The sequence below is a fragment of the Chryseobacterium sp. ON_d1 genome (assembly GCF_006829085.1).
GTDB lineage: Bacteria > Bacteroidota > Bacteroidia > Flavobacteriales > Weeksellaceae > Chryseobacterium.
Genome location: NZ_BJTC01000012.1, coordinates 129,574 through 187,244 on the forward strand (window position 1 = coordinate 129,574; position 57,671 = coordinate 187,244).

Genomic DNA, 57,671 nt, shown 5'->3' on the forward strand with positions numbered 1-57,671 from the left:
TAACATTCAGACTCTTACAGTAACAAATGCCACATTATCTGCCTGTGATGTCAACGGACAAGGTACCTTTAATCTGACTACAGCAAATATCAGCAGTGGCTCTCCTGTTACTATTACCTATTATCCTACCCTTGTAGATGCTCAGAATGAAAACGCAGCGGCATTAATAACCAATACAACAGCTTACACTGCCCCTAATGGTACAATCATATATGCAGTTGTAAACAACAATATTGGTTGTAAAGGTATTGCACAAATAACGTTATCTCTTTTCAACAAAGCTATCGTTCTGGATAACTACAATGGCGTTTTCTGTGATGATAATCTGGACGGAACAGTTAATGTTATACTTTCCAATATCACCCCTATTGTACTTAATAATCCAAGTTATTTTACCAATGTAAGGTATTATGCAAACCTGGCAGATGCCAATGCAGGAAATAACAATACGCTTCCTAATAACTGGAGCTATACAGCCACCACCACGATTTACATCAGAGTAGATTCCCCTGACGGATGTGCTTCTGTCATTAAACCATTACAATTCAGTATTGGAGACAGATTAACACTGATCACTAAAACCGTCACAGAAAGCACTTGTGATGATGATCTGGATGGAATAAAAAGTGTCAACTTAGCTCAGTTTATTCCCCAGTTTACGTTGGATCCGAATATTACGTTCACTTTTCATGCAACCTTAGCAGATGCTCAGAACAATGTAAATGCAGTTTCATTACCTGTAAATATAATAACTTCCCAGACTTATTATATCCGTTTCCAAAAAAACGGAGTCTGTCCGGAAGTAGGCACTCTTATTATCAACATTAAAGTTCCTAAGAAATCGGATATATTAAAAGATAAGACGATTTGCCCGAAAACCACTACAAAACTTGATGCAGGGCCCGGTTTTGAAAGATATTTATGGAGTACAGGAGCAACCACACCTTCCATCACCAATGTTGCTCCTGGAAATTATTGGGTAGAACTCACATTCAATGGCTGTGTTTACAAACAGTATGTCAGCGTAACAGAATTGCCGCTTCCCGTAATTACATCTATTGAAATTGACGGAGCAACAGTAAAGATAGGGGTAAGCGGCGGTACACCTCCTTATGAGTATTCTCTGGACGGTGTTCTGTGGCAGAGTTCCAATGTTTTCTATAATGTACCCAGAGGAGCGCACAACATATTTGTAAGGGACTCCAGAATGTGTGAGGATGTTATAAAATCATTTGCCATTATTAATCTGATCAACACCATTACTCCTAATGGGGATGGTCATAATGAAGGAATAGATTACTCTGCCTTAATGAAGAATGATAATCTTGTATTCCGTATTTTTGACCGGTATGGCGCAGAGGTCTTCAGAGGCACTCCAGAAAACAGATATACCTGGGATGGAAGAGTTGGCGGAAGATATGTTCCGACAGCAAATTACTGGTATTTTATTACCTGGACAGAATATGGCTCTTCACTCACTGTAAAGTATTCCAGCTGGCTTCTGGTAAAACACAGATAAAAAGAAATCCGGAAGAAAGTAATACTGAATTTCAGCTGTTCTTTCTTCCGGAATTTTTATTTAAATCTAAATATTATTACCTGAAGGGCTGGTTTCTAACACTCCTTAACAATTAAATCCTAAAGTTTAATATAACTTTAACCACTATTATTCATCTAATTATACAAAATTGCTTTATTTCTACGTAATTTTGCGCATTATATGAAGAAACTGTTTACTCTACTGCTATTGGTTTTTCTGGCAAAAATTAATGCACAAATATATTCCGGTGAGGTATTTCTGAGAGACAACTCTATTTTATATCTCAATCAGGTTTATGTCACAAACCTGAATACTCAGAAAACCGTTCTTACGGATTACAATGGTAATTTTAATATTCCTGCCAATGCCGGGGATGTGATACGTTTTACTTCTATTGTCACCGAAAGAAAAGACATCAAATTGACCCCCCAATCAATGCAACAAAAAAACCTGGTTGAGCTTAAAATAGCCTATTATGAAATCCAGGAAATTGTACTCAGCAGGTTCAAGCCTACAGGAAACCTTCGGTATGACGTAAACTCTCTAAGAAAAGAAGATAAAGCATATGCTCTTAAAAAAGTAATTGGACTTCCCGAACCAAAAGGCGACGGAACCCCACCGGAGCTTCCTGTTGCCGGATTGCGTGATGGCGGACTTACCTTCAGTCTTGAAAGTATTTATGATATCCTTTCCGGGGAAAGAAAGAAAAAACAGCGCTATCAGGCTTACGAAAGAATGAACAGCTCTGTAGCACAGATCAAAAATTATCTGGGTAAAGATTATTTTACAAAATTTAAAATTCCTGAAAATTTAATTGACAATTTTCTTCAGTTCGTTTATACTTCTGAAAATATCCAGGGATATGTATTAGCAGGAAACTTTGAAGCGATAAAAATTCCTATTGAAAAATACCTCCCAATCTATCAGAAAAGACTAAGAAGCTCACACCTCCAGGAGGTTGTAAGCAGCAACTAAAAATTCTGTGAAATAACCTTAAAATTATATTATAAACCATGTGATACACATGGTTTTTTTTTGCTGTGCACTGCTGGGAACTCTCTATCTGGGACGATACAATATTCCTTATATGAATTATACAACTTTTACAATATATCATTCACGAGTTTTCAAAAATATGTTTAAATTTATCTCACAAATATGTGTTTAAAATAAAAACACCAACATTTCGTTATCAAGTAAAACTAATTAAACCAAAACACAAATTAAGTGTGAAGCATCCCAATTCTAACTTAATATTAATTAATGAAAAAAGTATTTTTACTTCTTGCCTGTATGTTTTTATTTACTGTGTCTGCTCAGAAAAGAGGAAAAGATTACAGTAACATCCTAAAAAGTAATAGCATCTATGAGATCAACGCCTTTTTAAGAGATGCCCACCCTGATGATCCCCGAAGGTCCGTTCTAAAACCAAGGGTAATGGAAATGATGAAGGAATACATCAAGAATGCCCATCCTGCTGATCAAAAAGTAAAAGACATGCAGGAAATGCTCGCTATGCTGAGAAGAAGGCCATCTACAAAAATCACCTTTGATGAAATGAACGCCATTATCAAACAGAAACAGATTGCAAAATATAAAGCTGAACTGGCTGCAAAACAACCTACTACGGTTTATACACCAAGTACTGCTCAGAATACTTATGTTGTAAATGCCACTGCTAATACAGCAATTCCCAATACTGAAGCTGAAGAATTCAACATGCTGATGGCTGTCTCTCCTGTAGAGCATAAAAACAGAACTGTAAAAATCCTTAACTCTTTATTTGATAATGACCCTAATGCGAAAGAAGCTATCATATTAATCCAAAATAAATCAGATTGTAATATCATTGTAAGAATGGAAGGGGTAGGCACTACTAAATACAGACTTGCCGTTCCTGCTCATGGTGAAGGTTCAATTGTTATAGAAAAAGGACAGTATCTTTTTACCAGCCTTGTTTGCGGAGCTCAATATGCTTCACAAAAAACAATTGAGCGGGCAATTATGGTAGCTTTAGGAGGCCAATAATCTCAATCAAAAACGAATTATCTCTATGTCTTTTACCACGAAAAGGCAAAAATACTCCATAAATTTTCACTATTTTTGCACTCATTTTATAACTCAATGGGCAAGAATAAATTAGCAAGATTTGCAGAAAACAAAATATTACCAAATGTAATCCAGCCTACAAGGGAAGAGGCTTTAAAAGGATTCGAACTTAAAGGGAAATGGAGAGAGAATTTCTTTAAAAATAACAATCCGATTGTTCTTGAACTAGGTTGTGGAAAAGGAGAATATTCTGTAGGACTCGCCAAAACTTTTCCTGAAAAAAACTTTATAGGAATTGATATTAAAGGAGCAAGATTCTGGTTTGGTGCCAAAGAAGCGGTAGAAAACAATATGAATAATGTAGCTTTCCTGAGAACACAGATAGAACTTGTTGATTATTTTTTTGCGGAAAATGAAGTGGATGAAATCTGGATCACATTCCCGGACCCGCAGATCAAATACAAGAGAACAAAGCACAGACTTACTCACCCAGATTTTTTAAACCGATATAAAAAGTTTCTGAAGCCAGGTGGTATTATCCATTTAAAAACCGATTCAGAATTCTTACATGGTTATACACTCGGCTATTTACAGGGAGCAGGACATGAAATTATCACCGCTCACCATGATATCTATGGAGCACCTGAATATAATCCCGATACGGAACACCTGAGAGATATCAAAACATATTATGAAGAGCTTTTCTCAGCAAAAGGAAAAACTATTACCTACATTAAATTTCGGATAAGCTGATGAAATAAAAAATTGATGAAAAAAAATTTTTTAACAATTTTATTCTTTACATTTCTTTTCTCCAACTTTACCCAAGCTCAAAAAGGCAGTAAAGACATTCTGAAAAGCACAAACATTAAAGAAATTGAAGAATACCTAAAGAATACACACCCTGATGACCCTAAAAAGAGTGTGCTGAAACCTAAGCTCATAGCTTTAAAGAACGCTGAATGGACAAAGGGTGCCCGTACAGCCAAACCTATGGAAGCGAGGCCTGTTATTGGAGATATCCCTAAAAATGCTATGAGAAATCCCAATTCAGACGATGCCGAAATGTTTAAAAAGCTCATTGCCGAAACATCTTCTGAACACAAAGAAAAAACAGTGAAGCTTCTGAATGCAATGTTTAACGAGGACATTAACCGTAATGAAGCGATTCTCTTATTCAAAAATAATTCAGACTGTAATATCGTCCTTAGAATTGAAGGAAATGAATTCTACAATCTGGCTGTCCCTGCCCGTGCTGAAAACTTTATTATACTCACAAAGGACTCATATACACTTAGCAGTAATATCTGTGATATAAAATATTCTTCACAGAAAGATATTAAAAAAAGTATATTTGTAACCATAGAAAATCCGAATCAACCCAGGATGGAGCTGAAATCTACCCAAAAGGAACCCATATCAGAACAATCTCCGAAAAAACAAAAATCAAAAAGTAAAATAGGATGAGAAAACTATTAGTTCTTACCGGCATTTCATTGATTCTTGTCAGCTGTAATGCAAACTATACTGGCTATCCGGGAAGAGCCTCCTACCCTTACCCCAACAGGAATACAGGGAGCAGTGTCAATACGGAAAGAGAGTATAATGAGCTCTTGAAAACTTATAAACCGGAAACAGCTGACGTTCTTAATGATCTTCTGAACAATGATGATCCTAAGAACCCCAGAACCTCTATTTCAGTAGAAAACAAATCTCCATGCAATATGGTGCTTACAGTAAGTGGGGGCAGTTTTTTCAAAAAGATCCCCATCGGGGCCGGAAAAATAGGATATACAATGGTTCCTAAAAATCAAAATTACAGATTATCCGGAACTCTATGTAACGCTACTTATCAGTCTACAAAATTTATAACGACTTCCTATTCTATAAAACTTTCAAATTAAAAATCATAAAGACCTGCGAATTCTGCAGGTTTTTTAATACCAAAGTATCTCAGGCCTATGATTCTGCAGACCTTTTAAAACAGCACTACTGAAGTCTAAACTTCACGAAATCAAAATATTATTTTCAGATGGTATACCTACGAAATATTTACTTATATTTAAAAACATAAAATTGCGGTATCCGAAAAGCATAAAAAGAGTAGGAAAAAACTAAAACTAAAAACCATGGAAAATTTAAAAAAAGTTTCAAGAAGTGAACTAAGAACAATTAAAGGGGGATACAGAAGCTGCCTGGATGGCTGCAGTATGGAAATCGGGGAAATCTGCTGCGGAGGAGTATGCAGAATCGGTGTAGTTGTGCCCAGCACAGATCCGGACCTTGGAGATATGCTGGTATGTCCTAAAAAATAGTCTTAGTATATCAACAATAAAAAAACGCTGGACCAAAATCCAGCGTTTTTCCTATAGTAAAGAAAATCTTTAATTATTCTGCATCGAAATCAGCATCTGTATCAGCAGATACTTTTTCTCCTTCTTCTTTAGATTTTTCTTTATCAGCTTTTCTTTGAGACTGACCTTCTTTGATAGATTCAGAAACTACGCTAAGGATCATATCAATAGACTTAGAAGCATCATCGTTTCCTGGGATAACGAAGTCAACTTTTCTAGGGTCAGAGTTTGTATCAACGATACCGAAAACTGGAATACCTAGTTTCTTAGCTTCAGTTACCGCGATGTGCTCTCTTAAGATATCAACTACAAATACAGCAGATGGAAGTCTAACCATGTCTGCGATAGAACCTAAGTTCTTCTCAAGGTTAGCTCTTTGTCTGTCTACTTGTAATCTTTCTTTTTTAGATAAAGTTTCGAATGTACCGTCTTTTTTCATTTTGTCGATAGCATTCATCTTCTTTACAGCCTTTCTGATAGTAACGAAGTTCGTTAACATACCACCTGGCCATCTTTCTGTGATATAAGGCATATTAAGTTCAGAAGCGTGTTTTGCTACCACTTCTTTCGCCTGCTTTTTAGTAGCTACGAAAAGAACTTTTTTACCTGCAGAAGTTAATTTTTCTAAAGCGTTGCAAGCTTCGTCCAATTTAACTGCTGTTTTATGTAAGTCTACAATGTGAATACCGTTTTTCTCCATAAAAATGTATGGAGCCATATTTGGGTTCCACTTTCTCGTCATGTGACCGAAGTGTACGCCAGCCTCTAAAAGGTCTTTTACATTTGCTTTTGCCATGTTTTCTGTTTTTGTTAGTTTACTTTCCGTCTTTTAAACAATCAACAACTTCTTTAGATGGGAGAAGTGTTTGGATGCTAAACGTAACGGGCAATTGGCGGTTTGCTTTTTGCTTTTGGCAATTGGCTTTTCGCCGAGATTAAGTTTAAAAAAAATTTAATACATTCCTGTAGCCAATAGCCATAAGCCATCTGCCAACGAGAAATCTTAACGTTTTGAGAATTGGAATCTCTTTCTTGCTTTTTTCTGACCTGGCTTCTTTCTTTCCACCATTCTTGCGTCTCTTGTAAGTAAACCAGCTGGCTTCAATGCTAATCTGAACTCAGCGTTGATTTCGCATAAAGCTCTTGAAATACCTAATCTGATAGCTTCTGCCTGACCTGTATTACCACCACCGAATACGTTTACGGTAACGTCATACTGACCAACAGTCTCAGAAAGGATGAACGGTTGGTTTAATTTGTAAACCATTACATCTGTAGAGAAATATTCTTTAGCATCTTTACCGTTTACTGTAATAACACCAGACCCTGGTTTTACATAAACTCTAGCTACAGAAGTTTTTCTTCTTCCGATTTTGTGAACTATAGACATAATTAATTATTTAAATTCGTTAACATTAATTGTTTTAGGCTGTTGAGCTTCATGTTTGTGCTCAGTTCCTTCATATAAATAAAGGTTCTTAAGGATAGCAGCACCTAGTCTGTTTTTAGGCAACATACCTTTTACAGATTTCTCCAATACCTTTAAAGAATCTTTCTTTTGAAGTTCAGCCGCAGTCATAGACTTCTGTCCACCAGGATATCCTGTATGCCAGATATAAGTCTTATCAGCCCACTTGTTTCCGGAAAGTGTAATTTTCCCAGCATTCAAAACGATTACGTTATCACCACAATCTACGTGAGGTGTAAAATTCGTTTTGTGCTTACCTCTCAAAATCTTTGCAACCGTAGAAGCTAATCTACCTAACGGCTGTCCTTCAGCGTCTACCACAACCCATTCTTTATTAGCAGTAGCTTTGTTCGCTGAAACAGTTTTGTAACTTAATGTATTCACACGTTTTAGTTAAAGATTAAACATAATTTACCCCTAAAAGGGTGTGCAAAGGTACAAATTATTTTTGTAACCCAAAAACATATTTTATTTAATCTATATATTATGACCTGTGTAGCCCTGTATCAATAGATTTTAACATTTTTAACATTTTTGGCACAAATCTTGCGAACTGTTGTTGCGATGAAAAAAACACTTCGAAGATTCTAAAAACACAAATGATACCCAAAAGAGTTCATTCCCTCAACTCTTTTTTTATTAAATTTACTTTAACGATTTCCGTAAAACACATTAATATAATTACAGTTTCTTTGAAATAATTATATTTGTGTCAATTATATTCCATAATTCATGAGCCACGGAAAACTAAGAGATGACAAAACCTGCCTCAACTGCGGGCACCAGGTTGAAGAAAGGTTCTGCCCCCACTGCGGGCAGGAAAATATTGAAAGCAGACAGCCTTTTCATTTTCTCTTTACTCACTTTATTGAGGATTTCACTCATTATGACGGACAGTTCTGGAAAACCATACACTATCTCTTTACCCGTCCCGGCACACTTACCAAAGAATATCTGGCTGGTAAAAGACAATTATATGTGGCTCCTGTAAAACTCTATATATTTATAAGTTTTATCACATTCTTCCTTCCCAACATCTTACCCCACGCCAAAGAAGAAGCGGAAAAGCCCAGCCATGTTAAAACAGAAGCAAAAACAAAAAAACAGAAAGAGATATCCAAAGATCTTGTAAAAGATCTGCAAAAAGAAGGAATACTTTCCCATGAAACAGCGGCTACTGCTCAAAGAGCATTAGATACTTTAAAAGTAAGAGACAGTATTAAACTTAAGGATGCGAAGGAAAAAGACGAAATTCTTGACCGTACATTTGACACCAAGGAAGCATCCGTTATGAATGCCTACACCTTGAAACAATATGATTCCATCCTTGCCAAAGACAATACAGGGATTTATACCATGGCAAGACCTATTGCAAAAAAAGTATTTGAATTAAAAGAAGAAGGATACAGCAAGCATCAGATTTGGGAAAAATATAAGGAAAATTTCATTCATACGATTCCCAAAGCACTGTTTGCATACCTTCCGATATTTGCATTCTTTTTATGGCTGTTCCATAACAAGAAGAAATGGTGGTATTTTGATCATGGAATTTTTACGCTTCACTATTTCTCTTTCCTGTTATTAGGGGTGCTGATGTTTATCGTTGGGGAAAAAATCACCAGCTTCTTACCGGACAATAATATACTTACCTTATTATATGTTTTAGGATTCTTAGGATTGGCTGCCTATATGACAATCTATTTCTTTGCAGCCCATCACAAGGTATATGAAACCAAGAAAAGAATAAGCATACTGAAAGGCTCCTTATTATTTATTGTCAATTATATCGGATTGATTCTGATGTTTCTGGTTCTGATGTATCTGAGCTTTATTATGCTGCACTAGTTTCTGAGGGACTTATTCCCTCTGAAGCTTGCAAATAGATAATATGCTACAAAAACCGTTGAAAACTTCAGAATAGAAGGAATTGCCAGTTCAAGTGTAAAAATCAAAGTTCCTATAAGAACCAGAATTCCCATCGCTACAAATGACAGTCCTAATTTCTTAGGCAGTGTAAAATCCGGGGTATCCAGATAATAAGCAATTCCCCATGCAGAACCAAAGGCAAAAGCATAATAAATATCCAGTCCGATATTTTCCGAACTTAAAAAGAAATAATTAATCAGGAAGCTTACTACCGTTCCCAAGGCGAAGTACATCAAAGCTTTTTGCATGTCTGTGAAAATATTCTGCAAAAGTAGAGAATTTAATTTGAGAATGTAAAACTGTGTCTATTTCAAAATAAAGCCTCTGCAATTCATCAGACTTTAACTCTGTTTCCAAACATTCAGATCTCTGGCTCAAAAAGGGGAGATACAATTCAACAAACACAAATAAAAAACTGAAAATCAATAAAATAAAACCAAACACATGGTTCTTTTTTTATTATTATATTTGGAAACTTAGAAACTTTCTAAAATTTTTATGGAAACCCAAAAATATACTCCAACCAACAAGGTAAGAATCGTCACTGCGGCCTCATTATTTGACGGCCACGATGCTGCGATCAATATTATGCGTCGTGTTATTCAGGGAACAGGATGCGAAGTAATCCACTTAGGACACGATAAATCAGCAGAGGAAGTTGTGAATACAGCGATCCAGGAAGATGCCAATGCCATTGCATTAACCTCATATCAGGGAGGTCACAATGAATATTTTAAATATATTTACGACCTGCTGAGAGAAAAAAATTCTCCTCAGATCAAGATTTTTGGTGGCGGCGGCGGTGTAATTCTGCCGGAAGAGATTAAAGATCTTATGTCTTACGGAATCGATAGAATTTATTCTCCGGATGACGGCCGCGAACTTGGACTTCAGGGAATGATTGATGATCTGGTTCAAAGATCAGATTTTGCTACAGGAAAAGATGTTACTGCAAAAGACCTTGAGGATATCAGTTTTGAAAACCCTTCCAGCATTGCTCAGATTATTTCTGCTGTTGAAAACTTTTCAGAGGAGAAACCTGAACTTGTAAAAGCTATTGATGAAAAATCCAAGGATTTAACCATTCCGATTATCGGTATCACAGGTACCGGAGGAGCAGGTAAATCTTCTTTAACAGATGAATTGGTAAGACGTTTCTTACGTTCCAATACTGATAAAAAAATTGCCATTATCTCTATCGACCCTTCCAAAAAGAAAACAGGAGGCGCCTTATTAGGTGATAGAATCCGTATGAATGCGATCAATGATCCGAGAGTTTATATGCGTTCTATGGCAACCAGAGAAAATAACGTTTCCGTTTCTCCGTTTATTCATTCTGCATTGAATGTACTGAAACTGGCTCATCCGGATGTTATTATCCTTGAAACATCAGGGATCGGACAGTCTGGTTCAGAAGTTTCGGATTTTGCAGATGTTTCCATGTATGTAATGACTCCTGAATATGGAGCTTCTACGCAGCTGGAAAAAATAGACATGCTGGATTATGCGGATCTTGTTGCATTAAATAAATCTGACAAGCGTGGTGCATTGGATGCTCTTCAGGCAGTAAGAAAACAATTCCAGAGAAACCACCTTTTGTGGGAAAGTCAGCTGGAGGATATGCCGGTTTATGCAACAAAAGCATCTCAGTTCAACGATCATGGCACTACTGAATTATACAACAGATTGGTTTCAAAAGTAAACGAGAAATTTGCTGATTTACAATTAAATACTTTTGTTGAGCAGGAAATCACAGATGAAGTAACCATTATCCCACCAAAAAGGGTTCGTTACCTTTCTGAAATTGTTGAAAACAACAAACAATATGATGCCAATGTTGAAAAACAGGCTGAGCTTGCCAGAAAGATGTATCATATTGAAGGTGTAAAGAATATTATTTCCAATGAAACTTTGGATGCTGAATACCAAAAAGCTGAAAAAGAACTTCAACAGGATAACATTGACTTCCTTAAGACATGGGATGACACGAAAAAAGCATTCCACGCAGAATTCTATTCTTATTTTGTAAGAGGAAAAGAAATTAAAGTTGAAACCTCAACAGAATCTTTATCTCACCTAAGAATTCCAAAAATTGCATTACCAAAATACAATGACTGGGGTGATCTGATCAAATGGAAAGGACAGGAAAATCTTCCGGGAAGCTTCCCTTATACAGCAGGTATTTATCCGTTCAAAAGAACCGGTGAAGATCCGACAAGGATGTTCGCGGGAGAAGGAGGTCCTGAGAGAACCAACAGAAGATTCCACTATGTTTCTGCAGAAATGCCTGCGAAACGTCTGTCTACAGCATTTGATTCTGTAACATTATATGGTCAGGATCCCGCTTTACCACCGGACATTTATGGTAAGATCGGCAATGCAGGGGTTTCTATCGCTACATTGGATGATGCTAAAAAGCTGTATTCAGGATTTGATCTTGTGAATGCACTGACTTCAGTTTCAATGACAATCAATGGTCCTGCGCCAATGCTGCTGGCTTTCTTTATGAATGCAGCCATCGACCAGAATGTTGAAAAATACATCAAAGAAAACAGTTTAGAAGCTAAAGTAGAGGCTAAACTTAAAGAAAAATTCGACGATAAAGGATTAGAAAGACCGAAATACAATGGTGAACTTCCTCCATCCAACAATGGTTTGGGACTGCAGCTTTTAGGATTAACCGGTGATGAAGTGATTCCTGCCGAAGTGTATGCAGAAATTAAAGCTAAAACAATTGCTACCGTTCGTGGCACCGTTCAGGCTGACATTTTAAAAGAAGACCAGGCTCAGAATACCTGTATTTTCTCTACTGAATTTGCCCTGAGATTGATGGGTGATGTTCAGGAATATTTCATCAGAGAAAAAGTAAGAAATTTCTATTCTGTTTCCATTTCAGGATATCATATTGCTGAAGCAGGAGCCAATCCGGTTTCCCAATTGGCATTCACACTGGCTAACGGTTTCACTTACGTGGAATATTACTTAAGCCGTGGAATGGACATCAATGATTTTGCACCTAACTTATCTTTCTTCTTCTCCAATGGCATCGACCCTGAATATTCAGTAATCGGGCGTGTGGCAAGAAGAATCTGGGCAAAAGCAATGAAATTAAAATACGGAGCTGATGAAAGAAGCCAGATGCTGAAATACCACATCCAGACTTCAGGACGTTCTCTGCACGCTCAGGAAATTGATTTCAATGATATCCGAACAACCCTTCAGGCATTGTATGCCATCTATGATAACTGTAATTCGCTACACACCAACGCTTATGATGAGGCGATTACCACTCCTACTGAGCAGTCTGTAAGAAGAGCCATGGCAATCCAGCTGATCATCAATAAAGAATTAGGCTTGGCTAAAAATGAAAACCCGCTTCAGGGATCATTTATCATTGAAGAATTAACGGATCTTGTAGAAGAAGCAGTATATGCAGAATTCGACAGAATCACAGAAAGAGGAGGTGTTCTTGGAGCAATGGAAACGATGTATCAGCGTTCAAAAATCCAGGAAGAATCTATGCATTACGAATGGCTGAAGCATACCGGTGAATATCCGATCATCGGAGTAAATACCTTCTTAGGAAAAGATGGTTCTCCAACGGTTTTACCTGGAGAAGTCATCCGTTCTACAGAAGAGGAAAAACAAGCACAGATTGAATCTCTTCACAATTTCCAGAAAGCCAATGAAAACAGATCTGAGGAAGCTTTAAGAAAACTTCAGCACGCAGCGATCAATCAGCAGAACTTATTCGAAGTGATGATGGATGCTGTGAAATACTGTTCTTTAGGGCAAATTACCAATGCTTTATTTGAAGTAGGTGGTAAATACAGAAGAAATATGTAATCCGTAATTGGAACTCCATTTTTTATAAATTAAACCTCAAAGGATTTCTTTGAGGTTTTGTATTTTTAACATTAAACTAACCTCAATGACTAAAACCATATTCCTTTCTCTAATTTTTATTTTCAACTTATATTTTACCCAGAGTAAAAATAAAAACAATTATTTACCACCTGAAAAACTGGAAATGATTTTAGGGCAAAACTTTTTACTTACTACCTATTATGCCCTTCGTTATCCTGAAAAAGGATTTAGTTTTAATCATCCTATCGGTTCTGCAAAGATTTATGAAGAATACCTGTTGGAAAAGAACCCTAAAGACGCAAAAAAACTACTCGCAGAAATACATTTTAACAAATTAGGAAAATTAAATAGTGTACAACAGTATTCTGACAGATTCCGTTCAATAATCATATATAATGAAAATGCTCTTATTTCTCATATAATAAATTATTATGAGGACTACGACGCTGTAACTGAATATACATATGATAATATTGGTAACCTGAAAAGTAAATATGAGTACAATAGAACAGATGGAAACCTTGATTTTAGAAATTATACTGAATATCAATATCATATTGAAAACAGCAATATAATTGTGCAGGTATACATCATTGAAAAAAGAACAGGATTAAATATTGAAAAAAGAAAACTCACTTTTGACAAACAGCAGAGAATGACCAAAGAAGAGAGAGCTTTACACATTCCCAATAAGTCTGAACTAAAATATGAAAGGATCTTCTATTATGGCAACTCAAAGTTTCCTGAAAAAGTAACAAAAAAAGAAACCCATAATTTTGTTGGAAATAATAAGGAAACTGAAGTCTTTGAATATAATGATAATGGAGATCTTATTTATAATTCCTTAGATTCTGAACCACTAAAATTCTCTTCCGTAGATAAAACAATTTTTAACTCAAAAAATCAGGCAGAAAGAATAACAATAACAAAAAATTACAGCAACAGCCTGAAAGAGAGCCCGATCAATGAAAACAAAACGCATCATCTGCTTTCATATGATGATTCCGGGTATATTACTTATGATAAAGAAATACGGAATGAAGGTGATAATGTCTTTACAAAAAGCACCTATCAGTTTGATAAACATAAGAACTGGATTGAACTTCTAATCCAGGAGCATATTTATCTTACAACATATGAAAAAAAAGATAATGAATCCTTTGACTCCAACACTCAATACAAAAGAGAAATCAGTTACTCCGATTTTGAAGAACTATATACATCAAAACTTGTTGATACTCAAGCAAGCGAACAATTAAAAAAAGAATACCTTACCAAAAGTAAATTTCACGAAAAGACAGAAATCATATACCATTGATTTCTTCTCTATTTTGTTCAATTCTTTATAAAAAAAACAAATCAATAAAATCTCCCTATTTTTGGGAGATTTTTATTATACAATGAAACCAAAAGCTTTATTCAACTGGAGCAGCGGAAAAGATTCTGCCCTTGCCCTTTACAAAATACTGCAGGAGGATCAATATGAGATCTCGACACTGCTTACCAGCATCAATGAGGAATTTCAAAGGATTTCCATGCATGGGGTACCTATTTCCCTTTTAGAAAAACAGGCTGAAAGTCTGGGAATTCCATTGATTAAAATGGAGCTTCCTAAAGAACCATCCATGGAAGAGTATCAGGAAATCATGAATAAAACGATGGCTGAAATTCAGTCTCAGGGTATTACACATTCCGTTTTCGGGGATATTTTCCTGGAAGATCTGAGAAAATACAGAGAAGACCAACTAAATGCTATCGGTATGAAAGCCGTATTTCCGCTTTGGAAACAAAATACATCCAACCTCATCCGGGAATTTTTAGAACTTGATTTTAAGACTATTGTAACCTGTGTGAACGGATCTTACCTGGATAAAAGTTTTGCAGGGCGTATTATTGATGAGAAATTCATTGATGATCTTCCCGGAAATGTAGATCCGTGCGGAGAAAACGGAGAGTTCCATACTTTCACTTTTGATGGCCCTATTTTCAAAAAACCGGTTCAGTTTGAAATCGGAGAAACGGTAAAGAAAACCTATCCTAAACCTAAAACTGCTCCTGAAGAAGAAAGTGGAGAATATATTTTCTGGTTTTGTGATCTGCTACTAAAATAAGCCTGTAGATTAATATCCACAGGCTTTAATGTATTATTTTAATGGAGCTATTCCGTTCATGATTTCAAATACCATGTGAATATCTTTTTCACTGGTCATCCAGTTGACAAAAGCGGCTCTTATTCCTTTATGGTTATTATAAAATGTAGGAGTCATGAAGACTTTCCCTGTATCATTAACTTTTTCAAGAAATGCATCTACCTCATCCTGTCTTGTTTCATCTTTTAATGTAAAGCAGACCGTATTCAATCTTACCGGGGCCAGGAGTTTAAAATCATTACTGTTTTCAATCAGATTTCCCAACAGCTGTGCCCATGATATATTTTTATCTACAATTTCCTGATATCCCTTTTTACCATAAGCCATAAGAGAGAACCAGGCCGGCAATGCTTTCAGCCTTCTTGAATTTTCAGGAAGAAAGTTTAAATAATTGAAGTTTTCCATAGGGTCTCCAAGATAAGGAGCATTTGAATTTTGAAAAGTTTCAATCTGCAGAACCTTGTATTGCTCTTTGATCAGAAAGACCGCACTCTCATAAGGGACATTCATCCATTTGTGACAGTCTACTGTAATACTGTCCGCAAACTCCCAGTTCTCTATCAGATGTCTGTGGGTTTCTGAACAGGCAGCAAAACCACCGAAAGCAGCATCAATATGCCACCAGAAGTTATATTTTTCTTTTAACTTACTGATTGCCTTAAAATCATCAAAATCCACCGTATTTACAGTTCCTCCGCTTGAAATTAAGATAAACGGCTCACCGTTAAGCTTCTGTATATTTTCTTCAAGATCCTGAATGCAGATAGATTCTCTGTTTCCTTCCTGAATTTTAATCCGAACGATATTATTACTGCCTAAGCCCAAAAGTGCCAATGACTTTATTGAAGATGAATGAGGAGTAGCACCCAACACTTTTATGCTTCCGGAAACCCCTTCTCTGGCTATATCTCTTCCCAGTTCTTTTCCCAGCCATTGACGGGCAACAGCCAGACAGGTAAAATTAGACATCGTAGCACCTGTTACAAAACCTCCCATGAAATTTCCCGGAAGCTGAAGGAGGTCCAGCAAAAGTTGTATAGCTTCGACTTCTATGATTCCTGAAATATCCCCCTGACCTTTCATAGTCTGTGTATTCTGATCATAAACAGATGCAAGCCAATCTCCTGCAACCGATGCCGGAGTGGCGCCGCCTGTTACAAATCCCCAGTATCTCGGTCCCGAGGAAGCAACCATTATCGGTTCAAATTTTTCATTGAAAACCTTCAGCGCTTTTTCTGTCCCCAATCCTGATTCCGGCAACTCCTGTTTTTCGGCCGGGTGGTGGAGAACTATGGATGTAGGCCTCTCTTCTATGGTGTCTAAATATGCTGTTCCCTGTTCTTTTATGAGATTAAGTAAATGTCCGATGTTTTTCGAATCGTTTTTCAAATGTTCATTCATAGTTTTTGTGACAAATTATATTCAAAAGTATTAAAAGAGATCCATAAAACGATATTGAACGGATGTAAAAACCCTTTCTAGCACACAATTTGCTTCCTTTAATCCTCTTTTTGATATTTTAGTATCTTTAAGAGTATAATCAACATTAAAAAATAACACCTGTGATCAAAAATTTAATATTCCTGTCCCTTTTCTGTTTAATGTTTTCCTGTACAACTGAAACGCTGGCGCCAAAAGTATCTCCTGTTGATAAAAAAACAATTATTGATTCTACCATTGCTGCTTTTCAGAAAACACTTTTGGAACAGCAGATTGATTCTACTTTTAAAAAGTATCATTTTAATGGAAGCATCGCCGTCTTTAAAGATTCTATACCCCTTTACAGAAGAGAAAACGGCTATTCTGATTTTAAGAGAAAGATTAAAATTGACAGCAATACTATTTTTGCCATAGGATCTGTAAGCAAACAATTCACCGCTGTTCTGATCCTGCTTCAGATGGAACAGGGAAAACTCCATGTAACAGATAAAGTTTCAAAATACCTGAAAGAATTCCAGATTAAAGAATATGAAAACATAACAATCCATCAGTTATTAAATCATACTTCAGGATTGAATATGACAGGTGGAAAGCTGATGTTTAAAAGCGGATCGGATTTCTTCTACTCCAACGACGGCTTCAATACTCTTGGAAAAATTGTGGAAAAAGTATCGGGTAAATCTTATGATGAAAATGCCCAGGAACTTTTCAAAAAGGCAGGGATGACGCATTCTTCGACGGAAAATAATTTTAAAGGAAATAATTTTGCCAGTGCCTATATTGGTACACCTGCCAAATTTCAGGAAGTTCCCAACATGCCGAAAAGGTTAGGCGGCCAGGAAATCGGAACTCCTGCAGGGGGAATATTATCTACCGTTCAGGATCTTCATTCATGGAACAATGCACTGTACAGTGGAAAAATCTTAAAACCGGAAACTCTTAAACTCTTTATGGCTAAAAGCGCAGAAAGACACCACGCCATCTTTGGGAAAATGGGGTATGCCTATGGAATTATGCTGAATATCGGCCAGCCCAGTTCTTATTTTCACAGCGGCTACGTAAAGGGCTCTCCTTCTCTTAATATTTATTATCCGGATACAAAAACATCTGTCATTATTTTATCCAATATAGCAGATGAAGAAAAAGGAAAAGGAGCCATCTTCAGACCTCATATTGAAGTAAAAAAGATCACGGATCATCTTGAAAATACACTTTCACAGCTTAGATCAAAGCATTAGCGTCTTATGAGTTTATTACCTATACCGGCTTCAGAAACTCCTGCATTTTTACAAGATTCTTTTTATGTTCAATAAAATTAAATAAGGCAAAGGTAAGGGCGGTCTGCAGTATAAAAGGGAGAATCAACGTAATCAAGCCTGTCAAAACATCATGATGATTTTGTTCCCTGATCAACTGATAGGCATAAGATCCGCTCTTTGATGCCACTTGTGTCATAGAGCTGGCACATACAACCATCAATCCCAGATTTTGCTGATACATTGTGTAAAGACATTTCCCTCTGTATTTAAAATCTGCTTTTAAGTATTTCCAGATTTTATAATTAAAAACCCAGATTAATATTGTCATTACTACAAATGATCCGTTCAGTAATCTGAAAAAGACTGTATATTCCTCCTTACTTCCCGCTATCAATAATAACAACAAATTAATTACTGAAGCCAGCAATCCTACCATCAGTGATTTTTTAAAAAGTCCATTGTATCTCTCCTGAATAATTCTTTTGGCAATCAAAGGAATTTTAGCGGGATAAAACAACACGTAATTAACCATTGCAAACTCTCCATTCCAGGATTCTTTTATCTTCAGAAAAGCAGCTTCAAAATCCAGATTTTCATTGAACTGAAGCTCTGAGATCTGGCTGATCATATGATCTCTGATTTCTACCAGAATATCCAATGAAAGTTGCTGAGCGATCAGATACTCTGTAATTTTACTTTCCTGTAGTTCGGTTATCATATATTGAATATTGCTTGAAGGTTGAGTAAATAACTTTTCATTTCAGTCTCTTTTTCTGCCTGCTGCTTCTTTCCTTTTTCAGTCAGCAGGTAATATTTCCGGTCTCTTCCGTTAATCTTCTGAATTTCGGAGGTGATCATTCCATCACTTTCCAGTTTGTGCAGTAATGGATAAAGTGCACCTTCCGTCATTTCAAGCTCACCCTGAGTCAGTTCTTTGGCTCTTTGGGTGATCTGATAGCCATACATTTTAACTTCCTTTGAAAGGAGCTTTAAAATAATATTCTGCAGGGTACCTTTGTAAAGACTATTCTTTTTCATGAAATGATTTATATATATTGCAAACTTATGCATAATTTTCTTATGTATATAGATTTACTGTAAAATTTTTAGTTTTACTTATGAAAAAAATGTACTTCATAGCGATTTATCCTCCACAACAGATTATTGAAGAAGTAAAAATCTTTAAAACAGATCTGGCTATTCACTATGACAATTCCAAAGCTTTGCAGAATGAAGCTCACATTACTCTTCTGCCACCTTTTTCAAGAGAATTTGAACTGGAAGATGATATTCACACTGCTTTTCAGAAAATCAATACAGATATCACTCCTTTTGAGATAGAACTGGATGGATTCGGAAGCTTTTCCAATCCTAAAAATCCCGTGCTTTATATTCATCCAAAAGAAAATTTACATTTAAAAGAACTTTATCACAGGATAAAAGACCATTTTGATTTTGGCCAATATTCTTTTAATCCACATATGACTGTTGGATACAGAAATTTAACCTGGGAGAATTATCTCAAGGCCTGGGAAAAATATAAAACCAAGGAATACAAAACGAAATTCTTAGTTGATAAAATACTGCTCTTGCGTCATGATGGACAATGGGTTCCTATTGCAGAAAAGAAGCTTGAAAAATAAAACCGGCTTGTGCAGCCGGTTTCACTTAATTATTCTTTTATAATTTTCTGAGAAATAATCAGATTTTTATTTTCCTTTACATTCAACAGATATGTACCTGCAGGAAAGTTCTTAATATCAACCCTTATTGCAGAATCTTTCAGTTCAAATCTGGATGGAATCAGTTTTCCTGAAGCATCGTAAACTTCAACATTTATATTTTTTGCAAACTCCTGTTTTCCTTTAATGAAAAATTCTCCGTCCGTCGGATTTGGATAGATACTGAAACGTCTCTCTTCAGCTTTTACTTCTGAAATCTTGAGAGTTGATTTATTCAGCGTCCAGGAAACATTGGTAACATGAAGCGTGCTGTGATTGTCAACTTTCAAAAGCGGATTATTATCCACTACAGAAAATGTCAAAGTATTATTTCCGCTGTTGAGTTGTGCCGGAGTAACCGTAATACTATTTCCAGTGGCTCCCAGAGCAGTACCATTTAATGTCCAGGTGTTGACCAATGTATTGGGTACAGGAAGAATTTCGTTGACCGTGAAAGTAATATTGGAAGTAGCATCAACAGAAGTATTGTTTCCCGGAGTATAAGAATCTACAGGAGAAACCAAGCTGTGGATTCTTTCAATAATTGCCTCTTTACATACGGAGCAAAACTGCTGATTAAGATACCTCATCTCACAACTCTGATGCGGCCGGAACCAGGTTGGGCTTTCCGCATGGGGGTACACTCCTACTCCATTCAATCCTACCCAATTTTTCCATTTGATCGTTGCAGGGTTTGAATTCTGTGTTTTATTAGGGGACTCCAGTGAACCTGAGAACCAATATTCGTCAGCCAGTTTCCCAAACGAATGCCCCAGCTCATGCACTACAATTTCATTCGAAGAGCCATTTAATGAAGCAAAAGCATACGTACCACCACAGCCTCCGTATTCAGTAGAATTACCCAATACATAGGTAATATCATAATCAGGGATATTAGCGGCCAGAACCTGTCCTACTTTATTGGTTGTATTACTGTATATACATCTGTGAACTCCTACATCGAAAGTAGATCCGAGGTAGTTATCAGGGTTAGTCACAGGAATTACAGGCTCTGTGACATCAGTCGCTGTTCCCGGATGCTTTACTCCGGATTCTGTAGAAACCACTTTTACAGCATAGGCATTAAAATAATTTTTATATTCTGTATAGGGGCTTTTTGTAAAGAGATAATTGACAGTATTCTGAGCTGATGTCGTAAAAGCAGTTTGTTGTGCTGCAGTAAACCCATCTCCCAAAACTGCGATAACAATACGCTTACTGTTATCTCCGTTCTGTAAAAGGGAAACAGTCTCGAATGTCTGGGCAAAACAGCAGCTACCTACCAAAAGGGATAATAAAGTTTTTTTCATTGTTATAGTTTTTGTGTGAATATTAGTTGTACACCATCATCAGTTGCTTTTTCAACTTTTACAGACTGCACATTTCCAGCATAAGAAAACCGTAGACTGAACTCAGTGCTCTGAAGAGAAGCTTTATGTCTTGAAATCCCTTCTTTTTCATATACTTCCAGTTCCGGATTAAAAGGATCCTTTACCAGCTGCTTCCCTACTTCTTTACCATCAGAACCTGCCAGTGTAATAATAAGATCTCCTCTGTGAATTTCGTTTCTTTCAAAAGATGGGACATGTTTCAGTCTTCCGTCTGTAATTTTAGTGCTCTGAAGGAAAATCTTGGGATTTCCTGACTGATCTTTATCGGCCCTGAAAAACAAATAAATAATCCGGTCGTTTTTCGCAGCCACAATTTTTGAACCTCTGTTTAGGGGTACATTATTTTCTTTCTGAAAACTACACAACAGAAAGACAGGAACAATGAGTGCATGTAATACATTTTTCATAATCATTTTTATTTAAAGGTACTAAAGTTTTAGAAATAAATAAAAATCACTGAAGATACTTTTTTATACTGGCAACATAGAAAGTCCTATCTTTGGAGCAATGATTTCAGAGAAAATAATTTTAGGAATTGACCCGGGAACAACGGTAATGGGATTTGGCATCATCTCCGTAAAGAAAGGAAAAATGGAGATGGTCTCTATCCATGAACTTATTTTGAAAAAATATCCTAATCACGAGACTAAGCTCAAATACATTTTTGAAAGAACCTTATCTCTTATTGATGAATTCCATCCGGACGAAGTAGCTCTGGAAGCTCCGTTCTATGGAAAAAATGTACAGAGTATGCTAAAACTAGGACGTGCACAGGGAGTTGCCATGGCCGCCAGCCTTTACAGAAATATTCCCATTACTGAGTACTCTCCCAAAAAAATAAAAATGGCGATCACCGGAAACGGAAACGCCAGTAAGGAACAGGTAGCCGGAATGCTGCAGAATCTTCTTAAGTTAAAGGAATTCCCAACAAAATATTTAGATGCCTCTGATGGTCTTGCTGTTGCAGTATGCCATCATTTCAATTCCGGAGCCATTACTGATACTAAATCCTATTCAGGCTGGGAAAGCTTTTTGAAGCAGAACCCGGATCGATTGAAATAGTTTTCATATTCACATTGAAAATTTCTATAAAGTAAAATTAACCGCCTTAAAAACAGTATTTTATACAAACAGGCATAATTACTTGGTAAAACATAATACTATCTTTTACATTGGTATGATTTTTAGTATTACCTTTGTATAAATTTTCAGGTATGAAAACAAACCAACAAACTATAAATCAAGGGACTCATAAAATAAACTGGTTCCAAAAATTCCTGATGGTCTGTTCCGGAGGAAATATTCACATCTTAAGAAAGACTCCAAGCGAATGGAATAAATTTTCCGGAATTGGAGGAATTGTACTTTTCACTGCAGTATTTGCGACTTTATCTGCAGGCTATGCCATGTATACGGTATTTGATAATATCTGGGCATCTGTAGGTTTTGGAATTCTCTGGGGATTGATGATCTTCAATCTTGACCGTTATATTGTTTCTTCCATTAAGAAAACCGGAACGTGGTGGAATCAGGTTCTGATGGCCATTCCCCGTCTTATTCTTGCTACATTTTTAGGAATCATTATTTCTAAACCTTTAGAGCTTAAAATTTTTGAAAAAGAAGTAAACAAACAGCTGAATACGATTATCCAAAGAAATAAAAAGCAACTTCAGGGAGAAATGAATGGAAGGATTCTTCAGCAGAGCGGTCCTTTTGAGACTGAAAAACAACAGATTTCAGGAAAAATTGCCCAGTATCAGAAAGCATATGATTCCGCTTCGGTAGAGCTTGAAAAAGAAATTCTGGGAAAACAATCCGGCTTAACCAGTGGAAAAGAAGGTTACGGTCCAAACGCCAAGCGTAAACAGGAATTGAAAGAGCAGCGCAGGCAGGACCTTGAGAACTTCCAAAAACAGTCAGCTCCACGACTGGAATACCTCGATAAAGAAATATCCAAGGTATATACCAACCTGGAAACAGAAAGAAAATCCACAGAAACTTTTGAAGATAAATTTAATGGATTTGCAGCAAGGCTTCAGGCATTGGATGAGCTTGGTAAAAATTCTGCTATCATAGGACTTGCAGCCACTTTTATCATGGGATTGTTTATCTGTCTTGAAATCTCTCCGGTGCTGGTAAAATTAATTTCTCACATAGGTCCATATGATTATCTTTTAGAAAAAACAGAAAAGGATTTCAGGTTATACTCCAAAGAAAAAATTGAAAAAGGAAATGCTCTGACAGACTTCAGAATCGAAGATTTCAAAGATCATTTAAAAAAATAAAACAGTACCTGCTATCTCTAAAGATTAGAGAAAAAATCTATAATAATATAAATTTCAATAAATAAAATCTAACCTTTTACACTGCTGTAAAAGGTTTTTCTTTTATTTAAGTATTTTATGCGAAATATTTTCTAATTTTATACTACTTAAAATCTTTATTATCATGAAAAACTTATTTTTTGTATGTACGCTGCTGATATGCAGTGCATTTGCTCCTACACTAAAAGCTCAGGCATCAGATCCATATTTGGGACAAATTGCTTTTGTTCCTTATAATTTTGCCCCGAAAAACTGGGCAGAATGCAACGGACAACTTCTTCCTATCGCTCAAAACCAGGCTCTTTTTGCTCTTCTAGGGACTACTTACGGAGGAAACGGAACAACTACATTTGCCTTACCCGATATGAGGGGAAGGGTACTTGTACATAACGGCCAGGCTCCCGGAGGCCCTACAACATATACCATGGGCCAAATCGGAGGAACAGAAAGTGTGACATTAACGGTAACACAAATACCACCACACAATCACACGGTAAATGCCGTAACCGCTGATGGGAATCAAAATTCCCCAACCAACAGTCTTCCTGCTGACACCAAAATTCTTGACAAAGAATATTCTGATGCTGCAGCCAATACCACAATGAAAAGTACAATGGTGAATAATACGGGAGGAGGTCAGCCTCACGAAAACAGACCCCCGTTTATAACCTTGAAATGTATTATTTCATTGGTAGGAGTCTTTCCAACCCAAAACTAATTATTATGAAAATTCTTTACTTAGTAGGTCTCGCTCTCGGAAGCTCAGCTTTTGCGCAGACGATAACTTTTACCGGATGTTCTAATCTGTTTAGCAGTCCTCCCAATACGTATACATTTAATAAAACCGGAGTAGATACTTTTAATAAAAACATCTATATGACCACTCCTATTGATGGTGGACAGGATTGTAGCGGACTGGGAACCTGTGAGTTCAAAATTCAGTGGAACAATGCTCTTACAAGGTGGGAATTTCTTGGTGATGAAGGAAATGGAACATTTACCACTCCCTCTTTACTTTATTATAATTCGACAGGAAATAATGCACTTCCTATTCCCCCAGGCAATACTGTGGGAACGTGGGTAGAAAATACAGCTGTTACAAATGGACAATGCGGAGGAAATCTCACTGCAGGAAATTCCACCATGACAGGTGATGTACAGACTACAACATTGGGAACTTCAGAGCTTGCTAAAAATAAAATCCAGATCTTCCCTAATCCGGTGATCGATTTTATCCGTATTTCGGGTATTGATGACGGACTGTCTGTTCAGATTTATAATATTGATGGACGCCTGGTAAAATCTGAAGCATTTGATTCAAAAATTGATGTTTCACAACTTGCTCCTGGTGGGTATATTTTAAAGATAAGTACCAGAAATTTTCAGACTCACCAGTTTAAATTCGTGAAAAAATAAATTACTTTTAAAGAATAAAAACATTTAAAGCTTTCGGAAATACCGGAAGCTTTATTTTTTTAGAAGGAATATTTTTTGCATGAACCGGAGTATGCCATCAAGTGTTGTAAACCATTTCATTTATATCCCTGAAACTGAAATATTGAGAATTATATATCAGTCAGGAGCGGTTTATGACTATCTGAAGGTTCCTGCTGATATTGTTCAAAAATTTGGAAAAGCAAGATCTAAAGGGCAATTCCTGAATAAAGTTATCAAGCCCAGATTCAAATATATAAAGGTTAAATAAAAAATGTCTCCATTGGAATGGAGACATTTTTGAATATTTTAGTCTTATAAAGAATAATTCGGAGCTTCCTGTGTAATAATCACATCGTGCGGGTGGGATTCTTTCAATCCGCTTCCGGTAATCATGACCAGTTTAGAATCTTTCTGAAGTGTTTCAATATCTTTTGCACCACAGTATCCCATACCTGCTCTCAGACCTCCTGTCAGCTGAAAAATTACATCTTCCAATTTTCCTTTATGCGGAACTCTTCCTTCAATTCCTTCCGGAACAAATTTCTTAGCTTCACTCTGGAAATATCTTTCTTTACCTCCTCTCTTCATTGCTGAAAGGCTACCCATCCCTTGATAAGATTTGAATTTTCTTCCCTGGAAGATAATTTCTTCTCCCGGTGCTTCGTCGGTTCCTGCTAAAAGCGAACCCAGCATTACTGCACCTGCTCCACTAGCAATCGCTTTAACAATATCTCCTGAAAGTTTGATACCTCCGTCAGCAATTACCGTGACATTTTGAGACTTGGCATATTCGTAAACATTATAAATAGCGGATAACTGAGGTACTCCTACTCCTGCAACCACTCTGGTTGTACAGATAGAACCTGGTCCCACTCCTACTTTCAGCACATTAGCTCCTGCTTCAATAAGATCTTTAGCTGCCTCGGCAGTTACAATATTCCCTCCTACAACATCAAGATTCGGATATGCTTTTCTGATTTCTGAGATTTTGTCTAAAACTCCTTTAGAATGACCATGTGCAGAATCGATTGCTACGATATCAACACCTGCCTGTACCAAAGCTTCAATTCTCGCCAGCGTATCTTCTCCTACTCCTACTCCTGCTCCTACGATAAGACGTCCATTCTCATCCTTATTGGCATTAGGATATTCCAATTGATTATCAATATCCTTGATGGTAATTAAACCTACAAGTTTATTATCTTTATCTACAATAGGAAGTTTTTCAACCCTGTTCTTAAGAAGGATTTCTTTAGCTTTTTCAAGATTGGTATCTTTATCTGAAGTGATCAGATTATCTTTGGTCATGATCTCTTCCACTTTCATATCAAGATTTTCCTGATACTTTACATCTCTGTTGGTAATAATTCCGATCAGAACATTATCAGCATCCACTACCGGTAAGCCAGAAATTTTGAATTTAGCCATCATTTCTTTAGCCTGTCCTAAAGTATGGTCTTTAGATAAAGTTACCGGATCCGAAATCATTCCGTTTTCGGAACGTTTCACACGGTTTACCTGAGCAGCCTGCTCAGCAATCGGCATGTTTTTGTGAATAAAGCCTAACCCTCCCACTCTCGCTAAAGCAATAGCCAGATCAGCTTCAGTAACAGTGTCCATCGCAGCGGAAACTATCGGAACATTCAGCGTGATTTTGTCGGTAAGTCTTGATTTTAATGAAACCTGGTTAGGTAAAACTTCTGAATAAGAAGGGACTAGAAGAACGTCATCGAAAGTGATGGCTGTCTCTACAATTTTGTTATGAATAGACATCTTTACTTTCTTTGCAAAATTAGGTTATTTTAACGAGATATGAAAATCCTTTATGATAGTTTAAATAAAATTTAATAATCAATAACTTAAATCGAAAAAACCGTTCTTTTATCAGAACGGTTACGGTACAAAATAATTGAATATGTAGAAACTACTTGTTATATATTATAATTTTTGATTAAAAGCCTACTTAATAACCTTACCATTTTCATCCAGATTTTCAATGTGTGTCTGGTTATTTTTATCGACATATACTTGTAATCTTACTTTTCCTTTACTGTCACGGATAAAAATACCCACATCTCCATTAGCTGTCTTACCCGCAAATAAACGTTCATTGGTTAATCTTCCCTGTTCCCTGAGTTTTGCATATGCTTTTTTGCTTGCAACGGGATCATTTAATTTTTTCAAAGAATCCTCAAACTTAATCATTGCTTCCAGTGGAAAATCATCAGGCCGGTCCCAGAGTTTCAAGCCATATACTCTTTTTTTATCATTCCCTGCTGATTCGGAATATTGCAGCTGCATGATCTGATCGGTCTTCCTCTGATCTACAGAATACACCATTCCCGATTCTTTTTCATTACCATCATATACAAGACCTCCACATTCGTCTCCCAAAGCGTTGAAGAAAATAATTCCTGCAGCTCTTTCACGAGGTTTTAACGCTTTATGATTTACCAATCCGGGATGCTGACGTTCTTTGTTACTGATCACCATTTTTAATGTTCCATCTTTCTCTACGACATTGATGCGCTCTACATCTATTTCTTTAAAACGTTCGTTGGAAGACTGATTTTTAAATGCGAGAAAGAAAAACATAGCACACAGTACAGTAAGTACAACGGCATAGATTTTAAGGATCCTGACTTCTCTCATTAATTTTTCCATGTTCAGACAGTTTAGAGATTTATACGTTGATTATTGGGTAGAAACAGAGTTGATCATCTTTGAGATATCATTTGCTGTAAAATTTCCTTTTACATCTACAAACACCATTTCATTGGCATTGGAACCTACGGTAAGCAGCATATTTTTAATAACATCTCCATCCTGCTTTACCATTATATTGATATGATCTCCATCATGTTTTATGGTTGCCCATTCTTCATAATGATGATTATTCAGATATTGGACATAGTCGTTGAGCATTTGCTGACTTCCGTTGGTAACCGTAAGCAGCTTTATTTTTGAAGCCTTCCTGATCAGACTTATCATCTCTTCACTTTCTCCGTCCTCCCTCAGAGCCTTTTTAATATATGATTTGGCAAGAACCATCGGAACATTAATACTTGCAAACTGAGCTCCTTTAAAATCATATTTTGAATTCTGAAAAAAATCAATATTAGGCTTTTCCGAAACGATACACGACTGCAGCATACCTATGGTCAGAATAACGAGGAAAATGTTTTTAAGAGTTTTCATGGTTGGGCTTATTATTTGATCTGTCTGAAACTTCCTCCTGAAACTTTATCTACCTTTGCATCCAGTTCCGGATTTCCTTTCAGCTTCACAGATGCTCCTGATGAAACACTTACTTTTAGTTTATCGGTAACCAGCAAAGAAAGACTTGCTCCAGAAGTAGATTCTGCCACAGCCGTTGCAATCTTAAGGTCATCTGCCTTACAGGAAGCCCCACTGCTTGCATCAATTACGGCAGAATTTGTGGCTCCGGATAAGCTTATGCTGGCTCCGCTTGAAGCATCCAATACCAGTTTATCGGCTTTAATTTCAGCATTCAAAACGGAACCGGAGTTCACTGCAACAGCTGCTGCCTGTCTCACATTGAATGTCCCTTTAATAATGGAACCTGATCCCGCATCAATCTCCATACTGTTTTCTGTAACAGGATTCACTGCTGTAAAAACACTTCCCGATGAAGTCTTAATCCCATAAAGATTAGGTGCTGAAACATTCACATTAAGGTTTCTAAATCTAAGATTACGTACTCCTTTATTATCAACATATATCTTTAAAACTCCATTTTCCACTCTGGTAATCACATATTGAAGCTTGTCTGCATCTGCAATGACTTTTACACTTCTCGGATTTTCCTGCTTAAAAGTAACATTCACTCCTACACTAGCATCTATTCTTGAGAACTCCCCTACATTTCTGCTGTCACCATTTAAATAGGAAGAGGTGTTATCTGACGTAAGGCTGCTTCTCATGGAAGAGGTAACAGATGATGTTGCTGTTTCACCGGAATTGATGATTTTGTTTACATCAGACAGTTTCATTTTTCCATTAAGAATAAAAATAATATTCTCTTCCTTTGAGTCAACGTTGAACACAAGATTTTCCAGATAATTATCTTTTTCATCTTCAGCAAGAAACTTCATAGAAGTTCCTTCACTGTTCATGGACATCAGCTCATTGAAATTAAGAGACCTTAAAGCTTTGTTCACTCTATCCGTTTTCTCCTCATTCATCTTTATATTGGCCAGGTTTTCATCTTTAAGACGATCCGGAAAAGTAATTTTGGGGATAATCAGGATCTTAAGGCCATCTACTTCATTCAAAATAGGTTTTATTTTCCCTACATAGGCATCATTCACATCAATGGTGTTCAATAGTTTGAACATCGGTTTTTTGATATTGATAGAGGTTACTCCTCCGTTTTTTTCAAAATCCTGAAAAAGCTTATCCAGTTTATCAGTCTGTGCAGAATAGGTTGCAAAACTGCTTAACATTATGGCTATTATAAAAAATATTTTTTTCATGGGATTGATCTGATTTTTAGTATTCGCTGTCAAGATTTTCATTTTTCTGAGAAGATGCTACTGTTTTTTTAAATTCATTTCCTAATTTCATAAAGGAATATTTGGCAACATCTATGGCTTCTTTTTCACTGCTGATTCTTTTTCCGTTGACAATTACATAAGAGTCATTATAAGCTGTCGTAGAATCATTTACACTTCTGTTACCGGAGGCATTGCTGACATATCTGGGCCTTGTTTCCTTTTTAAGTCTTCCTCTTTTGGGTAAAATGTCATCCATTACATCTTTTTCTGCCACCTGGTTTTCCTGAAATACAGAATCTTTCTTCGCACCGGAAATAGAATCTGTATGGTTAACAGCTACCTGCTCCTGGTGATCACTGTTTTCTTCAATAAACCCTGATTTCTGCTTCAGGATTTCATCCTTTACCAATTTTTCCCTATCCTGAACGTCCGTATTATAGGTATTCAGGAAAAAACCGATACTGAAAACCAGTATTACGCCGGCGGCCATCCAGAACCATTTGGGAAAGGAGGGTTTCTTTTTTCCATCCAATGGAATAACAGGTGCAATATCCTGTTCAGGTTCCGCACCTTCTGTAGTCTGAAGAAAGTCTTCAAAGCTCCAGTCCATTTTTTCTTCCCTGATCTCCTGGAAGATTTCGTTGTATTTATCTTGTAATTGATCTTTTTTCATAGCTCATCAGTTGTGAGATTTGTTCTTTTACTTTTTGTCTCGCACGCATCAGGTTTACCCTTACTGCATTTTCCTCCATTTCCAGCATTTCAGAAATTTCGGAAACATCATATTCTTCTACATCTTTCAAGTGGATGACCATCTTCTGTTTTTCAGGGAGCTGATTGATAAATCCTACAATATGTTCCTTAAGGTTATCAACTTCCATACTGTAAAGCTCCGAGCGATGAAGCTGCATATCCGCAAAGCCGATCTTTACATCGTGATGCTTCAGCCGGTTCAGGCATTCGTTCCGGACAGACTTCAGCGCATAGGATTTAAAATTCCCGAACTGCTCAAGCTCATCCCTCTTCTGCCAAAACTTCATCATGAGATCCTGTACAACATCTTCTGCTTCATCACTGCTCATGACAAACCGTTTCGCAAAACGATACATCTCGTCTTTGAGAATAAACACCGTATTCTTGAAAGTTTCTTGGGTCATGAGTTTTGTTTCTTATAGGTAAGACAACTGCCGTTACATATCTATTACATCAAAAATAAAAAAACTTCAAAAAAAATTGAAGTTTTTTATTTTTATTGAATTAATACGTATCAAAAATATGTTTCAGAATCGCTTTATCCTCTTCTGTTAAAGTGACTTTTCTTCTTGCCATGGCTCTTTCCGCTACTTCATATACTTTATCCAATTTGAACCTTTCATCATCTTTCAATCCGCCCCATGAAAAGTTTTCTACAAGATTGGGTGGAAAGCCCGGTTTAAAGATATTGGATGCTACCCCTACTACCGTTCCTGTATTCAACTGGGTATTGATTGCTGTTTTGGAATGATCTCCCATAATAAGGCCGGCAAACTGCAATCCTGTATCTTCAAAAGCTTTCGCTCTGTAGTTCCAGAATTTTACGTTTCCATAATTGTTTTTCATGTTCGAAGAATTGGTATCAGCTCCGAAATTACACCATTCTCCAATCACAGAGTTTCCTACAAAACCTTCGTGTCCTTTACTGGAATATCCAAATATAATGATGTTGTTTACCTCACCTCCTACTTTACAATGTGGCCCTACCGTAGTTGCCCCATAGATCTTAGCTCCAAGATTAAATTTGGAATCATCACAAAGCGCTATCGGTCCGCGAAGATGACAGCCTTCCATGATCTCAGTATTTTTACCGATATAAATCTTACCTGTTTTTGTATTGATCGTGGAGAATTCAATATAAGCTCCTTCTTCAATAAACAGATCTTTTTTATCTCCTAAAAATCCATTGGTTGAAGACAATTCCTGTGAAGTTCTTCCTTTCGTCAGCAGATCAAAGTCAAAATTAATTGCGTGATGGTTATAGGTAAACAGATCTTTCGGTCTCTTAAAGAAGATGAGGTCTTCTTTGATATCTGTCATTTTCTCAATCTGGTTCAGAGAAAAGCCTTTCATATTGATTTTAGCGGCGATCAATTCGTCTTCATAAACCAGGGCTTCTCCCTGCTTAAGATCTTTAATCTGTTGAATAACGGTTTCTGTCGGAAGAAAATTCGGAACCAGAAAAAGACTTTCTTTCTCCTCCGGGCTTTTAAATTTCTCCTGAAGGTACATTTCTGTGAAGTAGGTTACCTCAGTGTTTTCCAGGATTTTCTGCCACCTTTCAGAAAATGTAAGAATTCCGCATCGCATAGCGGCAACCGGACGGGTAAAAGTAAGCGGAAGAAAGTCTTCCCAATATTGTGCGTCTGAAAATACTAATTGCATCATTCAGTTTTTTAGTTTAAGGTTTAAAATTCAAGGTTAACAAATTTACAATAAAAAAAGTCTTCCAAAAATTGGAAGACTTTAATATTTTAATTATACAAAAATTACTTAGCGAATTTTTTGTATTTGTTCATGAACTTATCAACTCTACCTGCAGTGTCAACTAGTTTCACTTTACCAGTGTAGAAAGGGTGAGAAGTTGAAGAGATTTCCATTTTGATTAGAGGATACTCTTGTCCTTCGTACTCGATAGTGTCTTTTGTTTCTGCAGTAGACTTGCAAAGAAACACCTCGTCGTTACTCATATCTTTGAAAACAACAAGTCTATAATTTTCTGGGTGGATTCCGTTTTTCATAATACTATTTTTAAAAAATTAAAGTTTGCTTTCGAAATAGTAATGGATATTTCTCTGCTAAATTTTAGGTTGCAAAAATACAACATTTTTTCTAATTTCCAAATAGTGGATTCAATATTTTTTTATTGATAAGAAATTTAAAGTATTTTCGTTAAATTTGGAACTTACTTAAACTTTAATTTCAATGAAATTCAAATTATTACTGGCTTTCTCCTTCTGGATGTTACTTCTGGCTGTATCATGCAATAAAGATGATATTACCTTTGACAGCCCTACACAGCAGTTACGCTTTTCAAGGGATACAGTATTCTGTGATACAGTATATCATCAGGTACGTTCAGAAACCTATGTTGTGAAAGTATATAATGATGAAGACAAGGATATTATGATTCCGAGAGTCAACCTTGAAAAAGGTGCTGCTTCATTATATAGAATCAATGTAGACGGGAAGCCCGGATATGATTTTCAGAATGTTCCTTTAAGAAAAAAGGACAGTCTTTATATTTTTGTTGAAATTGCCCCGGAAGCTACGGGACCGGAAGCTATTGCTGAAGACAAAATTCTTTTCACAGGCCCAACTGGGCAGCAGCATGTAACTTTATTTTCTGTGGTTCAGGACGCCGAGTTTTTTATCCAGACACCCGGAAATCCAAATGTAATTGCCAGTTCTACTACATGGAATAATAATAAAGCAAAGATCATCTATGGAAATCTCACCATCAATCCAAGTGTAACCCTGGATATCAACCCCGGAACCAAGGTATATTTCCATAAAAACAGTGGAATGAAGGTTTCTTCCGGAGCTGTTTTGAACATCAACGGAACCCAGACTGACCAGGTTATCCTTCGTGGCGACAGAAATGATCCCCGTTATGATACGATTCCAAAAAACTGGAACTCTATCAGGTTTGAAGCCAATTCTACACTGAAGATGAACCATGCAAGGCTTTTCGGGGGAACGAGAGGACTTGACATGAGACAGACCAATGCGACGATCACCAATTCATTCATCCACACCTTCTTTGAATATGGAATTTATGCTGTAGGTTCTACAGTAAATGCCAACAACCTGGTGATGAATAACTGTGGCTTATCATGTATCGGAGTCTTCCTTGGCGGAAAACACAGCTATACCCACGCTACTATTGCCAATTATTCTAAAACAATGAGTTCTTTTGACCGGGCTGGGATCTTTGCAGCCAATGAATGGAAGAATGATGCCGGACAGACACAGCAGGGGGCCTTACAACAGCTTGATATCAAAAACAGTATCGTATATTCTGACAGAGATGACGCTATTCATTTTGAACAGACCCCGGGGCAGCAGTTTGAATTCTTACTTCAAAATTCATTAATAAAATATACCAGCGCAACAGGATCAGGCTTCACTTTTGATAACAATCCACGTGTGATCCAAACCACTAAAAATACCGATCCACAGTTTGTCAATTATTTTATGGCAAAAATGAATTTAAGAGTAAAACCCGGCTCGCCAGCTCTTGGAAAAGGAAATACAGCTGTTGCGGCAACGGTACCTTTTGATATTGTGAATGTATCCAGAACAACTAACCCAACTCTCGGAGCTTATCAATAATGGAAATTACCCAGTTACAGCAGCAGGTTGACGAATGGATCAAAACCATCGGTGTAAGATACTTTAATGAGCTGACCAATATGGCGATGCTGACAGAAGAAGTAGGTGAAGTCGCAAGAATTATTGCAAGAAGGTATGGTGAGCAAAGTGAAAAGGAAAGTGACAAAAGCAAAGATCTTGGCGAAGAGCTGGCAGACGTCCTTTTTGTAACATTATGTCTGGCCAATCAAACCGGAGTGAATCTTCAGGATGCTTTTGACAGAAAAATGAAAATCAAAACTGACCGGGATAAAGACCGGCATCAGAATAATGAAAAATTAAAATAATAATAAATGATGGGTTATGAATTACAAATGAATTTTTAACTCATCATTTTTTAAGATAATGTAGATTATAATGAAGCTAGAAAAATCAAAATTAGTAAGCAATAAAACAGTACAGATCAGCGGTTCGAAAAGTATCTCGAATCGTTTACTGATTCTGGAAAGTCTGTTTAGCAATATAAAAATCGGAAATCTGTCCAATTCTCAGGATACGCAACTGCTAAAAAAAGCATTATCCGAGAATACAGAAGTGGTAGACATTCATCACGCAGGAACAGCCATGCGTTTTCTTACTTCTTATTATTCTATCCAGGAAGGAAAGACAACTATCCTTACCGGTTCGGGAAGAATGAAAGAAAGACCCATCAAAAACCTGGTAAACGCCTTGAGGGATCTTGAAGTAGATATTGAATATATGGAAAATGAAGGGTTTCCTCCTTTAAAAATTACCGGAAGAAAGATTACCCAGACTTCCGTGAATGTTCCGTCCAATATTTCCAGCCAGTTTATCACATCTCTGCTTCTTATTGCAGGAAAGCTTGAAAACGGGCTTCAGATTAACCTTGTAGGAGAAGTAACCTCAAGATCCTATATTGAAATGACACTGGATATTCTAACTAAATTTGGTATCCAGAGCAGTTTTGAAGGAAACACCATTAAGGTAAAACCTTTCACTCCCGATAACAATTCCGAGGTGGTCTATTATGAAGTGGAAAGCGACTGGAGTTCGGCATCTTATTTCTATTCTATCTGTGCTTTGGGAAGAGAAACTATTCACCTGAAAAGCTTTTACAAAGAATCAACACAGGGGGATTCTGCAATTGCCAGTATCTACGAGAAATTCTTCGGAATCAAAACTACATTCTCAGAAGATGGGCATCAACTAACGCTGGAACCTCAGCCTGATTTTTCTTTCCCGGAAAAAATTGTCTTGGATATGAATGACTGTCCGGATATTGCTCAGACGCTCTGTGTAACGGCGGCAGCTTTAAAAATTCCTTTTGAAATATCCGGATTGGGAACGTTAAGGGTAAAAGAAACCGACAGACTTCTTGCACTCTATAATGAACTTCAAAAACTGGGTACTGAAACAGAAATTACAGATTTAACTATTCAATCCACCAATTTCAAAGAGCCAGAAGATAACATTTCTATCAAAACGTATCAGGATCACAGAATGGCAATGAGCTTTGCTCCGTTTTGTCTGATTAAAGAACTTACTATTGAAGATGAAGATGTAGTGGAAAAGTCTTATCCCATGTTTTGGAAAGATCTTGAAAGCATACTGACTCATTAATGTCATAAAAATGTGGTAATTTGAAAATGATTTTTTATTTCAGATTACCACATTTTAATTTTATATAATAATGATGAAACCTTTCTTTTCCTTTTTGCTTGTTTTATCGGTTTCGGGTTTATCTGCTCAGAATCTGAAAGTATTTTCAGTTCCGAAAGGATATACCCAAATTGCAGAAGCCAAAGGCGATCTTGACAGAGATGGAAAAGAGGAAACCGTATTGGTATTTGATACGGATATAAAGGTATCATACGAGCAGAACCCGGAAGGTACAATTGACTATAAAAGGGTTTTCTATATTCTGAAAAAGGAAAATAACGGCCTGAAAGTATGGAAAGAAAATTCTGACATCATTTTTTCAAGCGGATTCGGATTTTATCCTTCCAATAATACTCTTACAATCCATATAAAAAATAACTGTCTTATTATTGAACAGCTGTTTTTTACCAATTCAAGGCATACCCAGCAATATCAGCATACCTTCAGATTTCAGAACGGAGATTTTTATCTGATCGGTTTGTACGATCATTTTGAAGACACCTGCGATTTCAGTTTTACGAATGAAATCAATTTTTCTACAGGCCAAGTGATTGTTGACAGAGAATATTCATCCTGTGATGAGGACACCAAAGTACCCGAAAACTCACACAAAGAGTTTACTCATCAATTCCCGGCTCTTATTAAGATGAATGATTTCTTTATCGGAGACCACAAGTTCAGGCTTCCCGGTTTGAAGGAGGATTTTGTATTTTAAGAAGGAAGCATGAAGCAGGAGGCTCGAAGTTATTTTCCGGCAACTACTTCTTGATCAGTATTTCATGGTAAATTTGTTATTTTTAAAATCTTTGTAAGTATGGACAACCTTCTTTCTTCCAGCTTCCAATTTCCTGAATTTATACCAACTTAATTATCTCTTAAAGTTAAATTAACTCCTTGTGCTTTGATATATTCTTATTTTTAAGCTACATTAAAAATAAAAAAACTATGTTCAAACAAAGCATGAAACGTTTTACCAACATTACTCTTGGTGTGGTAACCGCATCTATTTTTTTCTCCTGTTCAAACGACAGTATGTTGGAAAGAGATTCTAATGAAATCAAGACTGCTTCTTTAGCAAAAGCAAGCAACAGAGCTTCATTATTGCCTGTTGCCCTGAATAGCTGGATGTCCGGTCTTCAGGATAATATTTCCATTTCAAAGATCTCCATACCCGGTACTCATGATTCCGGAGCACGTATAGATGCCCCCGTTGTATCTGGTACAGCTAAAACTCAGGACCTCAGCATTGCAGAACAGCTGAATGCCGGTGTACGTTTTCTGGATATCCGCTGCAGACATATTGATAATGCTTTCGCCATTCATCATGGCTCGATTTACCAGAATATGAATTTTGATGACGTATTAAATGCGTGTTATGCATTCCTTCAGAGCAATCCGTCTGAAACGATCATTATGTCTGTAAAAGAAGAATATGACGCGTCCAACACAACCAGAAGTTTTGAAGCAACGTTTGATTCTTATGTTCAGAAAAATCCTTCAAAATGGGATCTTGGAGCCAATATTCCCACACTGGGAGCTGTAAGAGGAAAGATCAAATTATTCAGAAGGTTCTCTTCGGGAACAACCAAAGGAATCAATGCTTCGCCATGGGCAGACAATACAACTTTTGATATCAACAATTCCGGAGTACAACTTAAGGTTCAGGACTATTATAAAGTAACGAACAATGATGATAAATGGAACGGAATTTCCAGTCTTCTTAATGAAGCTAAAACTGATACGAACAGCAAGCTTTTCGTGAATTTCACCAGTGGTTATAAGCCTGGCATTTTCGGTATCCCAAGCATTCCAACAGTATCCAACAATATTAATCCAAGACTTAAAACATTCTTCCAGACCAATACTCAGGGATCATTTGGAATCATGCCGATTGATTTTGTAAATGCTGAACTTTCTCAATTGATCGTTAACACCAATTTCTAAATTATTATTTGTTAGATTTATTCAAAGGCTGTCTTTTTTTGAGGCAGCCTTTTTATTTTAAAATGAATTGAGAGAAAAAGACTGCTTCAGTCCGAAACAGTCTCTCTTTGTAAAGTAAAAAAATGTAAATCAAAAACTATTTCTGAATTCCGTAAGCTGCCAGTATTTTATTGAAGATCTCTGTATTTTCAAACAGTCCTGTGAACTCTTTTGAATTAGGTCCGTACGCAAAAACACTTGATGGAATGGAAGTATGGTCATTTGTACTGAAGTTTCCGAATACCCAGCCATCTTTGAGACTTCCGTCCAGAAGCGTTAAACCACCTGTTTCGTGATCTCCTACAACAATGACTAATGTCTCTTTATTTTCGTCAGCAAACTTCATAGCTTTTCCTACCACATGATCGAAGTCCAGTAATTCTGTGACCAGCTGCTCTATATTGTTGCTATGTCCTCCGCCATCTGTCTGCGAAGCTTCAATCATCATAAAGAAGCCTTCCTTACTGTTTTTTAAATCATTTAAAGTAAGATCAAATGCATCAGCCAGCCAGTTTCCCCTTCCGTTGCTGATTCTTTGTGAGGCCAGAGGATCAATCACAAGGGTGCGGTTATTGATTTTATTGACTGATTTCAAATCCTGATAGAGATCGATTTTGGCATCTTTGAATTTCTGTATATTTTCCTGAGACAATCCACTTGTAGGACCACCGATCAATATTTTCGTTTTTGAAGCTGCAAAATCTTTCAGAATAGGCTCCGAACTGTTTCTGTTATCTGAATGAGCATAAAAATCTGCAGGAGTGGCATCTGTAACATCCCCTGTGGAAATCAATCCGGAAACCAACCCTTTTTCGGCAATTATATCAGGGATTTGTGCCAATGCTTTCCCCATATTATCCACCCCCACAAAAGTATTTTTGGTTTTCACACCTGTGGCAAATGCTGTAGAACCTGGTGCTGAATCTGTAATATACGCATTGGATGAATTGGTTTTGGAAAGGCCTGTGGATTTCATGTTGAAAACATTCAGCTTTCCTTTATTCGCGGTAAAGGCAGCATAATATTGAGGTAAAGAAGTTCCGTCAGGTATAAGAAGGATCACATTCTTTACCTTTTTCTCCACTCCGTCTGTTTTATAGGTAGGGGTATAAGTGCTGTACTCTTTTGTATTTTTATAAAAGTTTTTCGGGATAGCATTCATAAATTTTTTAAGGTCCGGAATATGATCGGTATTGATATAATCCACTCCTAAATCCATCAGATTTACCCATGCATTCGGGAAATCCGGAGCTCCATAAAAACGAACAGGTTTCTGCTGGGAATGTGCCCTTTCAACTGCACTTTTGATTTTCTGGGTTTCTTCATCCCTTGGAATTCCTTTCCCGTTCCATTTTACCAACCCTGGAAGATCCGCACTGAACATTCCGACCCTTTTCAGCTGATCTGCAGAATAATCTTTACCAAGATCTCCGTCGAAATAAAGATAACCCGGATAGTTTTTAAAATCTCCTGGCTGGGGACGTCCTCCGGTAACCACAATTTTAATTCCTGAATTTCCGGTGATCTCAGGATACTTTTTTAATGTATTGACCAAAGCTGCCAGTGATGTTTTATAATCCTGTTTAATATCGATCAGCAACTGAAGTTTTTTACCGGCATCAGGATAAATATTTCCCCTGTTCAGCTTAATCTGTTTTGAAATATTATCGAGATAAAGACTTTCCAATGTCCTGTCTGCAGAAAGTTCCTTTTCCGTATGAGCCACCCAAAGTTTGCCTTCTACCAGAAAAACATCTGCCTCAATAGAACCAAAATTGGCATAATAAGCCTGCCAAAATGGGATTTCCTGCATATAATCATTATGCGAATGTGCATTCCCGACATTATAATTTAAATAATTCTGTGCCTGATTTTCGGAAAAAACAGCCAGTGCCAGAACGGCTACAATTTTTGATAATTTCATTTGTAGATCTTTTGTTTTATAGGTCGAATGGAACAACCTATTTTTGAAAAAACTCTATCATCACAGAATGTTCTGTAATGATAGAGTGTCTTATATATAAAGATTAAATTTTACCAGCCCTCATTTTGTTTAATGATCCCGTGACTGTTTACGATTTCAGCCTGTGGAACTGCCCAAACATTGTGTACTGCCGGATTAAAGTTTCTTGCTGCCCAGACCACCTGTCCGTTGATACCATGCAGAGGTTTCGCGTAAGCTGTCTGAGCATCTCCCCAACGCACAAGGTCTCTGTGTCTGTCTGCCCATTCACCCGCTAGTTCGCAACGTCTTTCATGCTTCAGATCTGCCATTGTGCATCCGTTTTTCGGGGATAGACCTGCACGTACTCTGATCATATTGATTTCCTGATCTGCAGATTTTCCCTGCATCAGTAAAGCTTCTGCTTTGATCAGAATGACCTCAGCATAACGCATGATCGGAACGGCAAGATCTGTACATGGATAATCTCCGTTGGCACTCACATGCCCACTATTCAGCTGATATTTGAAGGCATCCATATATTTATTGAACTGGTATCCGGTAAGAGAATTTGTAGAAGCGTATATTCTTTCTTTTCCGTTGAAGGTAAATTTGTCTCCAATTTTCAGAATAGTAGCACTTCTTCTAAGATCTCCGGTTTCGTATTCATCATACAGCTCTTTCGTCGGCTGGAAATATCCCCATCCATTATATTCTCCCCACCCTTTATTTTCAAGCATTACCCCTGGCAGAATACTACCCCAGGCTGTAAACTTAGGTGTTCCGGGGATTGACCAGATATACTCTGAACTGTAGTTATTTTCAGCTTTGAAAACATCAGCAAAATTCCCTAATAGGGTCCTATTTCCTTTCGTCATTACTTCATTTGCCCAGAATTCTGCGTTATTCCAGTCTTTCATATACAGATATACTTTTGCCAAAAGGGCCCATGCTGCAGCTTTATGAGGTCTTCCATAATCTTTTGCAGGAAGTTCTGCCTGGGTAGGTAATAATTCTGCTGCTCTTTTCAGGTCATTCACAATGTATGTGTAGTTTTCCATTACGTTAGCTGCTCTTGGAATTGGGTTAGGATCCGGATCTTTTGAACGGTCGATGATCGGAACTCCTGCTTTTTCATTTCCGTAAGAATAGGCCAACTCAAAATACATTCTGCTGCTCATAAAAAGAGCTTCCCCAAGGTATTTGTTTTTGGTAGCCTGTGAAGTCTGGATATTGTCAACATTACGGATCACACGGTTGGCCACTCCGATCACATTGTATCTTTTGTTCCACTGGGTTTCAAGGTCTCCTGCTGCGATGTAATTGCTGCTGAAATTTTTGGCATTATCTGCCTCACTTTTTGCCCTTCCTGTTACCATATCATCACTGGCATTGATAAACCAGAACAAACCTCTTCCGTAGAATTCTCCGTCAAACAAAGGCTTATACATGGCATTTGCCCCGGTAATAAGGTCGTTTTCCGTTTTCCAGAAGCTGGCTTCAGTAGGTGTTCCTTCCGGCTGAACATCCAGCTCTCCTGTACAGGATAAAAGCATTGCGGATATTCCTGATATTAAAAATATTTTATTGAAAAGTTTCATTTTCTTACTTTTTGTTAGTTAAAAATTATAGTCCGATCTCAACTCCAAAGATGAATGAACGTGCCTGAGGATATCTTCCGGTATCTACTCCGTAAGAGTTCATCCCTACTTCAGGATCAAATCCTGTATATTTCGTTATCGTAAACAGGTTGTTGGTGGTTATATACACTCTCACTTTGTTTACATCCAGTTTATTGTACAATTCTTTTGGTAATGAATACCCGATGGTAAGGTTCTTCAGCCTTAGATACGATCCGTCTTCCACATAGAAATCTGATACTTTTGAGTAATTTCCACTTGGATCTCCATGTACCAGTCTTGGAATATCGGTATTGGTGTTCTGAGGAGTCCATGCATTCAGGATATCTCTGTCCATGTTGTAATTCTGTCCTGTACCGCCCGGATTCAAAGAAATAAACTTCATCCCGTTGAATATTTTATTTCCGTATACTCCCTGGAAGAATAAGTTCAGGTCAAAGTTCTTCCATGTCATGTTATAAGAAAATCCGTAAGAGAACTTAGGATACGGACTACCAAGATTGACAAAATCGTTATTATTAAGCACCCCTGTATTTCCTTCCTTCTTCAGGAATTTGATATCTCCGGGTTTTGCATTCGGCTGGATAAGATTTCCGTTGGCATCTTTGTAATTATTGATTTCTTCCTGAGTCTGGAAAATTCCTCCGGTCTTATAACCATAGAAGGAATACAGAGGATCACCTACTTTCACCCGGGTTGGTTTCAATACGCCTCTTACCCCATTGTCATTGATAAAGATCTCATCCACATTGGCAAGCTGCTTCACCGTATTTTTTAGTTGACTCATCGTAGCTCCTATTGAGAACGTGAAATCACCCGAAATTATCTTATTGTAATTGATTCCCAGTTCATACCCTTTATCCTGGAATAATCCGGCATTTACATACTGATTATTGTACGTTGCTGTACTTGGTAAGCTTACGTTGAAGATCTGATCTTTGGAGTTTTTCACGAAGTAATCAAACTGTAAGGAAAGGCTGTTGTGAAGAAATGAGGCATCTACCCCGAAGTTGGTCTGCTCAGATTTACCCCATTTCAGATCTGGATTCGGACGTGTCGTAGCGTAATAAGCAATATTCTGAGAAGGATCCTGTCCGAAAATAACATTGTTATCCCTCGTCATCAAAGGATTCACAGCCTGAGGTGAAATTCCTCCAAGATTACCCAGAATACCGTAGCTTCCTCTTAATTTAAGACTTGAAAGCCATGAAATATTCTGCATAAAGTTTTCTTTCGAAACTACCCAGGCACCGGAAACAGCATAATAATTAGCAAATCTGTTTTGTTTGGCTACCAATGAAGAACCATCACGTCTGCCCAATACACTTACGATATACTTTCCGGCATAGTCATAGTTTACCCTTGCCAGGTAAGAAACCAAAGACTGTTTGAACCGGTAACTGAAAACATCTTTATTGGTGTCTGCTGCATTCTGAAGATGTTGGAAAACCTCAGCTTCACTTCTGAAATCATAGGATTTTGCCACAAAACCATCATCAATTGTTTTCTGGAAAGTAAAACCGCCAAGGAAGTCAAAATTATGTTGTCCTAAAGCTATTTTATAAGTCAGCAACTGCTCTGCAAGCGCTGTAGAAGAATTATTGGATTGGTATTCCAGATTATTGGTGTCAAAAATTTTCCCGACTTCCAGAACTCTGTACGTGAAGTTCTTTACATCTCCCAGTTTAAAAGTCTGTGAGAAGTTAGAACGGAATTTTAAATCTTTTGCCAGTGTAATTTCAGCATAAGGGTTGATTAAAATTTCGTGGGTAGGATTTCTGATACTGATTCTTTTAAGATAAGCAACAGGATTGATCATATCTCCGTAACCACCTGCCACATCAATAGGCAATCCTGAGAAAGCACCGCTGGGTGTATATACCGGAACATTGGGCGGATAATACATGGCAGCTACCAAAGCTCCGGTATAACCACTCTTAGTATCTGCTGTGTTCCCGTCAGAGTAATTATAATACATGTTTTCTCCGATCGTCAGCCAGTCTTTTACTTTATGTTCAGAATTGACTCTGAAGTTGTATCGTTTTGCCTGAGTATTCAGTAAAATTCCTTCCAGGCTTCTGTGGTTCATGCCCACAAAATACCTGGATTTTTCACTTCCTCCACTCAGATTTACATTGTATTCCTGAATGGTTCCTGTTCTGAAAATTTCTTTCATCCAGTCTGTTCTGGTAACTCTTCCGTCAGGATATTGACTGGGATTAAAAGCCATCGGTAAGCTTCCCAGTTTTCCGGCATTTTCATAGGCTTTGTACATGACATCCTGAAATTCTGCTGCATTCAGGGATTCTTTCAGCCTCCACGCCTGGTTTACGCCATATTTAACATCAAAATCTAAGGTAAGATTTCCTTTTTTCCCTTTTTTTGTGGTAATAAGGATAACTCCTCCGGAAGATCTGGCTCCGTAAATGGCTGCAGAAGCATCTTTCAGTACAGAGATATCCTGAATATCGTTTGGATTGATAGAAGGTGTTCCGTTAAAGACCACTCCATCCACTACATACAGAGGAGTTTCTCCGTTGATACCTCCCAGACCACGGATATTAACCTTAGGGGCTCCGTTGGGATCTCCACCTTCATTCACTACCGTTACCCCCGGAGCTTTACCCTGAAGAACTTCTCCTACTCCAGACAAAGATCTGGAAGTAAGCTTATCCAGTGAAGCTTCTGAAACAGCCCCGGAAACTTTACTTTTTTTCTGTGTTCCGTATCCAACCACGACAATCTCGTCGATGGATTTTTCTTTTAAGCTGTCTTTTTTCTGAGCGAGGAACATCGGTGAAGCTGATATTGCACCAATAAGTAATACCCTTCCCGTTAAATAAGTTACGGATACAGGGATTTTAAATACATTCATGATCTCCTTTTTGATTAGGTGCAAAATTAGAACAGCCAGCTCCGTGGTATCATTAAGATTTTCTTACGTTTTTATTAAGAAATTTTAGGCTTTTTTAAATCGCACCTACCACACAAAACAAATAAACATTTGTATTTCAATAACATAAGTATTTAAAAGTAATTATTCTCCAAACATTCTCTGCATGATTCAGATTAACTTTATTTTAAATTTATCATCCGTTAATGATAACGGATGAAGAAATCATTAATTTATTTCACGAATAATAAGTGAGCGAGTTCATTTTTCTTTTTTTACATTTGCTGAAAATAGATTTTACTTTTTGAACACAGACCTTTAAAAACGTCTCACTGGCATCATAAAAAAAATAAAAACAATAAAATCATAAGAATTCAATGACCATCATTATAACAGGAACCTCATCAGGAATCGGGTTTGCATTGGCCGAATATTTTGGTAAAAAGGGGCATAAAGTATACGGACTAAGCCGAAAACATACAGAAAGTCGGTATTTCAGATCAATTCCAACAGATGTGACGGATAACACTGCTGTTCAGAATGCTGTTGCTGAGGTTTTAAAAACAGAAAGCAAAATTGATGTTCTGATCAACAATGCCGGAATGGGAATGGTAGGTGCAGTGGAAGATTCTACGAAAGAGGATATTCTGAAACTTTTCAGCCTGAATCTTGCCGGACCTGTACAGATGATGAGTGCCGTTCTTCCGAATATGCGTGAACATAGATTTGGAAAAATTATCAATGTTTCCAGTATCGGAAGTGAAATGGGACTGCCTTTCCGAGGGTTTTATTCGGCATCAAAATCTGCTCTGGATAAAGTAACCGAAGCAATGAGGTATGAAGTTTACCCGTGGAATATTGACGTTTGTTCATTGCATCTTGGGGATATCAAAACCAATATAGCAGACAACCGAGTGATTGCACAGGTTTCTGAACCTTATAAAAATGTTTTTGATAAAGTATATGCTTTAATGAATTCCCATGTGAATGACGGAACAGAGCCTTTGGAAGTAGCAGAATATATTGAAAAGCTTTTAGCAAAAGATAAATGGAAAGCGCATTATTATTTTGGTAAATTCGGGCAGAAAATCGGGGTTCCTCTGAAATGGATTCTTCCGCAGGGAACTTATGAGAATTTGATGAAGAAATATAATAAACTGGATTAGTTTCAGTTGTATAGAAAGCATTTAATAATATAATTTTTTTAAACCATTAAGAAGAGGTAAGTTGTAAGGAATGATTAAGACAAGCTTCGCTTTAAGTTTTATCTTAAATCAAAAATAATTACGCTTAATTTCGTCGCTTGCTTATGGCGTAGATATATTTGGGATTGAAACTGTTTCTGAAAATATTTTTTATACTGTTCTGCGTTTTTACACAAGCGCAGAAAAAGCAATATTGGCTTATTGATACAGAAACCAAGATCAGAAAAAAAGTAAAGGATTCTACTTCAGCGGTAAAATTTCTGGATTCATTAGCTCAGAATAACTATTTCTTCACCAAACTGAAAGATGTAAAAGTAAAGGGAGACAGCACCGAAATTTTTTATGATAAAGGCAAAAATTTTAATGAAACCTATGTAAACCTTACGGATTCTCTGGTTCAGAAATTGAAAATCCAGAAAGATTTTTTCACTAAAAATTTAGATTCCACTAAGAAAAGCATTAACAAGACTTATATTGATGAAGGCTATTCTTTCAGCAGAATCAAATCTAAATACAAAGGGCAGAAAAACGGCTATCCGATTGTAGAACTTGACATCAACAAAAATGATAAAAGAACGATCAACGGATTTGTGGTAAAAGGATACGAAAAAGTACCCAAAAGATTTATCAAAAACCTTGAAAAGGAATTCAAAGGTAAAAACTATGATGACAAGAATCTTCTGGCCATTAATAAAACCTTCCAGAGCCATCCTTTTTTAACCCTCGAAAGACAGCCGCAGACTTTATTCACAAAAGATTCCACAAGCATTTTCCTGTTTCTGGAAAAGAAAAAGACCAATACTTTTGACGGGGTAATCGGTTTTGGAAATGACAAAACTTCCAAGTTTACTTTAAACGGAACGATGAATGTGAATTTCAGGAATATGTTCAACGGTTTTGAGACCGTCAATTTATACTGGCAGCGAAATCCGGATAAAGGACAGACTTTTGATCTTCAGGTGGATATTCCATACCTGTTCAAATCCAATGTCGGGATGAATGCCAAAGTGAATATCTATAGACAGGATTCTACATTTGCGAATGTAAAGTTCCTTCCTGCTTTCTATTATCACATCAACAACCGAAACAAAATAGGGTTAAGAGGAACTCTTGAAAGCTCTACCATCATCGACTCCCTATATGTTCAGGGGAAAGACTATAATAAAAAAGGAATCGGGGTATGGTTTGAAATGACAGAACCTACTGATATTGATCTTTTTCTTTATAAGACAAGAATCAATGCAGGATATGACTTCTTAACAACCACCTATACAAAAGGGAATACCAAAGCGAATCAAAACCAGTTTTATTTCTTTGGGGAGCACAATTATCATATTTCCGGAAATCATTTCCTGAATATCAAGGGAGAAGGCGCCATGATGGATTCAAAAATAGAGTTTTCCACCAACGAATTATACCGTTTTGGTGGCTGGAATTCTATGCGGGGATTCAATGAAAACTCGCTTGCTGCCGACTTCTACTATTATGGCAGTCTGGAATACCGTTATCTGATCGGTAATCAGGCCTTCTTCGATGTCTTCGGACAGTATGGACAGCTCAATAATAAATCGTTAAATGTAAGACCCAAACTTTACAGTGTCGGGCTTGGTTTCAATTTCTTTATCCCCATCGGTCTGATGAGTTTCCAGCTGTCTAACGGTAATGAGTTTGGAAATCCTTTTAAGTTTAATGATACCAAAATTCACTGGGGAATCCTGAGCAGGTTTTAGAAATAGAAAGGAAGAAGGAAGATCAGGGCTGGAAGTTATTAAGTTCCTGTTTTTACTATCCTGCTATTTCTATAGAAAGATTTTCTTCAAAAATTTATTACTGAGGGCTTCAAGAAGTTAAAACCACCACAATAACGTCCTGTTTCCCTCTCCTAGCTTCCTTACCTTATAATAAGTAATAATATATAATAAAGCAAAATCCCTTATATAAAGGACATTTTCAGTTTTACCTTTCTATTAATTCTTCCTGTTAAAAAATATTAAATCGTATTTTTATTTTAATACCTCATTAAAATACAGGTAACAGTGCACTGCTAAATTTGTCTTCAAAAAAATGAAGAAAACTCTAGCCACTTTTGCCGTTTTTTTACTTCCTCTTTATTTTTCTGCCCAGGAAATCAATATTACCGGAAATGTAAAATCAGAAAACGGTTCCAGTGTTTCCGGGGTGAATATCACCGACAAAAATACAGGCAAGACAGCAACTACTGATGAAAACGGTAATTTCACCATTTCTGCAAACCCCAAAGATATTCTTGAATTTTTTGCTCCTGATTTTTCTGTTTATACCGTTGAGGTTTCTTCCAGAAGACAATATTCTGTTGTTTTAAAAAAGTCAAACGAAAAGCAGATTGAAGGGGTGGTTATCACCGCTTTGGGTATTGCCAAGAAAAAAGAAAAGATTGGCTATTCTACCCAGGAAGTGGGAACGAAACAGTTTGAAACGATCACCACACCAAGTATCGGGAATTTATTCTCCGGACAGGTAGCTGGCCTTAATGTTTCTAATCCAACGGGAATGCAGCAGGCTCCGCAATTTACACTGAGAGGAAACTCAAATCTTGTTTTTGTTATTGATGGTGTCATTGTGGAAAAAGAAGTTTTTCAGAATTTAGACCCTAACAATATTGAAAATATCAACGTTCTGAAAGGTGCTACAGCATCTGCTTTATATGGATCAAGAGGCCGCTACGGAGCCATTTTGATCACTACGAAAAATGCTAAGAAAAAAGGATTCTCTGTAGAATTTTCTCAAAATACCATGATTACGGCAGGGTTTACCAATCTCCCGAAAACCCAGACCGAATATGGGAACGGTTCTCATGGGAAATATGAATTCTGGGATGGTGCCGATGGCGGAGTCAATGACGGAGATATGATATGGGGGCCAAAATTTGTTCCCGGTTTACAGATTGCCCAGTGGAACAGTCCGATCAGAGATAAAATAACAGGACAGGTAGTTCCGTGGTATGGGGCTGTAACGGGAACTCAGTATGATGATAAATCGAGATATGAAAGAGTTCCAATCGACTGGAAATACCATGATAACTTAAGTACTTTCCTAAAACCGGCGGTAATCAATAACAATAATTTTGCGATCAGCTATAGAAATAACAAAGATGTTTACAGATTCTCCGGGAATTTCATGAATTATGACGACAGGGTTCCGAACTCCTATCTTCAGAAATACGGAATCAACTTTTCTTCTGAAAACCATCTCGGAAATAAATTGATATTCGATACAAAATTTAATTTTAACCAGGCTTTTACTCCTAATATTCCCAACTATGATTACAACCCAAGCGGTCACATGTACACTATCCTGATCTGGATGGGAGGTGATGTAGACGGCAAAGCACTTAAAAATCATATGTGGATTCCTGGAAAAGAAGGAAGGGCGCAAGCCAACTGGAACTACGCATGGTACAATAATCCATGGTTTGGAGCTGAATATTATAAGAATCAGAACAGAACGAATATCATCAATGCACAGACAGGTTTAGAGTATAAGGCGACACAGGATCTTTCGGTAAAAGGAAAAATTTCCCTGGTGGAAAATCACAGCAAAACGGAAGTATTGAGCCCTTACTCTTATTTCAACTACAGCGCGCCAAGAAGTGGTGGCTACATTCTGAAAGATAATAAAACATGGAACCTGAACTACGATGTCCTTGCAACGTACAAGAAAAAAATATCTGAAAACTTTGATTTTACAATCAATGCAGGAGGTTCAGCTTTTTATTATAAAAACAATAACAATGAAAGATCTACAGACGGATTGAAAATTCCTGAAGTATACACTTTTGAGAACTCTATCGGAGCCCTTAAGAATTATACCTACCTGAAGGAAAAGCTGATTTACAGTGCCTATTCTACCATTGATATCGGATTATACAATGCTTTCTTCATCAATATTTCAGGGCGTAATGACTGGTCTTCTACCCTCCCTAAAGCCAACAGGTCTTACTTTTACCCTTCTGCATCCATCAGCGCCGTAATTTCAAACCTGGTAAAAATGCCGGAGTCTATCAATATGCTCAAGCTTTCCGCTTCCTGGGCAAAAGTAGCGTATGACTTCCAGCCTTATTCCATCAGAAATTATTATCTGAATAATCAGGGAATCACTTTTAACGGCAACCCTACTTATTACTATCCTACGACCCTGAACGTAGAAAATTCTTTAAAACCGGAGCAGACAAAGTCCTATGAATTAGGTTTAAGCGCCGGCTTCCTGAATAACAGAATTACTTTAGACGCCACTTATTTCAGAACATTAGATTATAATAATATCCTTCAGTTCCCTGCCGCAGAATCATCCGGTTTCACCTCACAATATGTAAACGGGAATGAGTATACCACAAAAGGGTTTGAAATCACTCTTGGTTTGGTTCCGGTAAAAACGGCTGATTTTAGTTGGAAAACTCTGATCAACTGGAGTACTTATGAGCAAAAGCTGACCTCTATCTACGACAATATGCCGAATTATAAAAACATTAAGCTAGGCGAAAGAATGGACAGCTACTATGATTACACCTGGCAAAAATCTCCGGACGGAAAAGTCATTCTTGATGCCAATACAGGAATGCCAACAAGAGCTAATGCTCCAACTAACTTAGGACATTTCAATCCCGACTGGACTTTCGGCTTCAACAATACATTTAAATATAAAAAATTTACTCTAAATATCGGAATCGATGGCAGTATCGGCGGGGTCATGAGATCGCAGGTTGTTGAAAAGATGTGGTGGGGAGGAAAACATCCTAACTCTATAGCATACAGAGATCTTGAATATGCCAATCCGGGAACATACTATTTCGTACCAGATGGGGTAAATTACAACCCTGCTACAGGTGTTTATACTCCACACACCAAGGCAATCAGCTTCCAGGACTGGGCACAGAACTATCCTTATCAGGCAAGGGTAACACAGGATGAAAGTGAAGAATTTGCCAATGTTTTCGACAGAACTTTCGTCAAACTGAGATCTGTTGTATTGGAATATGATTTTTCTTCTTTACTCAACCCAAGGGGTATGGTAAAAGGTTTCACCGCCAATATTTCGGCTTATAATCTGGCAATGTGGAAAAAATCCAAGAACCTTTATTCTGATCCTGACTTCCAGGCCAAAACAGAAAATGATATTCAGGATCCATCCAGCAGATGGTTCGGAATCGGTTTTAATCTTAAGTTTTAACTAATAAGTACATCAAAACAATGAAAAATACAATAAATCATATAAAAGGGCAAAAAGGTAAAACAGCAAAATGGCTGATGAGGTCTATAGTTGCTGCAGGGCTTCTGACATTGGCTTCATGTGAATCTAACCTTGATACCATCAACGAAAATCCTAATGACCAGGCCAGCATTGATCCTAAATTTCTTCTAACCTTTGTTGAAAAATATACATTCCAGGTAAATGGGGATAATATGTATGCTTCAAGAATGATGATTGGTACTGATGGTGAAAATTCATACCAGTATATGAAGTGGAATGATGCTTCTTTTGAAGTCTACACCAAAGGACTTCTGAATACAGGGAAAATGATGCAGGAAGCAGAGAAAAGAGGAAATAAAAATTATCTGGCCATCGGAAAATTCTTGAGAGCCTATCATTTCTTCAACATCAGCCTAAAAGTGGGAAGTGCTCCCTATTCTGAAGCAGCCAAAGGTGAATCCGGGATCACACAGCCTAAATATGATACACAGGAAGCGATCATGGCCGGAATTTTATCAGAGTTGAAAGAAGCTAATGATCTTATTAATACCAGCGACAAAATTGAAGGGGATATTGTATACAACGGAGATGCCTTAAAGTGGAAAAAACTGATCAACTCCTTCCGTCTGAAAATTCTGATCACTTTATCTAAAAAAACAACGGTGGGAAGCTATAACGTCGCTTCAGAATTTGCTTCAATTGCAGGAAGCCAGTCTCTTATGACCTCCATTGCAGATAACGGTGAGCTTAAGTTTGCTGATGCTGCAGACAGCAGGTACACGATGTTTAATAACAGCGGATACGGTTCCAGTTTATATATGGCAGATTATTTCATTAATATGTTCAAAGACAGGCATGACCCGCGTTTGTTCACTTTTGCTGCACAGACTACGGGAGCAAAAGAAGCCGGAAAAGCACTCACAGATTATACAGCATATAACGGCGGAAATCCTACTTCGCCTTATTCTGACAATGCAGCCCTGATCACTGCTAAAAATATTTCCAAAGTAAACGATCGTTTCTATAAAGATCCTACCAATGAGCCCGCTTCTGTATTAAGCTATTCAGAACTTGAGTTTATCCTGGCTGAAGCGGCAGCCCGAGGCTGGATTTCCGGATCTGCGAAAACACATTATGATAATGCGATCAAAGCTAGTTTCAGTTTTTATCAGACATATGTAAAAAATCCGGGACAATATTTCTCAGGCTTTGATGTGAATCAATATCTTGCTACTCCTTTGGTCGTTTATAATGAAGCTGATCCTTTACAGACACAGCTGGAAAAGATCATGACTCAAAAATATATGACCATGTTCCATCAGGCGCAATGGACCTCTTATTATGATTATTTAAGAACAGGATTCCCTAATTACCCATTAAAATCTGGAGTTGCAGCTCCTTTCAGGTTCAGATATCCTCAGTCTGAATACAATTATAACAGCAGTAATTTAAAAGCGGCATTAGCTGCTCAATATGGAGGAAATGACAATATCAACTCTAAACCCTGGTGGTTACAATAAAAATCTGATTATTTTTATATAAAAACAAAGAAATCGCAGGAAAATCCTATTAACTTGCGGTTTCTTTCTTATTACGATTGATTATGAACAGAAGAGAATTTTTAGAGAAATCAAGCCTTTTATTAGCGGGACTCGGAACTTCAGGTGTTCTGCACCCTTCCATTTTAAAAGCTTTAGCCATTGATCCGGCTGCCCAATCTACATTTTATGATGCAGAGCATATTGTGATCCTGATGCAGGAGAACCGTTCATTTGATCACGCTTTTGGGGCTCTTAAAGGAGTAAGGGGCTTTTTGGATAAGAGGGCTTTTATAAAACAGGATGGACATTCCGTTTTCTTTCAAAAGAATGACGAAGGAAAATATGCCTCTCCTGCCCGTCTGGATTTAAGAAATACGAAATCTACCTGGATGAGTTCTCTGCCACATTCATGGGCAGATCAGCAAAAGGCTCTTAACAAAGGAAAATTTGACCAGTGGCTTCAGGCTAAAGCTTCAGGCAATAAAGATTATAAAAATATTCCGCTGACATTAGGTTATTACAACCGTGAGGACCTTCCGTTTTATTATCAGCTGGCTGATGCATTTACCATATTCGACCAGTATTTCTGTTCTTCCCTTACCGGAACAACTCCGAACAGACTATTCCTTTGGTCCGGAACATTAAGGGAACAGCAAAACGGAAAAGCCAAGGCTAACGTTGTGAATGAAAATATTGATTATGATAAAGCGAGACAGGCAAAATGGAAAACCTTCCCGGAGATTCTGGAGCAGCAGAATGTTTCGTGGAGAATTTATCAGAATGAAATCAGCCTTCCAAAAGGGATGTCCGGGGAACAGGAAGCCTGGCTGAGTAATTTTACTGATAATCCGATAGAATGGTTTTCAAAATTCAATGTTAAGTTTTCAAAAGGATACTATGAAAACATCCCCAACATTATCACCTACCTTAAAAAGGAAATTGAAAAAAATCCTAACCAGAAAGAACGGCTGGAAGCTATGCTGGCTGAAGTTCAGGGAGACCAGGTGAAATACCATCCGGATAATTATTCAAAACTTTCAGAAGAAGAGAAAAACCTTCACGAAAAAGCTTTCACCACCAATGTAAATGATCCTGATTACTGGAAACTGGAGATCGGAAAGGATGAAAACGGAGAAAGGCTGGTCGTTCCTAAAGGCGATGTATTATTCCAATTCCGTAAAGATGTAGAAGAGAAAAAACTTCCGCTGGTTTCCTGGCTGGTAGCACCCGAACATTTTTCAGACCATCCGGGATCACCATGGTATGGAGCATGGTATATTTCCGAGGTTTTGAATATTTTGACCAAAGATCCTGAAACCTGGAAAAAAACAATATTCATCATCAATTATGATGAAAATGACGGATACTTTGATCATGTACTGCCCTTCTCACCACCGGTAAATCCAAGCCAACCTGTTGATATGAATGGAAAAGAAGGTGTGGAATATGTAGACAAATCCCAGGAATATATGTCTGATCCTTCTTTAAAAAATTATGAAAAAATTGAAGGAACCGTGGGATTGGGCTACAGGGTACCCATGATTATCGCATCACCATGGACAAAAGGCGGCTTTGTCAATTCCGAGGTATCAGATCATACTTCGGTACTGCAGTTCCTTGAAAAATTCATCATGAAAAAATTCAGCAAGAATGTTCATGTTGACAACATCAGTGACTGGAGAAGAGCAATATGCGGAGATCTCACATCAGCTTTCAATTCTTCCAGTGTAAAAGCTCCACAAATGGATTATCTGAATCAGAAAGACTATGCTAAAACCATCAATGCTGCCAAAAATAAACCGGTACCCAACCTGAAATGGTATTCTGAAAATGAGCTGAATGAAAATTTACTTGATATTCAGGAAAGAGGCTTGAAACCATCCAATCCGTTGCCGTATCATTTCCATGTCAATTTGGAAGGCGGTCATATAAAGATGACCAATCTGAAAGAAAATGGAGTTCCTTTGCTCATCTATGACAGGACTCAGTTTGACCATAACAAGTACCATTTTTCATATGCCTTATATTCCAAACAGACACTATCCCATGCTGTACATTCCGGAGCCTATGATTACGAAATTTTCGGTCCCAATGGTTTTTTCAGGAAATTTAAAGGAGATAATATTCCGGAAACGGAGGTCATTTTGACAAATATTCCTTTAAAAAATCAGGTTGAACTGACCATCAGAGCTCATAAAAATAAAAATCTTTCCATAAGCCTGGAAGACCTTTACAGAAAAACACAGAAGTCGATTTCGGTGCAAAAAACGGAAGAAAAAATCATTATCGATCTTGATAAATATAAGGGCTGGTATGATCTGAAATTAACGTTTAATAATCATCTATGGCACTTTTCCGGAAGAATAGAAACTGGTAAAGTTTCTGTTTCTGATCCGCACTGGGCATAGAAAAGGCTTATAATATCAATAAAATCCCGTACAAAATCGTATGGGATTTTTTTTGAGTTATTTTATAACTATAATGTATTACATATGATAAATAAGTATTTATAAAAAAAATATGGTACATTTTTTTCACAGTATGCTGAATTTTGTTATATTCACTTAACTAATTAACAGTGTCATGAAAAAATTAAATTTAACTATTGCAGCGTCTTTATTTACGCTTGTTCTATCCGGGAATCTGAGCGCACAGGATACCAATACAGACAACCACACAGTCACAGTTTCCATTCCTGAAGTGGCCCTGGTAGATATTGAGCCGGCTGCTACAAAAAACATTACGCTTGGATTTACAGCACCTACAGAAGCAGGGAACCCTATTATTCCTGCCGCAGCCAATACTACTTTATGGCTTAACTATTCTTCCATCAAATCTGTTGCAGATCCTACCCGTAACGTGAGCGTAAAAATGAATGCGATCATCCCAGGTGTTGATATCCACGTAACGGCGGCTGCAGCTACAGGATCAGGAGCAGGAACATTAGGAACCTCTGCAGGTCTTCTGACCTTAAGTGCAGCTGACCAGACTATTATTTCCGGAATTGGAAGTGCTTATACAGGAAATGGGGCCAATAACGGTCACAACCTGACCTATGCACTTGCAGCAGGAAGTGGTCCCGGAGGCGTAGCAGCGTATGCAGATTTACAGGCAACAGCCACTGTAGTTGCTACCGTTACTTATACAATATCAGACAACTAGAACTTAAACAAAGATTCTATTTTCCAATTCAAAAAAACAAGAAGAAGCTGTTATCAGTTTCTTCCTTGTCTTGTATTATTAATAATTTAACTCCAAACTTTATATAATGATAAAGCGTATTCTTCTTTTGGTCACCCTGATTTTGCAGTACAGCTTTTTACATGCGGGCATTGTGATTCTCAACGGGCTTACGCATTCTTACAAAATAGAAAACGGAAAGGTTTATAAAGGAAAAGTTGCCATTGAAAACACGAGCAGCAATCCTCAAAGCGTAAAATTATTTTTACAGGATTATACCTACCATGCTGATGGAACGATCTATTACTCAGCACTGCGTACGAATAAACGCAGTAACGGAGAGTGGCTGAAACTCAATACCAATCTGGTTACTCTTAAAGGCAAAGAAAAGACCGAGGTATTTTATGAAATCACAGTTCCCAATCAGGTAACAGATCCGGGAAGCTATTGGAGTGTTATCATGGTAGAACCTGTAGAGGAGATAAAACCTAGTGACAATAAGCCGGGAGTGAGTATCACTTCTGTTATACGGTATGCAATTCAGGTGATAACAGACTTTGATACGGAAAAGGCTAAACCAGACCTTAAGTTTGAAAGTGTAAAAGTAGAAAAACAGGAGGGAAAAAAAATGGTAAAAATCGCGATTGCCAATAATGGCAATCTGTACTGTAAACCGACTGCAGCCATTGAAATCTATAATCGCAAAACAGGTGAAAAAGTGGGAACATACTCCAGTTTAACAATGGGGCTCTTGCCGGATACCTCCAAAACATTTTACATTGATATCAATGCAGTCCCCCCGGATACATACAGAGCTGCCATCATAGCTACGGATGAAGAAGAGAATGCATTTGCACTCAATGTGGAATTAGATGTAAAAAATGATTAGAACTTGGACATTATTTATTATCATATTATTATTCCCGGTATTTATTTTTTCTCAACAGCAATCCAACCGATTGATCAGTAAAAAAGATAGTTTAATGCCGGGGATGTCCACCTCTATTCCCTTTGCATTAGAAAATAATTCAGCTGAAAGTAAGACCTATACTATTTCAGTATCTACATCAATCCCGTCTATTAAACCTATTTTAGCCAAAGGAGAATTTCAGATGGCTCCTTATGAAACATCTGCTTATCTGGTACCATTGCGTATAGGAGCAGAAACCGGGCAAGGTAATTACTCTGTGACTTTGAATATCACCGATCGAAGCAACGGAATATCCTTTACCAAAACTTCAGAAATCACGGTTTCCGGAAACAGCAGTCTTTTGGTTACAGTTTTAAACGCACCGGAGTTTATAAGAGCCGGAGAAACGATCCGGGCTTCTTTTCTTTTAAAAAATAATGGTAATATAACTGAAAATATTGTACTGGAAAGTAAAAATGCAATTCTTGATAATGAGTCATCACTGATATTGGGGCCTAATGAATCAAAAATTATTACCATCCACAAATTAACAAGTCCTGAACTCGCTCAAAATGAATTTCAGAATCTCAATCTTTCGATACACCTGAAGAATAAACCCAAGGAAAATCAGGATGTCTATGCAAGTACTCAGGTTATATCAGTAAAGCCCTCTGAAAATGACATTTATCACAGGCTGCCTGTTGCTTTCTCGTTATCTTTTATTGGGATGCAGAATATGGGAGTTTATCACGATGGCTTCCAGGGGGAAATCTATGGCAAAGGAGCGCTTGATAAAGACAATAAAAATCAGATTGAATTCAGGGCCGTAACACACAATCCTGTAGAGCTTAACACTTTTACTCAATATGAGGAATATTTTGTGAATTATAAACGGGATCGTTTTTTTCTTCATCTTGGAGATAAAACCTATTCATCATCATATCTCACAGAATTTGCAAGATATGGACGGGGGGCAGAAATCCGGTATGATCTTAATAAAGTGAGCTTTGGCGGATTCTATAATCATCCCAGATTTTTCAGAGATATAAAAGATGAATTTAATATCTATTCAACGTTTAAGATCCGGAAAGAATCTGAAATTTCTGCAGGATATCTCTACAAAACTCCGAGAAAGGAAGAAATCAGATATGGAGATGTAAGGCTAGACTCAGATGCCCACCTCCCTTATACCAAAGGAAAATTCAAAATTTCAAATAGCATTACTCTTTCCGGAGAACTGGCATACAGCACGACACAGAAAACAGATGGAACAGCTTATTTATTGCAGGCTGAAGCCGTTTTTAAAAGGCTGAACGGAAGCTTAATGTACATGAGAGCCAGCCCTGATTTTGCCGGATATTTTACCAATACCAATACCTTTAACGGTAATATTTATTATAATATCACAAAAAAAATCAGTGTCTTTGCCAACTATATGCAGGATGCCAAAAACTTCCAAAGAGATACCCTGTTACTGGCTGCACCTTACAGAAAGTATTTTCAGTACGGTGTACAGTATAAGTATCTGCCCAGTGGTTTTATCATTCTTAATAATGGCTATCAAACCTATAAAGACCGTTTAGAACCTAAACAGTTTGATTATTATGAACGTTATTTCAAGGTGAGCGTTAATCAGCAGATTGGAGTTTTTCAGATAAATCTGGATGGACAGTTTGGAAAA

The 57,671-nt window shown here is 37.3% G+C and carries 51 protein-coding genes (2 of these 51 only partly in view); 31 read left to right on the forward strand and 20 right to left on the reverse strand.

What is annotated here, in order from left to right; translation table 11 throughout:
* The 7 genes from CRS_RS18770 to CRS_RS18800 form a co-directional block, all read left to right on the forward strand.
* On the forward strand, positions 1 to 1,519 hold the end of the coding sequence (locus CRS_RS18770; RefSeq protein WP_228451294.1) for a T9SS type B sorting domain-containing protein. It extends 1,880 nt beyond the left edge of the window; the window shows 1,519 of its 3,399 coding nt (coding positions 1,881–3,399); its start codon lies beyond the left edge, outside the window; the stop codon is at positions 1,517 to 1,519.
* A gap of 201 nt (positions 1,520 to 1,720) precedes the next feature.
* A complete protein-coding gene (locus tag CRS_RS18775) occupies positions 1,721 to 2,515 on the forward strand; it encodes a hypothetical protein (protein WP_142725498.1) in 795 nt (264 codons plus the stop codon).
* A gap of 288 nt (positions 2,516 to 2,803) precedes the next feature.
* Positions 2,804 to 3,568 carry a DUF6759 domain-containing protein gene (locus CRS_RS18780; protein WP_142725499.1) on the forward strand — a complete coding sequence of 255 codons (765 nt, stop codon included), beginning with the start codon at positions 2,804 to 2,806 and terminating at the stop codon, positions 3,566 to 3,568.
* Between the two features lie 96 nt (positions 3,569 to 3,664).
* Positions 3,665 to 4,342 (forward strand): tRNA (guanosine(46)-N7)-methyltransferase TrmB, encoded by a 678-nt coding sequence (gene trmB, locus CRS_RS18785; RefSeq protein ID WP_142725500.1) that lies wholly within the window; start codon positions 3,665 to 3,667, stop codon positions 4,340 to 4,342.
* 15 nt (positions 4,343 to 4,357) lie between these two features.
* The gene (locus CRS_RS18790) at positions 4,358 to 5,056 is read left to right on the forward strand and encodes a DUF6759 domain-containing protein (RefSeq protein ID WP_142725501.1); all 699 of its coding nucleotides are present in this window, start codon (positions 4,358 to 4,360) and stop codon (positions 5,054 to 5,056) included.
* Positions 5,053 to 5,493 carry a DUF6759 domain-containing protein gene (locus tag CRS_RS18795; protein WP_142725502.1) on the forward strand — a complete coding sequence of 147 codons (441 nt, stop codon included), beginning with the start codon at positions 5,053 to 5,055 and terminating at the stop codon, positions 5,491 to 5,493. The genes CRS_RS18790 and CRS_RS18795 overlap by 4 nt, the downstream gene beginning before the upstream one ends.
* Before the next feature lie 225 nt (positions 5,494 to 5,718).
* Positions 5,719 to 5,904, forward strand: coding sequence for a hypothetical protein (locus tag CRS_RS18800; RefSeq protein ID WP_142725503.1), 186 nt, complete (start codon positions 5,719 to 5,721; stop codon positions 5,902 to 5,904).
* Between the two features lie 73 nt (positions 5,905 to 5,977).
* Here CRS_RS18800 and rpsB read toward each other — a convergent pair whose 3' ends face one another.
* The 3 genes from rpsB to rplM form a co-directional block, all read right to left on the reverse strand.
* Positions 5,978 to 6,739: a 30S ribosomal protein S2 gene (gene rpsB, locus CRS_RS18805; protein WP_002976219.1), complete on the reverse strand. Its 762-nt coding sequence runs from the start codon at positions 6,737 to 6,739 to the stop codon at positions 5,978 to 5,980.
* Positions 6,740 to 6,946: 207 nt separating this feature from the next.
* Positions 6,947 to 7,333 carry a 30S ribosomal protein S9 gene (rpsI, locus tag CRS_RS18810; protein WP_002976218.1) on the reverse strand — a complete coding sequence of 129 codons (387 nt, stop codon included), beginning with the start codon at positions 7,331 to 7,333 and terminating at the stop codon, positions 6,947 to 6,949.
* Positions 7,334 to 7,339: 6 nt separating this feature from the next.
* Positions 7,340 to 7,795: a 50S ribosomal protein L13 gene (gene rplM, locus CRS_RS18815; protein ID WP_027375420.1), complete on the reverse strand. Its 456-nt coding sequence runs from the start codon at positions 7,793 to 7,795 to the stop codon at positions 7,340 to 7,342.
* A 348-nt stretch (positions 7,796 to 8,143) separates the two neighbouring features.
* Between rplM and CRS_RS18820 the strand changes: the two genes are divergently transcribed.
* Positions 8,144 to 9,256, forward strand: coding sequence for a DUF3667 domain-containing protein (locus tag CRS_RS18820; RefSeq protein ID WP_142725504.1), 1,113 nt, complete (start codon positions 8,144 to 8,146; stop codon positions 9,254 to 9,256).
* Here CRS_RS18820 and CRS_RS18825 read toward each other — a convergent pair.
* Entirely contained in the window at positions 9,253 to 9,585 is a 333-nt protein-coding gene (locus CRS_RS18825) for a hypothetical protein (protein ID WP_142725542.1), read from the reverse strand. The genes CRS_RS18820 and CRS_RS18825 overlap by 4 nt on opposite strands.
* 250 nt (positions 9,586 to 9,835) lie before the next feature.
* On the opposite strand from CRS_RS18825, the gene CRS_RS18830 reads away from it, so the two are divergent.
* The 3 genes from CRS_RS18830 (at position 9,836) to CRS_RS18840 (ending at position 15,315) form a co-directional block, all read left to right on the forward strand.
* Positions 9,836 to 13,183, forward strand: coding sequence for a methylmalonyl-CoA mutase family protein (locus tag CRS_RS18830; protein WP_142725505.1), 3,348 nt, complete (start codon positions 9,836 to 9,838; stop codon positions 13,181 to 13,183).
* An 85-nt stretch (positions 13,184 to 13,268) separates the two neighbouring features.
* Positions 13,269 to 14,522: a hypothetical protein gene (locus CRS_RS18835; protein ID WP_142725506.1), complete on the forward strand. Its 1,254-nt coding sequence runs from the start codon at positions 13,269 to 13,271 to the stop codon at positions 14,520 to 14,522.
* Positions 14,523 to 14,604: 82 nt separating this feature from the next.
* Entirely contained in the window at positions 14,605 to 15,315 is a 711-nt protein-coding gene (locus CRS_RS18840; protein WP_142725507.1) for a diphthine--ammonia ligase, read from the forward strand.
* 33 nt (positions 15,316 to 15,348) lie between these two features.
* Here CRS_RS18840 and CRS_RS18845 read toward each other — a convergent pair whose 3' ends face one another.
* On the reverse strand, positions 15,349 to 16,755 hold the full coding sequence (locus tag CRS_RS18845) for a pyridoxal-dependent decarboxylase (RefSeq protein WP_142725508.1): 1,407 nt from the start codon (positions 16,753 to 16,755) through the stop codon (positions 15,349 to 15,351).
* Between the two features lie 161 nt (positions 16,756 to 16,916).
* On the opposite strand from CRS_RS18845, the gene CRS_RS18850 reads away from it, so the two are divergent.
* Positions 16,917 to 18,032 carry a serine hydrolase gene (locus tag CRS_RS18850; RefSeq protein ID WP_142725509.1) on the forward strand — a complete coding sequence of 372 codons (1,116 nt, stop codon included), beginning with the start codon at positions 16,917 to 16,919 and terminating at the stop codon, positions 18,030 to 18,032.
* Between the two features lie 19 nt (positions 18,033 to 18,051).
* Here the strand turns inward: CRS_RS18850 and CRS_RS18855 are convergent, their stop codons facing one another.
* Positions 18,052 to 18,771 (reverse strand): hypothetical protein, encoded by a 720-nt coding sequence (locus CRS_RS18855; RefSeq protein ID WP_142725510.1) that lies wholly within the window; start codon positions 18,769 to 18,771, stop codon positions 18,052 to 18,054.
* Positions 18,768 to 19,091, reverse strand: coding sequence for a PadR family transcriptional regulator (locus tag CRS_RS18860; RefSeq protein WP_142725511.1), 324 nt, complete (start codon positions 19,089 to 19,091; stop codon positions 18,768 to 18,770). The genes CRS_RS18855 and CRS_RS18860 overlap by 4 nt, the downstream gene beginning before the upstream one ends.
* Positions 19,092 to 19,171: 80 nt before the next feature.
* Here CRS_RS18860 and CRS_RS18865 point away from each other — a divergent pair, with 80 nt between their 5' ends.
* The gene (locus CRS_RS18865) at positions 19,172 to 19,696 is read left to right on the forward strand and encodes a 2'-5' RNA ligase family protein (RefSeq protein WP_142725512.1); all 525 of its coding nucleotides are present in this window, start codon (positions 19,172 to 19,174) and stop codon (positions 19,694 to 19,696) included.
* Between the two features lie 29 nt (positions 19,697 to 19,725).
* On the opposite strand, the gene CRS_RS18870 is transcribed toward CRS_RS18865, so the two are convergent.
* Together CRS_RS18870 and CRS_RS18875 are read right to left on the reverse strand one after the other, a co-directional pair.
* The gene (locus CRS_RS18870) at positions 19,726 to 21,084 is read right to left on the reverse strand and encodes a M64 family metallopeptidase (protein ID WP_142725513.1); all 1,359 of its coding nucleotides are present in this window, start codon (positions 21,082 to 21,084) and stop codon (positions 19,726 to 19,728) included.
* Positions 21,085 to 21,086: 2 nt separating this feature from the next.
* Positions 21,087 to 21,572, reverse strand: a complete 486-nt coding sequence (locus CRS_RS18875) for a hypothetical protein (protein ID WP_142725514.1) — start codon at positions 21,570 to 21,572, stop codon at positions 21,087 to 21,089.
* 100 nt (positions 21,573 to 21,672) lie between these two features.
* Between CRS_RS18875 and ruvC the strand changes: the two genes are divergently transcribed.
* The 5 genes from ruvC (at position 21,673) to CRS_RS18900 (ending at position 25,194) form a co-directional block, all read left to right on the forward strand.
* A complete protein-coding gene (gene ruvC, locus CRS_RS18880; protein WP_142725515.1) occupies positions 21,673 to 22,227 on the forward strand; it encodes a crossover junction endodeoxyribonuclease RuvC in 555 nt (184 codons plus the stop codon).
* Positions 22,228 to 22,379: 152 nt separating this feature from the next.
* Complete coding sequence (locus CRS_RS18885; protein ID WP_142725516.1) at positions 22,380 to 23,450, forward strand: DUF4407 domain-containing protein; 1,071 nt, start codon at positions 22,380 to 22,382, stop codon at positions 23,448 to 23,450.
* 163 nt (positions 23,451 to 23,613) lie between these two features.
* On the forward strand, positions 23,614 to 24,207 hold the full coding sequence (locus CRS_RS18890) for a phage tail protein (protein ID WP_142725517.1): 594 nt from the start codon (positions 23,614 to 23,616) through the stop codon (positions 24,205 to 24,207).
* Between the two features lie 5 nt (positions 24,208 to 24,212).
* Entirely contained in the window at positions 24,213 to 24,905 is a 693-nt protein-coding gene (locus CRS_RS18895) for a T9SS type A sorting domain-containing protein (protein ID WP_142725518.1), read from the forward strand.
* A gap of 91 nt (positions 24,906 to 24,996) precedes the next feature.
* Positions 24,997 to 25,194: a KTSC domain-containing protein gene (locus CRS_RS18900; RefSeq protein WP_142725519.1), complete on the forward strand. Its 198-nt coding sequence runs from the start codon at positions 24,997 to 24,999 to the stop codon at positions 25,192 to 25,194.
* A 44-nt stretch (positions 25,195 to 25,238) separates the two neighbouring features.
* On the opposite strand, the gene guaB is transcribed toward CRS_RS18900, so the two are convergent.
* The 8 genes from guaB to CRS_RS18940 all read right to left on the reverse strand — a co-directional run bounded on the left by guaB (position 25,239) and on the right by CRS_RS18940 (position 32,217).
* Complete coding sequence (guaB, locus tag CRS_RS18905) at positions 25,239 to 26,699, reverse strand: IMP dehydrogenase (protein WP_142725520.1); 1,461 nt, start codon at positions 26,697 to 26,699, stop codon at positions 25,239 to 25,241.
* 186 nt (positions 26,700 to 26,885) lie between these two features.
* A complete protein-coding gene (locus tag CRS_RS18910; protein WP_142725521.1) occupies positions 26,886 to 27,590 on the reverse strand; it encodes a hypothetical protein in 705 nt (234 codons plus the stop codon).
* A gap of 30 nt (positions 27,591 to 27,620) precedes the next feature.
* Positions 27,621 to 28,124: a DUF4252 domain-containing protein gene (locus tag CRS_RS18915; RefSeq protein ID WP_142725522.1), complete on the reverse strand. Its 504-nt coding sequence runs from the start codon at positions 28,122 to 28,124 to the stop codon at positions 27,621 to 27,623.
* Between the two features lie 11 nt (positions 28,125 to 28,135).
* The gene (locus CRS_RS18920; RefSeq protein ID WP_228451295.1) at positions 28,136 to 29,422 is read right to left on the reverse strand and encodes a DUF4252 domain-containing protein; all 1,287 of its coding nucleotides are present in this window, start codon (positions 29,420 to 29,422) and stop codon (positions 28,136 to 28,138) included.
* Between the two features lie 16 nt (positions 29,423 to 29,438).
* Positions 29,439 to 30,116, reverse strand: coding sequence for a hypothetical protein (locus CRS_RS18925; RefSeq protein ID WP_142725523.1), 678 nt, complete (start codon positions 30,114 to 30,116; stop codon positions 29,439 to 29,441).
* Positions 30,091 to 30,600: an RNA polymerase sigma factor gene (locus CRS_RS18930; protein WP_002976192.1), complete on the reverse strand. Its 510-nt coding sequence runs from the start codon at positions 30,598 to 30,600 to the stop codon at positions 30,091 to 30,093. The genes CRS_RS18925 and CRS_RS18930 overlap by 26 nt, the downstream gene beginning before the upstream one ends.
* Before the next feature lie 100 nt (positions 30,601 to 30,700).
* Positions 30,701 to 31,861: a putative sugar nucleotidyl transferase gene (locus CRS_RS18935; protein ID WP_142725544.1), complete on the reverse strand. Its 1,161-nt coding sequence runs from the start codon at positions 31,859 to 31,861 to the stop codon at positions 30,701 to 30,703.
* A gap of 104 nt (positions 31,862 to 31,965) precedes the next feature.
* Entirely contained in the window at positions 31,966 to 32,217 is a 252-nt protein-coding gene (locus CRS_RS18940; protein WP_002976190.1) for a type B 50S ribosomal protein L31, read from the reverse strand.
* Between the two features lie 184 nt (positions 32,218 to 32,401).
* On the opposite strand from CRS_RS18940, the gene CRS_RS18945 reads away from it, so the two are divergent.
* The 5 genes from CRS_RS18945 to CRS_RS18965 all read left to right on the forward strand — a co-directional run bounded on the left by CRS_RS18945 (position 32,402) and on the right by CRS_RS18965 (position 37,414).
* Positions 32,402 to 33,811, forward strand: coding sequence for a hypothetical protein (locus CRS_RS18945; RefSeq protein ID WP_142725524.1), 1,410 nt, complete (start codon positions 32,402 to 32,404; stop codon positions 33,809 to 33,811).
* Positions 33,811 to 34,137 carry a nucleotide pyrophosphohydrolase gene (locus CRS_RS18950; RefSeq protein ID WP_065395382.1) on the forward strand — a complete coding sequence of 109 codons (327 nt, stop codon included), beginning with the start codon at positions 33,811 to 33,813 and terminating at the stop codon, positions 34,135 to 34,137. Before CRS_RS18945 ends, CRS_RS18950 begins: the two co-directional genes overlap by 1 nt.
* Positions 34,138 to 34,207: 70 nt before the next feature.
* Positions 34,208 to 35,431, forward strand: a complete 1,224-nt coding sequence (locus tag CRS_RS18955) for a 3-phosphoshikimate 1-carboxyvinyltransferase (RefSeq protein WP_142725525.1) — start codon at positions 34,208 to 34,210, stop codon at positions 35,429 to 35,431.
* A 70-nt stretch (positions 35,432 to 35,501) separates the two neighbouring features.
* Complete coding sequence (locus tag CRS_RS18960) at positions 35,502 to 36,185, forward strand: hypothetical protein (RefSeq protein WP_142725526.1); 684 nt, start codon at positions 35,502 to 35,504, stop codon at positions 36,183 to 36,185.
* A 230-nt stretch (positions 36,186 to 36,415) separates the two neighbouring features.
* A complete protein-coding gene (locus CRS_RS18965; RefSeq protein ID WP_228451296.1) occupies positions 36,416 to 37,414 on the forward strand; it encodes a phosphatidylinositol-specific phospholipase C in 999 nt (332 codons plus the stop codon).
* Positions 37,415 to 37,550: 136 nt separating this feature from the next.
* Here the strand turns inward: CRS_RS18965 and CRS_RS18970 are convergent, their stop codons facing one another.
* From CRS_RS18970 to CRS_RS18980, 3 genes are all read right to left on the reverse strand, one after another.
* Positions 37,551 to 39,377, reverse strand: a complete 1,827-nt coding sequence (locus tag CRS_RS18970) for an alkaline phosphatase (RefSeq protein WP_142725527.1) — start codon at positions 39,375 to 39,377, stop codon at positions 37,551 to 37,553.
* A gap of 110 nt (positions 39,378 to 39,487) precedes the next feature.
* Positions 39,488 to 40,996 carry a RagB/SusD family nutrient uptake outer membrane protein gene (locus CRS_RS18975; protein ID WP_142725528.1) on the reverse strand — a complete coding sequence of 503 codons (1,509 nt, stop codon included), beginning with the start codon at positions 40,994 to 40,996 and terminating at the stop codon, positions 39,488 to 39,490.
* A gap of 25 nt (positions 40,997 to 41,021) precedes the next feature.
* Positions 41,022 to 43,910 (reverse strand): TonB-dependent receptor, encoded by a 2,889-nt coding sequence (locus CRS_RS18980; RefSeq protein WP_142725529.1) that lies wholly within the window; start codon positions 43,908 to 43,910, stop codon positions 41,022 to 41,024.
* 395 nt (positions 43,911 to 44,305) lie between these two features.
* Between CRS_RS18980 and CRS_RS18985 the strand changes: the two genes are divergently transcribed.
* The 8 genes from CRS_RS18985 to CRS_RS19020 all read left to right on the forward strand — a co-directional run.
* Complete coding sequence (locus CRS_RS18985) at positions 44,306 to 45,094, forward strand: SDR family oxidoreductase (RefSeq protein WP_142725530.1); 789 nt, start codon at positions 44,306 to 44,308, stop codon at positions 45,092 to 45,094.
* Positions 45,095 to 45,258: 164 nt separating this feature from the next.
* Positions 45,259 to 46,863 carry an autotransporter assembly complex family protein gene (locus tag CRS_RS18990; protein WP_373995768.1) on the forward strand — a complete coding sequence of 535 codons (1,605 nt, stop codon included), beginning with the start codon at positions 45,259 to 45,261 and terminating at the stop codon, positions 46,861 to 46,863.
* A gap of 334 nt (positions 46,864 to 47,197) precedes the next feature.
* Positions 47,198 to 50,338, forward strand: a complete 3,141-nt coding sequence (locus CRS_RS18995; RefSeq protein WP_142725532.1) for a SusC/RagA family TonB-linked outer membrane protein — start codon at positions 47,198 to 47,200, stop codon at positions 50,336 to 50,338.
* A gap of 20 nt (positions 50,339 to 50,358) precedes the next feature.
* Positions 50,359 to 51,879 carry a SusD/RagB family nutrient-binding outer membrane lipoprotein gene (locus CRS_RS19000; protein WP_142725533.1) on the forward strand — a complete coding sequence of 507 codons (1,521 nt, stop codon included), beginning with the start codon at positions 50,359 to 50,361 and terminating at the stop codon, positions 51,877 to 51,879.
* A gap of 83 nt (positions 51,880 to 51,962) precedes the next feature.
* Positions 51,963 to 54,308 carry a phosphocholine-specific phospholipase C gene (locus CRS_RS19005; protein WP_142725534.1) on the forward strand — a complete coding sequence of 782 codons (2,346 nt, stop codon included), beginning with the start codon at positions 51,963 to 51,965 and terminating at the stop codon, positions 54,306 to 54,308.
* A gap of 175 nt (positions 54,309 to 54,483) precedes the next feature.
* Positions 54,484 to 55,062 (forward strand): hypothetical protein, encoded by a 579-nt coding sequence (locus tag CRS_RS19010; RefSeq protein ID WP_142725535.1) that lies wholly within the window; start codon positions 54,484 to 54,486, stop codon positions 55,060 to 55,062.
* A 106-nt stretch (positions 55,063 to 55,168) separates the two neighbouring features.
* Positions 55,169 to 55,969: a WxL protein host-binding domain-containing protein gene (locus CRS_RS19015; RefSeq protein ID WP_142725536.1), complete on the forward strand. Its 801-nt coding sequence runs from the start codon at positions 55,169 to 55,171 to the stop codon at positions 55,967 to 55,969.
* Positions 55,962 to 57,671 carry the 5' portion of a hypothetical protein gene (locus CRS_RS19020; RefSeq protein WP_142725537.1) on the forward strand. It continues 1,044 nt past the right edge of the window, so 1,710 of the gene's 2,754 nt are visible here — the first part of the coding sequence; the start codon lies at positions 55,962 to 55,964; its stop codon lies beyond the right edge, outside the window. Before CRS_RS19015 ends, CRS_RS19020 begins: the two co-directional genes overlap by 8 nt.

What these genes read in the sequence shown, in the direction of transcription:
- CRS_RS18960 (WP_142725526.1), top strand. Translation starts at nt 35,502, where the DNA reads ATGATGAAACCTTTCTTTTCCTTTTTGCTTGTTTTATCGGTTTCGGGT.
- CRS_RS19005 (WP_142725534.1), top strand. Translation starts at nt 51,963, where the DNA reads ATGAACAGAAGAGAATTTTTAGAGAAATCAAGCCTTTTATTAGCGGGA.
- CRS_RS18945 (WP_142725524.1), top strand. Translation starts at nt 32,402, where the DNA reads ATGAAATTCAAATTATTACTGGCTTTCTCCTTCTGGATGTTACTTCTG.
- CRS_RS18835 (WP_142725506.1), top strand. Translation starts at nt 13,269, where the DNA reads ATGACTAAAACCATATTCCTTTCTCTAATTTTTATTTTCAACTTATAT.
- CRS_RS18935 (WP_142725544.1), bottom strand. Translation starts at nt 31,861, where the DNA reads ATGCAATTAGTATTTTCAGACGCACAATATTGGGAAGACTTTCTTCCG.
- CRS_RS18825 (WP_142725542.1), bottom strand. Translation starts at nt 9,585, where the DNA reads ATGCAAAAAGCTTTGATGTACTTCGCCTTGGGAACGGTAGTAAGCTTC.
- CRS_RS18895 (WP_142725518.1), top strand. Translation starts at nt 24,213, where the DNA reads ATGAAAATTCTTTACTTAGTAGGTCTCGCTCTCGGAAGCTCAGCTTTT.
- rpsI (WP_002976218.1), bottom strand. Translation starts at nt 7,333, where the DNA reads ATGTCTATAGTTCACAAAATCGGAAGAAGAAAAACTTCTGTAGCTAGA.
- CRS_RS18860 (WP_142725511.1), bottom strand. Translation starts at nt 19,091, where the DNA reads ATGAAAAAGAATAGTCTTTACAAAGGTACCCTGCAGAATATTATTTTA.
- trmB (WP_142725500.1), top strand. Translation starts at nt 3,665, where the DNA reads ATGGGCAAGAATAAATTAGCAAGATTTGCAGAAAACAAAATATTACCA.
- CRS_RS18985 (WP_142725530.1), top strand. Translation starts at nt 44,306, where the DNA reads ATGACCATCATTATAACAGGAACCTCATCAGGAATCGGGTTTGCATTG.
- CRS_RS18855 (WP_142725510.1), bottom strand. Translation starts at nt 18,771, where the DNA reads ATGATAACCGAACTACAGGAAAGTAAAATTACAGAGTATCTGATCGCT.
- CRS_RS18915 (WP_142725522.1), bottom strand. Translation starts at nt 28,124, where the DNA reads ATGAAAACTCTTAAAAACATTTTCCTCGTTATTCTGACCATAGGTATG.
- CRS_RS18780 (WP_142725499.1), top strand. Translation starts at nt 2,804, where the DNA reads ATGAAAAAAGTATTTTTACTTCTTGCCTGTATGTTTTTATTTACTGTG.
- CRS_RS18875 (WP_142725514.1), bottom strand. Translation starts at nt 21,572, where the DNA reads ATGAAAAATGTATTACATGCACTCATTGTTCCTGTCTTTCTGTTGTGT.
- CRS_RS18955 (WP_142725525.1), top strand. Translation starts at nt 34,208, where the DNA reads ATGAAGCTAGAAAAATCAAAATTAGTAAGCAATAAAACAGTACAGATC.
- CRS_RS19000 (WP_142725533.1), top strand. Translation starts at nt 50,359, where the DNA reads ATGAAAAATACAATAAATCATATAAAAGGGCAAAAAGGTAAAACAGCA.
- CRS_RS18930 (WP_002976192.1), bottom strand. Translation starts at nt 30,600, where the DNA reads ATGACCCAAGAAACTTTCAAGAATACGGTGTTTATTCTCAAAGACGAG.
- CRS_RS18800 (WP_142725503.1), top strand. Translation starts at nt 5,719, where the DNA reads ATGGAAAATTTAAAAAAAGTTTCAAGAAGTGAACTAAGAACAATTAAA.
- rpsB (WP_002976219.1), bottom strand. Translation starts at nt 6,739, where the DNA reads ATGGCAAAAGCAAATGTAAAAGACCTTTTAGAGGCTGGCGTACACTTC.
- CRS_RS18870 (WP_142725513.1), bottom strand. Translation starts at nt 21,084, where the DNA reads ATGAAAAAAACTTTATTATCCCTTTTGGTAGGTAGCTGCTGTTTTGCC.
- CRS_RS18980 (WP_142725529.1), bottom strand. Translation starts at nt 43,910, where the DNA reads ATGAATGTATTTAAAATCCCTGTATCCGTAACTTATTTAACGGGAAGG.
- CRS_RS18790 (WP_142725501.1), top strand. Translation starts at nt 4,358, where the DNA reads ATGAAAAAAAATTTTTTAACAATTTTATTCTTTACATTTCTTTTCTCC.
- CRS_RS18940 (WP_002976190.1), bottom strand. Translation starts at nt 32,217, where the DNA reads ATGAAAAACGGAATCCACCCAGAAAATTATAGACTTGTTGTTTTCAAA.
- CRS_RS18865 (WP_142725512.1), top strand. Translation starts at nt 19,172, where the DNA reads ATGAAAAAAATGTACTTCATAGCGATTTATCCTCCACAACAGATTATT.
- CRS_RS18910 (WP_142725521.1), bottom strand. Translation starts at nt 27,590, where the DNA reads ATGGAAAAATTAATGAGAGAAGTCAGGATCCTTAAAATCTATGCCGTT.
- CRS_RS18830 (WP_142725505.1), top strand. Translation starts at nt 9,836, where the DNA reads ATGGAAACCCAAAAATATACTCCAACCAACAAGGTAAGAATCGTCACT.
- CRS_RS18890 (WP_142725517.1), top strand. Translation starts at nt 23,614, where the DNA reads ATGAAAAACTTATTTTTTGTATGTACGCTGCTGATATGCAGTGCATTT.
- ruvC (WP_142725515.1), top strand. Translation starts at nt 21,673, where the DNA reads ATGATTTCAGAGAAAATAATTTTAGGAATTGACCCGGGAACAACGGTA.
- CRS_RS18995 (WP_142725532.1), top strand. Translation starts at nt 47,198, where the DNA reads ATGAAGAAAACTCTAGCCACTTTTGCCGTTTTTTTACTTCCTCTTTAT.
- CRS_RS18970 (WP_142725527.1), bottom strand. Translation starts at nt 39,377, where the DNA reads ATGAAATTATCAAAAATTGTAGCCGTTCTGGCACTGGCTGTTTTTTCC.
- CRS_RS18840 (WP_142725507.1), top strand. Translation starts at nt 14,605, where the DNA reads ATGAAACCAAAAGCTTTATTCAACTGGAGCAGCGGAAAAGATTCTGCC.
- CRS_RS18975 (WP_142725528.1), bottom strand. Translation starts at nt 40,996, where the DNA reads ATGAAACTTTTCAATAAAATATTTTTAATATCAGGAATATCCGCAATG.
- CRS_RS18885 (WP_142725516.1), top strand. Translation starts at nt 22,380, where the DNA reads ATGAAAACAAACCAACAAACTATAAATCAAGGGACTCATAAAATAAAC.
- CRS_RS18925 (WP_142725523.1), bottom strand. Translation starts at nt 30,116, where the DNA reads ATGAAAAAAGATCAATTACAAGATAAATACAACGAAATCTTCCAGGAG.
- CRS_RS18920 (WP_228451295.1), bottom strand. Translation starts at nt 29,422, where the DNA reads ATGAAAAAAATATTTTTTATAATAGCCATAATGTTAAGCAGTTTTGCA.
- CRS_RS18775 (WP_142725498.1), top strand. Translation starts at nt 1,721, where the DNA reads ATGAAGAAACTGTTTACTCTACTGCTATTGGTTTTTCTGGCAAAAATT.
- CRS_RS19010 (WP_142725535.1), top strand. Translation starts at nt 54,484, where the DNA reads ATGAAAAAATTAAATTTAACTATTGCAGCGTCTTTATTTACGCTTGTT.
- CRS_RS18820 (WP_142725504.1), top strand. Translation starts at nt 8,144, where the DNA reads ATGAGCCACGGAAAACTAAGAGATGACAAAACCTGCCTCAACTGCGGG.
- CRS_RS18900 (WP_142725519.1), top strand. Translation starts at nt 24,997, where the DNA reads ATGCCATCAAGTGTTGTAAACCATTTCATTTATATCCCTGAAACTGAA.
- CRS_RS19015 (WP_142725536.1), top strand. Translation starts at nt 55,169, where the DNA reads ATGATAAAGCGTATTCTTCTTTTGGTCACCCTGATTTTGCAGTACAGC.
- CRS_RS18950 (WP_065395382.1), top strand. Translation starts at nt 33,811, where the DNA reads ATGGAAATTACCCAGTTACAGCAGCAGGTTGACGAATGGATCAAAACC.
- CRS_RS18965 (WP_228451296.1), top strand. Translation starts at nt 36,416, where the DNA reads ATGTTCAAACAAAGCATGAAACGTTTTACCAACATTACTCTTGGTGTG.
- CRS_RS18845 (WP_142725508.1), bottom strand. Translation starts at nt 16,755, where the DNA reads ATGAATGAACATTTGAAAAACGATTCGAAAAACATCGGACATTTACTT.
- CRS_RS18795 (WP_142725502.1), top strand. Translation starts at nt 5,053, where the DNA reads ATGAGAAAACTATTAGTTCTTACCGGCATTTCATTGATTCTTGTCAGC.
- guaB (WP_142725520.1), bottom strand. Translation starts at nt 26,699, where the DNA reads ATGTCTATTCATAACAAAATTGTAGAGACAGCCATCACTTTCGATGAC.